Source organism: Shinella sp. JR1-6 (assembly GCF_004284735.1).
Classification (GTDB): Bacteria; Pseudomonadota; Alphaproteobacteria; order Rhizobiales; family Rhizobiaceae; genus Shinella.
On sequence record NZ_SHMI01000004.1, the window covers coordinates 341,246 to 396,997 of the forward strand.

A 55,752-nucleotide genomic window follows, 5' to 3' on the forward strand; every position below is an offset into this window, starting at 1 on the left:
GCGGCACTATTCGCTTTCCGACCGCATTCGCTACTACTGGGCGACCCCGGAAGCGGAGGCCGCCGTCGGGCGGTTGTTTGCGGCCTTGAAGGACCGCACCGTGCCGCTCCCGCTGTTCTGGCAGCACATGTCTGCGGCGGGCCGGTTCGCCGACAGGCCGCTGGACCCGGAGGCCGTCGTCATCTGGCGGATTGCGCAAGTGCTCGCCGCCTACGCCGCCGCCGGCAACCGATAGATCGGTTTTCCGGCGCAAGGAAACCCGTCGTGCTCTTCAGCATGGAAAACACCACCCCGGCTTCTGGGCCGGGGTGGTGTTCGCGTTGCTACTCGATGACGGTGATCTTCGAGCCGTTGAGGAATTTTGCAGGCTCGAAGCCGCGCGCGACGGCCATCGGGACCATCAGGAGCTGGATGGGGAGGATTTCCAGCACAGGCAGAAGCCCTTCCGCAACATCGGGCAGGGACAGGACCGGTTCGTTCCCCGCAACGGCCGCTGCCGTGGCTTCCGGCGCGACGACGAGGCACCGGCCGCCGAAGCGGGTGATGTCGGCGACGGTCTTCAGGTTGAGGTCGAGTGTCGCACCGGAGCCGCCGAGGAACAGCAGGCTGCGGAACCCGTCGCGCACCAGTTCCAGCGGACCGTGTCGGAACTGGCCGCCGGACAGCGCCTGTGTCGGGGCCTTTGCGGCCTCAGCCGTCACCAGCGCGGCCATCTGGGCGCTGGCATAGCTTGCGCCGCGGCCGATGAAGGTCAGCGGCCTGTCGTGACCGAGCGTGGCCAGCGTTTCGCCCATCCGCGCGGGCAGGGTGGAGAGCAGGGTTTCGGCGGCATCGGCGAGCGTGGCGATGTCTGCTGCCAGGGTGTCGCCGTCGCCGGTCAGCAGGCGCTCCAGGATATAGAGGGTGGCAAGGCCGGCGGTATAGGTCTTGGTCGATACGGTCTGCTCGGGGCCGACCTCCGTCGCCAGCGCCAGCGTGGCCCAGCGGGCGAGGGTGTTGTCGCTGGGATTGGTGATCGCAACCTTGACGGTGACGCCGGCGTCCAGTTCCGTCATGCGGCGCAGTTCGACGCTTTCGCCCGACTGCGAGATCGCGATGACCAGGGTGCCGGCCCGCAGCAGCGCCGGCGCCTGCTGGATCAGTTCGGACGTATCCCAGAGCGAGACCGGGACCGGCAGTGCCTGGCTCAGCCGCAGCCAGGTGCCGTAGGCGCTGAACAGGGAGCCGCCCATGCCGGTGAGAAGGACATGCCGCACATCGCCGTTGTCGATCGCGGTGCGGATCGCCTTGGCCTTGGCAATCAGGTCGGGCGTGACGAGCCGGCCGAGCTTGCGGATTGCCGCCGGCTGTTCGGCGATTTCGTCGAGATAGGACTGGGACACGGAAACTCCATCATGGCTTGGGGGTGGGAAAGATCTGCGCTGCCGCACCGATGATGCCGGCGTCGTTGCCGAGCGAGGCAAGCGCGAAACGGACCGGTGCGAGATAGAGGTCGAGGCCCGAGAGCCGCGCTTCCCGCTCCAGCGGGGCGAGCAGCAGGTTGCCGGCCGCGCTCAACCCGCCGCCGAGCAGAATGACGTCGGGCGCGAAGATCTGCGCCCAGGTCGCCGCGCCGCGGCCGAGCCATCGCCCGACATCCGAGAGCATCGCCCTTGCGGCCGCATCGCCGGCAAGCGCTGTTGCGATGACATCGGACGCATCGGCCTCCCGTCCGTGGTCACTTGCTCTTCTGGCGAGTGGACTGTCCGGCACCTCGACGCAATAGCGCCGCGCGATGCCGTTCAGGGCGTCGCCGGACGCCAGCGATTCCAGGCAACCGACGCATCCCTGGCGGCAGGGGCGGCCGTCGCTGCCGTGGATGATGAGCTGCCCGGCATTGCCGAGGCCTCCGCCCGACGTGATGAACGGCTTTCCGTCGATGGTGAGCGCAACGCCGATGCCGGTCCCTGCCGCGATCAGGAGAAGGCGGCGGGCAGCGCGATCCTTGCCGAACATCGCCTCCGCAAGACCGGCTGCGGTTCCGTCGTTCTCCATCCGCGCCGGAAGGGAAAACAGCCCGCCGATCCGCTCGGCCAGCGGGAAGTCGTCGAGAGCAGGGATGTTGCCGAGATCGCCGGACAGGTTGTCCGGATGGATGCGGCCCGGGAAGCCGATGCCGATCCCCAGCACCCTCGCCGCCGGATGTGCGCCGAGGATGTCGCGAACCGTTTCGGCATACTGCGCGACGATCGTGTCCGCATCGTCGGTATCGCCGACGACCACGCGCCGTCGCTCGATGATCTCGCCCCCAGTCGAGACGAGGCCGATCTTCGTGCTGCCGCCGCCGATGTCGATGCCGATTGCGAAATCCTGTTGCGACACGGGTGCTCCTAGAGGCGATATCGATTGACGTTCAGCATGAAGCCGTCGCCCTTGTAGACGGACTTCACATATTCGACGGCCTGATCCGTATCGGTGACCGTGACACGCCAGACGGTGAGAACCGGTGCGCCGGGCGCAATCTTCAGGTGGGCGGCCTCTTCGTCCGTGGCCGCTGCCGGCTCGAACAGCGCGTCCGTCCAGGTGGGCACGATGCCCCAGGTCGATGCCATCTCGGCATAAAGCGAAGCACCCTCGAACATTGCCCGCGTTGCCGAAGGATAGAGCGCGGCAGGCAGGTATGCGTCCTCCAGCGCCACCGGATCGCCGTCGATGCTGCGCACCCGGCGCAGAAAGAGGAAATCCGGGCCGCTTTCGCTCTCGGTCTGGAGATGCTTGCGGAAGGCGGGCGACAGCGGCTGTCCTTCCTCGAAGGCGACGACCACAGAGCCAGGCTCGGCGCCAAGCTTGCGCACTTCCGTCGTGAAACTGTGGAAGCCCGAGACGCCCTTCATGCGCGAGGCGGTGCTGAAGTAGCCGCGGCCGTGCTCGCTATAGATGACGCCGCGGGTTTCGAGCTGCTTGAGCGCCTGGCGGATGGTGACGCGGGAGACGCCGAATTCCCGCGACAGCTCACCTTCCGAGGGCAGGGCGAAATGCGCGCCGTTGCGCGCCTTCACCGCGCCGTCGAGGATTTCGGCCACCTGCGCATACATCGGGACAGCGCCGCTCTTGCGGATCGGTTTCTTCTTCAGCCATGTCTCGGTCATCGGTTTTCCTTTCTCGTGAGGCGGTCAAACCAACAGTCTCTAACATGTCGAGACAAGTCGGCAAGCGCACCTTGAGAATGTTCCCTTCGCCATCAGCGCCGCGTCATGGTTGCGGCGATCTTTTCCGCGGCCATGATGATCGGGGCGTTGATGTTGGCGGAGGGCACGCGTGGCAGGATGGAGCCGTCGACGATGCGCAATTTTTCCAGCCCGTGCACCCGGCCGGCGGCGTCGGTGACGGCATGGTCGTCCGCGCCCATGCGGCAGGTGCTGGTCGGGTGGTGTTCGGTGTTGGCGACGGTGCGCAGCCACCCTTCGATCTCGGCGTCCGAAGCCTTGAGGCCGGGCGTATCGACCGGCTGGCCGCGATAACGATCCCAGGACGGCTGGTGCGCCATGTCCAGCGTCTTGCGGATGCCGTCGATCATTTCGAGCGTGTCGCGCCGGTCGGTGAGATAGTTGAAGCGGATGGAGGGTTTTGCGGCGGGGTCGGCGGATTTCAGCGCGATCCGGCCGCGGCTGTAGGGCCGCATCTGGCTGACGAAATACTGGAAACCATCGGAGATCGTCACCTTGCCGGATTGGAAATCGGCGAGGAACGGCAGGAATTCGTGCTGCATGTTGAAATAGGGCACGTTCTCGCTGCTCTTGAAGAAAGCGCCGACTTCGAAGAAATTGGTCGCGCCGAGGCCGCGCTTGAACAAAAGCCATTCGATGCCGAGCTTCAGCCGGCCGAGCATGTTGAGCTGCCGGCGGATCGAGACGCCGCCCGGCGAGGTGAAGCGCAACGGGGCAACGACATGGTCCTGTAGATCGGCCCCGACGCCGGGCAGGTGGGCGGCGCTGGCGATGCCGTGCTCCTTCAGGGCCTCACGGTCGCCGATGCCGGAGAGCATCAGCAGATGCGGCGAGCCGACCGTGCCGGCCGACAGGATGGTTTCGCGGGCGGCGCGCAGCGTCTTGCGCTCGCCGCGCTGCAAGAGCGTGACGCCCGTCGCTGTGCGGCCGTCGAGAAGGATCTTTTCGACGAGGCAGCCTGTCATCACGGTGAGGTTGGGGCGATTTTTTGCCGGGGTGAGGTAGGCGAGGCTGGTGCTGCAGCGCACGCCGTCGCGGATGGTCGCCTGGGTGATGTGGACGCCGTCTTGCGCGCCGCTGTTATAGTCGCCGGCTTCACGCAGGCCGAACTCCTGCCCAGCCTTCAGGAAGGTGCGGTAGAGCGGGTGGTCGGTCTTGCTGCGCACGACATCGATGGGCCCTGCACCACCGCGCATCGGGTCGCGGCCGCCCTCGAAGTTTTCCAGCCTCTTGAAGAAGGGCAGGCAATCCTCGAAATCCCAGCCATCGACGCCGAGTTCGCGCCAGCCGTCGTAGTCCTCTTTCGCGCCGCGCACGAAAACCATGCCGTTGATCGAGGAGCTGCCGCCGAGGCCGCGTCCGCGCGCCTGACCGATGCTGCGGCCATGCAGTTCCGGCTCCGGCTCGCTTTCGAATTTCCAGTTGTAGCGGTCGCTTTCGATGGGGAAGGTCAGCGCCGCGGGCATCCGGATGAAGAGGCTGCGGTCGCTCGGCCCAGCCTCGACGAGGCAGACGGAAACGGCCGGGTCGGCGCTCAGCCGGTTGGCCAGCACGCAGCCCGCCGAACCGGCGCCGACGATGACATAGTCGAATTCCTGGGGGCTCTTGCGCATCGCATCCTCTTCGTCTCGGCCTGTCGCCGGATAGTCTGACCGTTCTCGTCCGCTGGCAAATCCATCGATGGTGGGGTTTCCGCCGTTCGATGCGTCTGCTCGGGCACTAGACAGGGCTTCAAGCCTGTGTTAGCTGGTCTTTAACATGTAGTAACAAGTTGTCAAGTGAACAACTTACTGCGTGGGGATCAAAACCAACCGGGAGCATGATCATGAAACGAAGGGCATTTCTCGCGCTGACGGCCGCCTCCGTCGCCTTCACGCTGTCCACCAGCGCGCACGCCATCGACTGGAAGCAGCAGTCCGGCAAGGAAATCACGGTGCTGCTCAGCGAGCACCCGTGGACGGCCGAGCTGCGCAAGCATGTCGGGGAATTCGAGGCGGAGACCGGCATCAAGGTGAAGATCGATGCCTTTGCGGAGGACCTTTATTCGGACCGCATGAACCTTGCCGTCCGCTCGGCCAATTCCGTTGCCGACGTCTACATGATCCAGATGGACTCGGCGCTCTATACGCAATGGGAAGCCGGTGTCGTCGAGCCGCTGACGCCCTATCTGAACGATGCCGCCAAGACGGATGCCGACTACAATCTCGCCGACTACCCAGAAGGTTTTCGCGCCGGTGCGTCTTTCCCGGTCGGCAAGCCCGATCCGCAGCTCTATGCGATCCCGATCTCGTTCGAGGCCTACACGCTCTTCTACAACAAGGCGCTGGTCGACACATATCTCGGCGGCAAGGTGCCGGCGACGATGGACGAATTGATCGCCGCTGCGAACGAGATCAGCGCCAAGGGCGAGGGCAAGATTTTCGGCGCCTCGATGCGCGGCAAGCGCTCGGCCGAACTGGTCGATACGATGACGGGTATCGTGCTCGACGCATGGGGCAACGAGCCGGCCGACCTTCCCTACAACATCTGGTTCGACGGAGACTGGTCGAAGCCGCGCTTCGACGATCCGCGCATCGCCAAGGGCCTTTCCTACTATGCCGGCCTCCTGAAGGCTGGTCCGCCGAGTGCTTTGTCCTATGGCTGGGAGGATGCCAGCCGCTTCTTCTCGCAGGGCAATGCCGCCTTCTTCGTCGATGCCTCGGTCTTCGGTCCGAGCTTCGAGGATGCGAAAACCTCGGCCATCGCGGGCAAGGTCGGCTATGCGCCGCTGCCGGCCTCGACGGGCGATATCGGCTATAGCGGCCATTGGTCCTGGGGCATTTCCATCGCCAAGAACTCGCCGAAGAAGGATGCCGCCTGGCTCTTCGTGCAATGGGCGACGAACAAGAAGATGACGGCGGCGCTGGGTGTGGCGACAGGCGGTGCGCCGCGCGATTCCGCATGGGCCGATGCCGACTACGTCAAGGCACTTGATGCCGGCTATGTCGCGGCCGTGAAGACTCAGATGCAGCACACCCGCCCCACCTCGGTGTTCCGCCAGGGCTGGAACGACGTCGTGCTCATGATCGTCGACGCCATCCACCAAATCTACCAGGGCACGTCGCCGGAGGATGCGGTGGCCGAACTCCAGACCAACGTTCAGGACACGCTCGAATAGACCGTTTCTCCCGCGGGGCCGGCCTGTCCGGCCCCATTTTTCCCGAAAGCAGGATCGTATCGACCATGCGCCGAGACAAACATATCCGCTGGCTGATCGCGCCGGCCCTCGTGCTTCTGGCCGCCGGAACGCTCTACCCGGTCGTCTATGCCGGCTATCTCTCTTTGCTCCAATGGAACTGGGGTTCGGAGGCGAAATTCGTCGGGCTGCGGAATTTCGTGCGTATCCTGTCGGGCAGCGGTTTTCCGAAGGCGCTGTTCAACACCTTCTATTTCGCTGTCTTCGCCGTGGTCATCGAGACCCTGCTCGGCCTCGGCCTGGCGCTCGCCATCAACCGTATCCGCATCGGCGCGGGCCTGATCCGCACGCTGATGATCCTGCCGCTGATGGTTTCGGGCATCGCCGTGTCGCTGATCTGGAAGGTCATGCTCGATCCGACGCTCGGCATCGTCAACTACCTTCTGTCGCTCGTCGGCATTCCCGGTCCCGCCTGGCTCGGCACGGTGCCGACCGCCATGCCCTCGATCATCATGATCGACACTTGGTGGCAGACGGCCTTCACCTTCATCATTCTGTCCTCCGCGCTGAAAAGCCTGCCGGCCGAGCCCTTCGAGGCAGCGCGGCTGGAGGGGGCGACACCCTTCCAGACCTTCCGCCACGTCACGCTGCCGATGCTCAAACCGGTGCTGATCACCATCGTCATCTTCCGCACCATCGACACGCTGAAAGTCTTCGACATCATTTTCGGCACGACCGGCGGCGGGCCGCTCAGGGCCACCGAAAGCGTGCAGACACTCGCCTACCAGACGGCCTTCAAGTCCTACAAGTTCGGCGAGTCCGCGGCCATCGCGGTCGTCTTCTCGCTGATCATCCTGACGCTTTGCATCATCTACCTGATGATCGACACCGATGAAGGAGAAAAGGCATGAGCGCTTCCACCCGCCGCGCCCTCTGGCCCTATGCGGTCGCCGTCCTTGCCGTCGCCGTCTCGCTGTTTCCGATCTTCTGGATCCTGAGCATCGCGCTGAAGACGCAGGTCGACGCCTTCGCCATGCCGCCGGTCTGGTTCTTCACGCCGGTCTGGGAGAACTTCGCCAAGGCGTGGTTCTCGACGGGGTTTTCCGGCGCGTTCCTCAACAGCCTGATCGTCTGCGTCATCGGCAACGTGCTGGCGCTCGCCGCCGGCATTCCGGCCGCCTATTATCTCAACAAGAAGCATGTGCCGGGACGCCGTACGATCCTGATCTGGCTGCTCATTTCCTACATGCTGCCGGAATTCCTGTTCATCGTGCCGGTGTATGTGCTCTTCCAGTCCATCGGGCTCTACGACACGGTGATCGGCCTGGCGCTGATCTACCAGGTCTTCACGCTGCCCTTCACGATCTGGCTGCTGCGCGCCTTCTTCGCCGATATTCCCGAAGCGCTTGCCGAAGCGGCGCGGCTGGAGGGCGCGAGCACGTTGCGCATCGTCTGGACGATCTACGTCCCGATCGCGGCACCGGGCATCGCCGCCACCGTCATCCTCAATTCCATCAAGATGTGGAACGAGCTGACCATCGCGCTCGCGCTCACTTTCGAGAAGGCGCAGACCGTGACGCTCGCCGTCGCCGGTTTCCGTGGCTACGCCTCCATCGACTGGGGCGCGATGTCGGCTGCCTCCATCATCATCATCCTGCCCATGGCGCTGTTCGCCATTCTGGCGCAACGGCGCATCGTCCAGGGCCTCAGCCTCGGCGCGGTCAAGTAAGCCCCCGATCAATCAAGGAAAAAAGCCATGTCCGCCGTTTCCCTGGAAGGCATCGATATCTCCTACGGCTCCGTCGATGTCGTGCGCAATCTCGATCTCGACATCAAATCGGGCGAGTTCGTCGTCTTCGTCGGCCCCTCCGGCTGCGGCAAGTCGACGACGCTGCGCCTGATCGCCGGGCTGGAGGAGGGCCGCTCCGGCAACATCTCCATCGGCGGCCGCGTCGTCAACGAGGTCGATCCGGCCCGGCGCGACGTCGCCATGGTGTTCCAGAACTATGCGCTCTTCCCGCATATGTCGGTTGCCGACAACATCTCCTTCGGCATGCGGCTGCGCGGCGAGGCGAAGGATAAGATCGCGGCGAGCGTGGCGGAGGTGGCGCGCATGGTCGGTCTTCAGGATCACCTGCACAAGCGGCCGGGCGCGCTTTCCGGCGGCCAGCGCCAACGCGTGGCGCTCGCCCGCGCCATCGTGCGCAAGCCCGCGGTCTTCCTGTTCGACGAGCCGCTCTCCAATCTCGATGCCGAATTCCGTGCTGCCATGCGCCACGAGCTGAGCAAGCTGCACCGCGAGCTCGGCTCAACCATGATCTACGTGACCCACGATCAGGTCGAGGCGATGACGATGGGCGACCGCATCGCCGTTCTCGCCCCGCTGAAGCAGGCGGGTCGCTCGAACCTCATGCAGTTCGGCACGCCGGAAGAGGTCTATCATCGCCCCGCCAACCTTTTCGTCGCCAAATTCATCGGCTCGCCGCCGATGAATTTCTTCGAGGGGCGGGCGGAAGGCGGCGACATCCGTATCGGCGATCTGACCCTTCCCGGCGCGCGCCATCTTCCCGCCGTGCTGACCGTCGGTATCCGCCCGGAACACGTTCGCCTCGGCGCGGGCGAGGGGGCGTCCATCACCGGCACGGTCGAGGGCGTCGAAAACCTCGGGCACGAAAAACTCTGGTTCCTGTCCACCCCGGAAGGCCGCATCATCGCCCGTACGCCCGATGGGGTCGACCATGCGGTCGGCGAGCGTGTCGATGTGCATTTTGCAACGGACAAGCTGCACCTCTTCGACCGCGCGACGGGCGGGCGGGTCGAGATAGAGGGGTAGCGACGCCCCATCAGCCGTCCCGTCGCCGCGAACGGTTGTCATTAGAGCGCCTGTGGGGTTACGAATTCACCACTGTGCGAAACGCCTGGGCGAGTTTCCGGACTGCGACGTCCATCTCCGCCGGCGTATAGGCGGCAAAGCCCATCAGGAAGCCCGCCTTGCCATGGCCGCCTGCGTGAAGCGACGACAGGCCCAGCAACTCGATACCGGCCCGGCGGGCTGCCTCGACAGCGGCATGTTCGGAGAGGTTGCCGGTCAGCACGCACGGCATCTGCAGGCCGCCGATGGGAACGCGCGGTTCCACGAACCCGGACAGATGTGCCCGAACGAGACCGACCAGCACCTCCAGGCGTGCGGCATAGACGCTGCGCATCGTGCGGACATGCGCACCAAAATGCCCACCCTCCATGAAGCGGGCGAGCGTCAGCTGCGCAAGCGGCGCCGAATGCCCGTCGAGCAAGGTGCGCGCGACGGTCATCGGCTGCACGAGCGCGGGCGGCAGCAGTGCATAGCCGATCCTCAGGCCCGGAAAGAGCGATTTGGTGAAGGTGCCGATATAGATGGTCCGCTCGTGCGGATCGAGGCCCTGCACGCAGGCGGTCGGTTTGCCGGCATAGTGAAACTCGCTGTCATAGTCGTCCTCGATGATCCAGCCCTCGTGGCGGGCCGCCCATTCGATGAGGGCGAGGCGGCGGTCGAGCGCCAGCGTGGCGCCCGTCGGGAACTGGTGGGAGGGCGTCAGGAAGACAGCCCTGGCACCCCGGGGCTCGGCCATGATCTGTTCGGCCATCAGCCCCTGGCGATCGAGGCGGACGGGCACGCAGTCGAGTGCCGCTGCTTCGAAGGCCCTGCGCGCGCCATAATAAGCCGGGTCTTCGATGAAAATGCGGTCCCCGGGATCGAAGAGCATCGTCGCGCACAGCGTCAGGGCCTGTTGCGAACTGGTGAGAACCAGCACCCGGTCGGCGGTGGCGCGGGCACCGCGCTCGAGGTTGATGTAGTCGGCAATGGCGCGTCGCAACGGTTCGGTTCCCTGCGGATCGCCGTGAAGCAGCGCGCCGGTGCCGACCTCCTTCAACACCTGCCGCTCGAGGCGTTCCCACAGATGCAGCGGGAATGTGCGCGTCTCCGGCACGCCGGGTGCGAAAGGTCTCGGTGCGAGCGGTTCGCGAACGCCGCCGCTGCGGAACATGGCTTCGCCGCGCTTGCTGAGGGCGGGCGCCTGTTTGCGCACCCGCCGGTCGCGCGGTGCGGGCCGGCGCGGTGGCGAGAACTCGGTCATCTCGGATACGAAGCTGCCGCTGCCGACCCGGCGCTCGATGAAGCCCTCGGCGTGAAGCTGGGCGTAGGCCGCCTCGACAGTGTCGCGCGAGACACCGAGCGACCCGGCAAGCGCCCGCGAGGCGGGCAGGGGCTTTCCCGCGCCAAGTGCGCCGTCGAGAATCAACTGCCGGATCGCCCGCTGGATCCGCGCGTGAAGCGGCAGGGCCGCATGGGCGGGCTGGGCAAGCCAGGCCTTTACGGTTTCCAGTTGGGAATGCTTGAACAATTGGTCTGAGCCTTCTTGACGAAATGGATGGGATAATCCGGCCATTTGCCGGCTAGATGTCAAGCCCTTCGTCGGCCATGCGCCGTCGCGTCCAGGAGCTTCGTCACAACATGTCCCCCGTACCATCGCCCATCCGCCTCCATGATCTGACGCATCCCGTCGTTGCCGGGCTGATCTCCGTCATCGTCAATTATGGCGGCACCTTCATTCTCGTCTTTCAGGCTGCCAAGGTCGCGGGCCTCGGCCCGGACCTGACGGCATCCTGGGTCTGGTCCGTGTCCATCGGCGTCGGCGTGACCGGGCTTGTTTTGAGCTGGCACTATCGCGAACCGATCATCACCGCCTGGTCGACACCGGCGGCGGCGTTCCTCGTCACCGCGCTCGCCACCACGTCCCATGCGGAAGCGGTCGGTGCCTACATGGTTTCGGCGGCTGCCTTCGTCGCGCTCGGCCTTTCGGGTTGCTTCGAGAAGGTCATCCGGCTGATCCCGCCGGGCATCGCATCCGGCCTGCTCGCCGGTATCCTGCTGCAGTTCGGCATCGGCGCGTTCAGCGGCGCGAGCGTCGATCCGTTGCTGGTCGGTCTGCTCATTCTCGCCTATGTCGTGTTGAAGCGGTTCTGCGCCCGTTATGCCGTGGTCGGCATCCTCGTGCTCGGGCTGGTCTTCCTGCTTGCGCAGGGCAGGGTCGAGCTGTCAGGCCTTGCGCTGAAATTTGCCGCACCGGTCTTTACCATGCCAGAATTCTCGCTGAATGCGCTGCTGTCGGTCGCGTTGCCGATGTTCCTCATCACATTGACCGGCCAGTACATGCCCGGAATGCTGGTGCTCCGCAACGATGGCTTCAGGACGAGCGCCAATCCGATCCTTACCGTGACGGGGCTCGGTTCCCTCGTCATGGCGCCCTTCGGATCCCACGCCTTCAACATCGCGGCGATCACGGCTGCCATCGCCACCGGCCGGGAAGCCCATGAGGATGGTCGCAAACGCTGGATCGCCGGGATTGCCGCAGGCTGCTTCTACGTGCTCGTCGGGGTGTTCGGCGTGACGCTTGCGGCCGTCTTCATGGCCTTTCCCGCAACCTTCATCACCACGCTCGCCGGTCTCGCCCTGCTCGGCACGATCGGCGGCAGCCTTGCGGGGGCGATGGCCGATCCGTCCTCCCGCGAGGCTTCGCTCATCACCTTTCTCGCCTCCGCCGCGAACATCAACCTGCTTGGCATCGGCGGGGCCTTCTGGGGGCTGGTCATCGGACTTCTTGCCTATGGCGTGCTGAACGGCCGGGTGCGTCTGCCCCGGCCTACGGGGCCTGTCAGCCCCGGAAAGGTGGCGGACAGGCAATGGCGGCCATAAGTTTGTGCTCCTAGAACGTGGTTTCAAGCTCGGCCACGAGACGCGCCAGTGCCGTATCGCAACGCTCGAGCTGGGCGTGGCTGACAAATTCGTCCGGCTTGTGGCCCTGCTCCATCGAGCCGGGGCCGCAGATCGCGGTGGAAAGGCCAAGCCCCTCCTCGAAGAGGCCGCCCTCGGTGCCGAAGGCGACCTTGTGCGTGCTCTCGTCGCCGAGGATCCTCGTCAGGAGACGTACGGCGGGTGCGTCGGTTCGGGTGTTGAGGCCGGGATAGTCCGAGACGGGCTCGATCTCGATACAGGCCATGGGAAACAGATTGCGATAGGGGCTCGCGATGGCCTCGGCATCGGCCGCGATGGCGGCGAGGATGGCGTGCGGGTCGTCCTCGGCGATGGTGCGGATCTCGAAGTCGATCTCGCAGCGGTTCGGCACGATGTTGAGCGCGGCGCCGCCATGCATCATGCCCGCGTGGATGGTCGAATAGGGGATATCATAGTCGGGGTCGCGCGCACCGTTTTCCGCAAGCGCCTCTTGCCGCGTCTGCAGCGCCTTTATGAAGGCAGCGCCGAGATGCAGCGCGTTGAGGGCGTTCGGGGCGAGGGCGGAATGGCCTTCCTGTCCGTGGCAGCAGGCGCGGAGCGCCTGCTTGCCCTTGTGGCCGGTGGCGATGCGCATCTCCGTCGGCTCCCCGACGATGCAGAGCGCCGGCCGCTCGGCGCGCCCCGCCAACGCCTCGATCATGCCGCGCACGCCCATGCAACCGATCTCCTCGTCATAGGAAAGCGCGAGATGCAGGGGGCGTTTCAGCGGCCGGCCGGCAGCAAGGAGCGCGGCGCGAAGGCTCGCCGCGACGAAACCCTTCATGTCCGCCGTACCGCGGCCGTAGAGAAGCCCATTGCGCTCGGTCAGCGTAAAGGGATCGCGGCTCCAGGCCTGTCCCTCCACCGGCACGACGTCCGTATGACCAGACAGGACAACGCCGCCCGGCCCCTCGGGACCGATGCTGGCCCAGAGGTTGGCGCGGCTGCCGTCCGGATGGGAGAAACGCTCGATGCGCGCGCCTGCCGGGCGCAGAAGCCCTTCCACATGGTCGAGCAGCGCAAGGTTCGAGTGGCGCGAGATCGTCGGCTCTGCGACGAGGCGGGCGAGAATGTCGGGCGTCGAGGGGATCATGGTTCAAAGATCGCCCGGCACGCCGTAGCTCGGCGCCCCCGAAGGATTGAGGGCACGCGTCACATAGGCGTCCATCTCGCCGCGCCAGCGCTCCCACAGCGCCGCGCAATCTTCGATCGGGTCGCCGTCGGTCCAGTCGACGCGCAGGTCCGCAACGTTCCAGGAAACCTTGTCGACCATGACGAGGCCCATGGAATGGACCGGCCCTTCCTCGCCGCCGGCGGCGACGGCCGCACGCATCGCTGCAATCAGCCGGTCGCCGAGATGCTTCCCGGTGGTGGCCTCGAAGGCCTTGACCATCGTCTGCGGGATAGCTGTCGTCGTCAGCATGTTGCCGGCGGCGACCACGTTGTTGCCGCGCGCGGCCGCATGGGTGCCGAGGGTTCTCGCGCCCGAATAGGCGGCCGTGCGGCCCGCCGCATCGACGAGGGCGAGCTGGCGGTATTCGATATGCGGGGCTTCCGCAACGAGGCGTTCGAGTGCGGCCTCAGCCGACAGTCCACCTGCCATCAGCTCAAGCCCCTTCGGGCCGAGCCGGGGATCGGTGACGTTCTGCGTCGAGACGGCGCCGACGCCGGCGCGCACATGGGCGCAGCGCGCCGCAACGCTCGGCGAGGACGAGGAGACGGCGATGCCGAACATGCCGGTATCGGCGCAGCGGCCCGAGACGGAAAAGGTCATGCGCTCCTCCCTCACGCTTCGTCGGGAATGACGGCGGTCGCCTCGATCTCGACCAGCCATTCCGGACGGGCGAGCGCCGAGACCACGAGGCCGGTGGAGACGGGGAACACGCCCTGGAGATACTTGCCCATCTCCGTATAGACGGCCTCGCGATAGCGGATGTCGATGAGATAGACGACGACGCGGCAGATATGGCTGAGTTCGGAGCCCGCCTCCTCGAGCAGCATCTTGATGTTTTCCATGGCCTTGCGGGCCTGCGCGCCGGCATCGCCGATATGCAGGCTCTCGCGCGTGTCGAGATCCTGCGCGATCTGCCCGCGCACGAACACCGTCGCCCCGCGCGCCACCACCGCCTGGCAGAGGTCGTTGTTCAGCTTTTGCTCGGGGTAGGTTTCCTTGGTGTTGAAGGGGCGGATGCGGGTGTGCACGGGCATGGATGTCTCCTTGACGATGGCGGGGAGCGCCGCGGTTACCCGCGGCGCCATGGCGAACTATTGCAGAAGCTGTGTCCAGACGCGGGTCACGAGGTCCTGCGCGGCGGCCGAGCAGGTGCGCGAGAAGGTGATCGGCACGTCGGGATAGAGCTCGGGTGCCTTGTCCTTGGTGTAGGTGACCTTCGCCTGCACGACCTTCATCGGCGAGGAATGGGCGTAGAAGTTCATCTGCTCGGTGGCGTTTTCCTGTGTGGAGAGGAACTCGATGAACTTTACCGCATTGTCGCGGTTCGGCGCGCCCTTGGGGATGACGAGGCTGTCCATCCAACCGACAAGACCTTCCTTGGTCATGGCGAGGCTGACGGGCGAACCGGCCTTGCGCGCCTTCAGCGAATCCCCGTCCCACCAGAAATGGGCCGAGACCTCGCCGGAGGCGAGACGGCTTGCGATATTGTCGGAGGAGTAGGCGGCGACAGCCGGCTTCTGGGCCATCAGCAGATCCAGAACCTTCTTCATCTCCGCCTGGTCCTCCGAGCAGAAGGGCACGCCGAGATAGAGCTGGGCCGCGCCGATCACCTCGTCGGGATAGGAGAGCAGGGCGATCTTGCCCTTCAGCTCGCCGTCCGGCTCGAAGAAGTATTTGAAGCTGTCGGTCGGTCCCTTGTACTGATCGGTGTTCACCACGAAGCCGGCGGTGCCGTAGGCGAGGGGGATCGAATAGGCCTGCTGCTCGTCCCACCACTGGTTGCGCCACTTCTCCTCGATGTTCTCGTAGGCCTTCAGCTTGCTGGCCTCGAAATTCTCGATAAGGCCCTCGTCGATCATGACGCGCAGGAAATGCTGCGACGGCGTGGCGATGTCGTAGCCGGAAGAGCCGGCCTGCAACTTGGTGAGAAGGTCCTCGTTGGAGGTGAAGCTGTCGACATTCACCTTGACGTCGTTCTCCTTGGAGAACTTTTCGATGAGGGCCGGCGAGATGGATTCGGCCCAGGCATAGATGTTCAGTTCTCCCGCTGCCTGTGCGCCGGTGGCGAAGCAGAGGGCGAGGGCCGTGGCTGCAAGATAGGTCTTCATTGTCTGTTCCTCTCTTTGATTATGGTTCGGCGTTCTCACGGGCGCCGCGCGCCGCGACCAGGAGCGCGACGGTGGCAAGGATGAGCGAGGCAAGGATCAGCAGGGTCGCGATGGCGTTCAGCTCCGGTGATGTGCCGGCGCGGATCAGCGAGAAGATATAGACGGGCAACGTCGTCGAGCCGCCCGTGGCAAGCAGGTTCGAGGTGATGAAGTCGTCCATCGAGATGAGGAAGGCGAGCATCGCGCCGGAGAAGACGCCAGGGAAGATCAGTGGCAGCGTCACCCGGCGGAAGGTCGTCCAGCGATCCGCATAGAGATCGGCGCTTGCTTCCTCGAGATCGAGCGACATGCCCTGCAGGCGGGCGCGGATCGGCAGGAAGGCGAAGGGCGTGCAGAAGGCGGAATGAGCGACGACGAGCCGCAGCATGCCGTTCTGGATGTCGAGCAGCGAGAACAGGATGAGCGTGGCGACGGCGAGCACGATTTCCGGCAGGAGCAGCGGCAGGTTGACGATCGTCTCGGAAAGCTTGCGGAAGCGCAGGTCCTTGCCGCGGATGATCGCGAGCGCGGCGGAAAGCGCGATGAGGGTGGAGACGGCGGTCGCGATGGCGGCCACCGTCAGCGAGGTCGTCAGCGCGTTCATCAGGGCGGCATTGTTGAGTGCCGAGCCGTACCAGTCGAGGGAAAAGCCCGTCCAGACACCCGCAACGCGGTTGGCGTTGAAGGAGTAGACGACGATGATGGCGAGCGGGGCGTAGAGATAGAGGAAGAAGACAGCGGTGAGGGGCCCGAGGCCCGGGTAGTGCTTGACGTCGTGGCGAATGTTCATGGCGTCACCTCCCGGCGGGCGGCGCGCAGCGCGGTGACGATCAGGAAGACCATGACGAGCGCCATCAGCGCCATGGCGATCGCCGCGCCGAAGGGCCAGTTGCGGCCGCCGCCGAACTGCAGCTGGATCAGCGAGCCCATCATCATCTGCTTGCCGCCGCCCATCAGCGTCGGCTCCAGCACCGCGCCGAGCGAGGGCACGAAGACGAGGATCGCGCCGGCCGTAAGGCCCGGGGCGGTCAGCGGCAGGATCACCCGGCGCAGCGTCACCCAACGGTCGCCGTAGAGATCGTGCGACGCCTCGATCAGTGTGCCGTCGAGCTTTTCGATGGAGGCGAAGACCGGCAGGACCATCAGCGGCATGGCGGTATAGACCATCGCCGTCAGCGTCGCGCCGTCGTTGAACATGAAGCTCATGCCGGAAGAGAACCCGAAGGCTTCGAAGAGGCGCGGCAGGGTGCCGTCCTTGCCGAGAATGATCATCCAGGCATAGACGCGCAGGATCATCGAGACCCAGAACGGCAGCGTCACGAGATAGACGAGGATTGCCTTGCGGCCGGGCGGCTGGCGCGAGATGAAATAGGCGACCGGCACGGCGAAGAGAAGGCAGATCAGCGTCGTCGCGCCGGCCAGCAGGAAGGTGCGGCCGATGATCAGAAGGTATTGCGGGGTGAACTCCAGCTCGCCCGTCCAGCCCTCGTTGAAGAGGATCTGGCGATAGCCCGCGAGGTTGAGGTCCCAGGCAAAGCCGCCATGGGCGCCGCGCGTGGAGAGCGAGACGGCGGCGATGATGAAGATCGGCAGGATCAGCGCAAAGCCCATCAGCAGCCGTGACGGCAGCAGGCCCCAGAAGGAGAGGTCGTGCCAGAAGCGGGTGCGCGGGGCGCGCTCCGTTCCGGCGGGGGCGTGGAGGGCGGTGTCGCTCATGCCGTCAGCACTCGCGCCGAAGCCACGACGAAGCCGACCGGAACCTTTGCGCCGAGCGGGATCGTATCCCCCTCGCGCGAGGCGTTGCGGCGCGAGGCGCGCAGTTCGGTGCCCGCGACGTCGAGCGTGTAGTGGGTGTAGCCGCCCATATAGTTCTTGTTGGTGATGCGCCCCTCGAAGGTGACGCCGTCCGCCGCCCCCTGGGCCTGATTGCCGAGGTTGATCTTTTCCGGACGCACGGAAAGCGTCGCACGCCCCCGGGCGGTGGGGCCGGTGGCCGGTACGGTGATCGACAGGCCGAAGGGCGTGCGGACGGTCGCTTCCCCGGCCGCGGTTTCCAGCACTTCGACCTCCAGAAAGTTCGTTTCGCCGACGAAATCGGCAACGAAGCGGTTGACGGGCTCCTCGTAGATTTCCGTTGGCGTGCCGATCTGCTGCACCTCGCCGCCACCGAGAACGGCGATACGATCGGACATGTCGAGCGCTTCTTCCTGGTCGTGGGTGACGAAGACGAAGGTGATGCCGGTGTCGCGTTGCAGGGTGCGCAGTTCGTCGCGCATCGCCTGGCGCAGTTTAAGGTCGAGGGCGGAGAGCGGTTCGTCGAGCAGCAGCACTTCCGGCTCCGGCGCAAGCGCGCGGGCGAGTGCGATGCGCTGGCGCTGGCCGCCGGAAAGCTGGGCGGGCTTGCGTTTCGCCATCGCGCCCATGTGCACGCGTTCCAGCATCTCGCCGACCCGGCTCTTGATACGCGCCTTGTCCCAGCCGAGGTTTTCCAGGCCGTAGGCGACGTTCTGCTCCAGCGTCATGTGCGGGAAGAGGGCGTAGCTCTGGAAGACGGTGTTGACGCGGCGCTTGTGCGGCGGGATGGCGACGACCTCCTTGCCGTTGAGCAGTATCGAGCCGGTGTCCGGGCTTTCGAAGCCGGCCAGCATGCGCAGCAACGTGGTCTTGCCGCAGCCGGAGGGGCCGAGCATGGTAAAGAACTCGTTGCTGCCGATGTCGAAGCTGACGGAATTCAGCGCCTGATAGGCCCCGAAGGACTTCGAGACCGATTTCACTTCGATGGCCTTGGGCTGCTGGGTCATGCCGTGCTCCTCACGCCGGTTCGAGCTGGGTGACTTCGCGGCGGAAGGGCAGGTCGTCGCCGATATCGGGCGTGTCCAGTTCCCGCGCATAGCGATGGCCGGCATAGGTCGCCCAGGCGATGGGGGCCGGCGCCGCGGCGTCGCCGATGATCTTGATGCTCTTGATGCCGGCGTCGGCCCAGTCGGCTTGGCGGGCGATCAGGTCGTTGTAGAGCGCATCTTCCGAAAGGCGCGAGGCGACCATGACCACGGCGTCGCAGCCGATGGTCTTCCGGCGGCCGGTATAGGTGCAGTTGGTCTCGACCTCGCCGGCGCGGATGGCGGTGACGCCGCGGTTGAGGCGGATATCGACGCCGAGATCGTCGAGGCGCACATGGATCGCGCCCTGTTCCAGCGTGTTGCGCGTCCAGTCGGAGACGTAGGCCGAGGGCGTAACGAGGATGACGCTCGCGCCGGCCTTCGCCACCACCTCGGCCATCACGCCGCCCATGTAATAGTGGTCGTCGTCGTAGACGACGACGGTTTTCCCGGCGAGGTTTTCCGGGTGGAGCTTGCCCATGATGTCGTCGGGCGTCCAGACGGTCATGGCGGGATCGATCGGCATCGGCACGACATGCTGGCGGGCGACGCCGTCGCGCCGCCAGCGCGAGCCGGTCGCGATGGCGACATGCTCGAAGCCGAAGCCGAGCACGTCCTCGGCGGTGAGGCGGCTGTCGAAATAGGTCTCGACATTGGTGCGCTGCGAAATCTGGTACTGGCGGTAATCGACCACGCGGCCCCAGGCGGAAAGGCCGGGCAGCAGCCGCTCGCGCGAGACGCGCCCACCGAGCGTGGTGGTGGCTTCGGCGAGCGTCACGTCATAGCCGCGCAGCGAGAGGGCGCGGGTGGCCTCCAGCCCGGCCGGGCCTGCGCCGACGACGAGCACGGTCTGGCTCTCGCCCTTTTCGTTCATGCGTTCGGGGTGCCAGCCCTTGCGCCATTCCTCCATGAAGGTCGGGTTCTGGGTGCAGCGGCTGATCGACATGGTCATGTCGCCGGTGATGCACATGTTGCAGCCGATGCACTCGCGGATGTCGTCGATGCGGCCTTCCTCGATCTTTTTGGGCAGGAAGGGATCGGCGATGGAGGGGCGGGCGCAGCCGATGAAATCCAGCACGCCCTGACGGATCATGCGCGCCATCACATCCGGCGAGGTGAAGCGGCCGACGCCGACGACGGGTTTCGACGACAGTTCGCGGATGCCTTTCACCAGAATTTCCTGCGCGCCCTCCTCCTTGAAGCGGGAGGGCCCGGAACAGTCTTCCCATGCGCCGTGCGCGAGGTCCCAGAGGTCCGGCAGGTCGGCGTTCATCTCGACGAATTCGCGCACCTCCGCATTGGAGAAGCCGAGTTCGCCGATGGTCTCGTCCAGGCTGACACGCATGGTGATCGCCGTCGTGTCGCCGACGGCATCGCGGATATCGGCCACCACCTCGCGGGCGAAGCGCGAGCGGTTTTCCAGGCTCCCGCCATAGTCGTCGGTGCGCTGGTTGGTGGCGCGCGACAGGAAGTGCTGGAAGATGCCGAAGCCGTGCGCGCCGTAAAGACAGATCAGGTCGAAGCCGGCGACCTTCGAGCGCTTGGCGGCGTTGACGAACCAGCGGCGGAGATTCTTGATGTCGGTGAGGTCGAGCGCGCGGGCCTGCACCGGGTCGTTGGTGAAGGTGCGGATCGGCAGCGCGGAGGGGGCGAGCGGCACTTCCTTGGTATAAAAGTTCGGGCCGTTGATGCCGGAATAGGCGAGCTGGATGCCGGCGAGCGCGCCGTGCACCTTCATCGCGTCGGACATGCGGCGAAGGCCGGGAATATCCTTGTCCTCCCACAGGCGCAGCTCGATGAAGGGGGTGATTTCCGAGGTGTGGTGCATCTCGGTCTGCTCGGTGAAGATGACGCCCCAGCCGCCCTCGGACTTGATGCCGCGCATCGCCGCCGCCGCCGAGGGGTCCCGGTAGCCGCCGCCGTTGCAATGCGGTACCTGGTAGAACCGGTTTTTGGCGACGTGCGGGCCGATCGCGCGGGGTTCGAACAGGATGTCGTATTTGGCGTCACGCATGGCAATCCTCGGGGTTTGTGAGGCTATAGGATTGGGGGAAGAGCTTCGGGTAAATGATGCGTTCCGGAAGCATGGATTAGGTTCAGGCTAATCGAGACTGTTTGCCGGACGGCCCGATACCCTCGATCGATGCGAGGATATTCAGTCTCTTGGAAAATATCTTTTGATTTCAGTCAATTATGAAAAATTTGGCGCCGCCCCCCCCCCCCGCAATGCATGTGATCGCGGCGGGAGCCGGCGCCCTGATGGTCGATGGCCGGGCGGCCGATGCCTAGTATTTCACCCACACGGTTTTGAGCGCGCAGTACTTGTCGAAGCTGTGAAGGGAGAGATCGCGACCGAAACCGGACTGCTTCATGCCGCCGAAGGGTGTCATCGCCGAGAGCGCGTCGACCGTGTTGACCGAAACCGTCCCAGCCTGGAGACGGTCGGAGACGGAGAGCGCACGCGAAAGGTCCTTCGTCCAGACGGATGCGGCAAGTCCGTATTCGCTGTCGTTCGCCATCCGCAGCGCCTCTTCGTCGCTGTCGAAGGGCGTGATGGCGAGGACGGGACCAAAAATCTCCTCGCGGGCGATGCGGGCATCCGGCGCGACGTCGTTGAAGATCGTCGGCTGGATGTAGCAATCCGAGCCATTGCGTGTCTCGCGTTCGCCGCCATGGGCGAGGCGGGCTTCCTTGCGGCCGATGTCGATATAGGAGGCGACGCGGTCGGCATGGGCCCTTTCAACGAGCGGGCCCATGCGGGTTGCGGGATCGAGCGGATCGCCGAGTGGCCAGGCGGCGGTGGCGGCGATGACCTTCTGCGTGAACTCCTCCTGCACGGAGCGGTGCACCAGCAGGCGCGAGTTGGCCGAGCACACCTCGCCGGAGTTGAACAGGATGCCGAAGGCCGCCATCTCGGCCGCCTTGTCGAGATCGGCATCGGCGAAGACCAGACTGGGCGACTTGCCACCGGTCTCCAGCCAGACCTGCTTCATGTTGCTTTGCCCGGCATAGGTCATGAAGAGCTTGCCGACCTTGGTCGAGCCGGTAAAGACGAGCGCGTCGACATCGCCATGCAGGCCGAGCGCCCGGCCGGCATCCTCGCCATAACCGGGCACGACATTCAGCACCCCGTCCGGCAGGCCCGCCTCGGAGGCGAGTTCGGCCAGCATCAGGGCGGAGAGCGGCGATTGTTCGGCCGGTTTCAGCACCACGGAATTGCCCGTGGCGAGTGCCGGCGCGAGCTTCCACGTCGCCATGTCGAGCGGGAAGTTCCACGGCACGACGGCGCCGATGACGCCGAGCGGCACGCGGCGGATCAGGGCGAGATCGCCGCGGCCGGTGGGCGCGATCTCGTCGTAGAGCTTGTCGATGGCCTCCGCGTGCCACTGGAAGAAGTGGGCGGAGCCGGGCGCATCGATGGTCGAACTGTCGGTGATCGGCTTGCCGACGTCGAGTGTTTCGAGAAGGGCGAGTTCCGGGATGTTGTCGCGGATGAGCGCGGCGAGGCGCAGCAACACCTCCTTGCGCTCGGCCGGCGACTTGCCCGACCAGCGGCCGTCGTCGAAGGCGCGGCGGGCAGAGGCCACTGCAACATCGATATCGTCAGCGGTGCCGCGGGAAACCGCCGTCAGCACTTCGGCATTGGCCGGGTTCACGGTCTCGAACCGGCCGCCCTTCGCCGCCTCGCGAAAGCTCCCCTCGATGTAGAGGCCGTTGCGGAACTTCAGGCGCGCGGCGCGCTCGCGCCATTCGGTCGTCGTCGTCATGAATTGCCTTTCTCTTGCTGGGCGGCATCGGCGCAAACCGGCAGGTCCATGCCCATGCCGCGGATCGTCTCGCCGCAGAAATCGATGAAGCGCCGGACGGTGAGTGCTGGGGTCGAACCGGCCATCGACAGGATGCCCATGCGCATCGGACGCAGGTTTCCCGTCAGCGGCACAAAAGTCAGCCGGCCGCCATCCAGCGCATAGGTGGAGACTGGCCGGATATTGGCGATGGAATAGCCGAAGCGGTTGGCGACCATGGCGCGCATCACGGACATGTCGCGTGTGCGCTCGGCGATATGCGGTGTGAGGCCGGCCTCGCGGAAGAGCGACAGGAAGTAGGCCGAGCTGTGCGGCAGGTCGAGCAGGATCATCGGATGGGGTGCAAGATCCTCCACCGTGACACCGCTGCGGCCGGCCAGCGGATGATCCTCGTGCAGCACCGCATAGGGCGGCAGGACCGCCAGCTCGTGGAAGGTCACGTCGGCGGGAATGTCGAGGTCGTAGCTGAGCGCGATGTCGAAGCGCGCCATGCGCAAGCCTTCGAGAATGCGCGCCTGGTCGCGCTCGTACTGGAAGAAATCGACGTCGGGATAGGCGTCGGAAAAGGCGCGGCGCAGCGAGGGGATGACGGCCTGCGCAAAGGTGACGAGGCAGGCGACATGCAGCGGCCCGCGCACCTGGCCCGTCAGTTCGTTGGAAAGGGCGTTGAGCTTTGCGGCCTCTGAGAGGATCTGCCGTGCCTGCGCGACGAAGCTGTGGCCGGCCTGGGTCAACGACAAGCCATGGGCGTGACGGCGCACGAAGAGGTTGATGCCGAATTCCTTCTCGAGCTGCGAGATCGCGGCCGAGACGGATGGGGCCGAGACGTTGACCCGTTCGGCCGCCTCGGTGACCGAGCCGAATTCCCCGACCGCGACGAGATATTCCAGTTGCCGGAGCGTGAAGCGCAACACCATGTCTGTTCCCCTGTTGAGGCGCCAATTAAGGAACAGATTCGCACGCGCGGAAAGGGCGCGCTCCTCGGGATTGTGAATGACGGGCTCATCTTCGGGGGCTGGATGTCGGTTCATGGCATGCTCGCTTCCTCCTTGCGGGCTTTTGGCGCCGTCGGATTTCAGGAGGCTGCGGCGATCCGCTCCGTACCGCGGTGCTCGGCGATGTAGCCGGCAAGGTAATCCGCATCGTGCCAGCAGCCCCAGATGAAGGAGGAGGCGCGGCGAGAGAGCCACGGCAGGCCGACGAAGAAGAGGCCCGGTACCCTGGAGACGCCGCGGTCGTGGACGGGGCGGCCCTTTTCGTCGAGGGCGTCGAGCTTCAGCCAGCCGTAATCGACCGCATAACCCGTCGCCCAGATGATGGTGCTGATCCCGGCTTCCTTGAGGTCGAGCGCGAGGATCGGATCGGTCAGGCAGGCCGGATCCGCCTCACGACGGCGTGCTTCGGGATCCTCCGGCAGGTCGAGATGGTTTTCGGCGGCATAGGCGTCGGCGCGATCGAGCAGGGAGAGGTGGTTGGCATCACCCCGTGCAATGTTGTCGGCAAGGTCGGGGGCGACATGCAGCACGCCGCCGGAAAAGCTTTCGGCCCGGCCGAGCAGGGTCATGCCTCGATTGCCGAGGCGACGGAAATCGACGGTGTTGCCGCCATAGGCACCGCTGACGGCGATGGTGACGTGCTCGGTGTTCGGCGCGGGCACCTTGAGGTCCCAGATGCCGAGCACGCCGAGCCACCAGCAGAAATCCTTGCCGCGGTAGCGCCGCGGCGGCCGGTCGTGCGGGCCGATGGAAAGATAGACGCGTCGGCCGGCCCGCAGCAGCTCATCGGCGATCTGCGTGCCGGAGGAGCCGGCTCCGATCACCAGCACTGCGCCCTCGGGCAGCTGGCCCGGATTGCGGTAGGTGTTGGAATGGATCTGCGTGAGGCCCTGTTGCGCCGGCACCAGGGCGGGCATGACCGGGCGCTGGAAGGCACCCGTTGCGGAGACGACGTTTTTCGCCTCGATCACGCCGTCGGAGGTCTCGACGCGGAAGATGTCTCCCTCCTTGCGCACGGACCTGACCTCGACGCCGCAGCGGATCGGCGCCTTGATCTTCTCCGCATAGGTGACGAAGTAGTCGGCCACCTGTTCCTTGGGGGCGAAGGCGTCGTCGTGGAGGCCGGGAAAAGTCAGGCCGGGGAAGCGGTCGTGCCAGGCCGGGCCGTTGGCAACGAGGCTGTCCCAGCGGGCGGTGCGCCAGCTTTCGGCGATACGGGCTTTTTCGAGAACGAGATGGGCAAGGCCGCGTCTGCCGAGGTGCTCGCTCATCGCAACGCCCGCCTGACCGGCACCGATGACGAGCGTATCCACTTTTTCCACTGCCATGCCGCTTTCCTTCCCGTTTCCGGAGCACCGGCCCCTGCTGCTGTATCGGGGTCGATGTGTAGTGGAAGGCGGAAAGCGCCGACATGAGCGTTTGATTCAGCGCTGATTAGGCGGCCGCTAAGCTGGCCGAATTCTGCGGGCGCGCGCAGGGCATGCCGGTGGATCGGGAAGGGATGAGCGGCCCCGGCGGGTTCGCCGGGGCTTGCCGTCAGATGCCGCCCATGCAGAGATATTTCATCTCCAGATAGTCCTCCAGGCCATGGCGGGAGCCCTCCCGTCCCATGCCGGACTGCTTGACGCCGCCGAAGGGGGCGGCTTCCGAGGACATGCGGCCTGTGTTGATGCCGACCATGCCGTATTCCAGGGCCTCCGCCACCCGCCAGACGCGGCTGAGATTGGAGGCGTAGAAATAGGCGGCGAGGCCGTAGATCGTGTCGTTCGCCTCGCGCACCACCGCATCGGCATCCGTGAAGCGGATGATCGGGGCGAGCGGGCCGAAGGTCTCCTCCTGCGCGATGCGCATGTCGCGCGAGATGCCGGTGAGCACGGTCGGTGCAAAAAAGGTGCCGGCGCCCTCGATGCGTTTCCCGCCGCAATGGATGCTGCCGCCACGGTCGACCGCATCGGCGACATGGGCCTCGATCTTGGAGAGCGCCCGGGTGTCGATCAGCGGGCCGATCGCGACATCGGGGTCGAAACCGTCGCCGACGGAGAGCGTGCGCACCCGCTCGGTGAATTTCCGTGCGAATTCGTCGTGCACGCCGGCCTGCACATAGAGCCGGTTCGCGGAAACGCAGGTCTGGCCGGCATTGCGGAACTTCGCCTGGATGGCTCCGTCGACGGCAGCATCGACATCCGCGTCGTCGAAGACGATGAAGGGGGCGTTGCCGCCGAGCTCCAGGCTGAGCTTTTTCACCTGGTCGGCGCATTGCCGCATCAGCAGCCGTCCCACTTCCGTGGAGCCGGTGAAGCTGATCTTGCGCACCGTCGCATTGGAACAGAGTTCGCGGCCGATGGCGTCGCCCTCGGCGGCATAGATCAGGTTGACGACGCCCGGCGGAAAGCCGGCCTTTTCCGCCAGCGCGAACATCGCGCCAGCCACGAGGGGTGTCTGTTCTGCCGGCTTGAGAACGACCGTGCAGCCGGCGGCAAGCGCCGGCGAGATCTTTCGCGCGACCATCGAGGCAGGAAAGTTCCAGGGCGTGATGGCGCCGACGACGCCGATCGGCTGCTTGATGACGATCATGCGCCGGTCGCGGGAGGGGGCGGGGATCGTTTCGCCATAGACCCGGTTCGCTTCCTCCGCATACCATTGCAGATAGGCCGCGGCATGCGAGACCTCGGACCTCGCCTCGGCAAACGGCTTGCCCATCTCTGCGGTCAGGATCGTCGCAAGGTCGTCCGTGTGCTGCACGATCAGCTGGTGCCAGCGCCACAGTGTGTCGGACCGCTCGCGCGCGGTGCGCGCGGCCCATTCGGTCTGGGCTTCGCCGGCCCGCTCGATCGCCGTGCGTGCTTCGACGACGCCCATGTCGGGGATGTCGGCCAGATGTGCGCCGGTGGCGGGATTGAAGACCGTGAAGGTGGGGTTGTCGGCGGCAAGGCCGAGCCAGGCTGGATCGCCGATCGCTTCGAACAATGCCGGGTTCTTCAGGCGGCTGATGAGATTGCGAGACAGGGCCAAACGGTGTCCTCCCGATGAGACGTCCTCGAAGATGCAATAGGCGAGCAACCGCTCGCCTGCAATCGGGATGATGCCGCATGCTTCGGCCACCCTTTTCGGCCGGCTCCTTCCTGTGATCGTCGACCCTGCGTCTTGGCGATTGCGGCGGCCTGAGAACTGGCGGTTTGCGCATGAGGGAGCCGCAGGGCCGGCGCCCGACGGCGGCAAAAAGCGGCGGGGGATTGTTGGTGTGGCACTTTGACCTCACGCCGGCTTTCGGCGATGAATGGGCATGCGGGACGCGGCGGGCACCCGATCCGGTCGCGCAGGGCAACACATCAATCGCCGGTGCCTTCGAGACGTTCGTCAGCCGGCGCATACCAATAGGTGACGGAGCATGGAAATTCTGACAGCGGCCGGACTGACGGCGCTCTTGCAGGTCATTGCAATCGATCTCGTCCTCGCGGGCGACAATGCGGTGGTCATCGGTCTTGCGGCGGCGGGTCTTCCGGCCGAGCAGCGCAAGAAGGCGATCCTCGTCGGCATCCTGGCGGCGACCGTGCTGCGCATCGCCTTTGCGACGGTCGCGGTGCATCTGCTTGCGATCATCGGCCTCCTGCTCGCCGGTGGCCTGCTGCTGCTCTGGGTGTGCTGGAAGATGTGGCGCGAGCTGCATGCCGGCCATGGCGGGGAAGAGGAGGCGAGCCTGCAGGACACGCCGAAAAAGACCTTCCTTCAGGCCGCCACGCAGATCGTCGTTGCCGACGTTTCCATGTCGCTCGACAATGTGCTTGCCGTCGCCGGCGCCGCGCGCGAGCATCCGAGCGTGCTGGTCATCGGCCTTGCGCTCTCGATTGCGCTGATGGGCATCGCGGCCAATTTCATCGCCAATCTGCTCAACAGGCACCGCTGGATCGCCTATGTCGGCCTTGCGATCATCCTCTATGTCGCGCTCGACATGATCTATCGCGGCGCGCTGGAGGTGATGCCCTATCTGGCCGCTGGCTAGGCGTGACGTCTTCGCGGCAGCCGCCGTTGCTGCCTGCCTGAAAAGGGATTGCCCGGTTGCGATAGACGGCCGCGCCGGGCTAGCCTGCAGGCAAAGTGCAGGAGATTTTCATGACGCGACGGTTGATTCTCACGGCTTCCCTCATTGGCTGCCTTGCCGGCCTTGCCCCATCCGCCGGCGCGGTGGAGCTGGAAAAGATCGCGGGCCGCACGATCGAGATCAAGGAGCGGGATTTCGAGAAGGTGCTCACCGTCGACGGTCGGGAACTGCACACCAATGCGCTCATCTTTCTGGACGACGTCTACGCCTTCGGCGGCACGGTCGTGGTCGTGGGCACGAGTTCGGTCGGGGGCAATGCCTGTGAAGGTTCCCCCTTCGTGCTGTCCTTTCCCGAAAAGGGGGCGCCGCGCATAGACGGCCCCCTCGACAGCTGCACGCCCGTGTCGCATTCGGTGGATGGCCCGGCACTGCTGTTCTCGACGGCGAGCGTTCCCGGGCGGGATACCGAGCGCTGGCAATGGACCGCCGACCGGGGCATGACGCCGCTTGCGCCGGTGGCCTTCCACCCGGACGAAACGCGCGGCTGGGGCAATCTGCGGGAGCGCACCTTCGCACATCCCTCTGACGCCTTTGCCAATGCCGAGATCGCCGCCAGCCTGAAGATGGTGCTCGGCTGGGATTTCTCGCAGTTCCAGCAATTGATGAGCGGCGTGGGAAGCGGTGAGTTCAAGGGAGACGACTTCGTCGGCACCGCGTGCCGCCCGCATGCATGCCTTGACGAGGCGGGGCTGGTCTTCCTCTCCTCGAACGACCGTCGCGCCTATGTGGCCTGGAAGCCGGACGGCGAAAAGATCGCTGTCTTTCCCGCCCCGGTGACGGGCTGGCCGGAAAAGGCAAGGGCGGAGCTGAAGGAATGGGCAAAACAATGGCCGTAGGCACTGCGAAGCACGGCCTGCGAAACGCAACAGGGAGGCAGCGATGCCGCATGTGATACTCAAGATGGTCGAAGGGCGCACGGAAGAGCAGAAGAAGGCACTTTCCGACGCCCTTACCCTGGCCGTCACGACGACGCTTGGTTGCGGCGAGGACCTCGTGTCGGTCGCGATCGAGGACGTCAAGGACGAGGAATGGATGGCCAAGGTCTATGTGCCGGATATCCAGAGGCAACCCGGCAGGATCTACCGGATGCCTGGCTACGGTCCTGAAGACTGAGGCCGCAGGTGCCGGTTCCGCGGGCCCCTCCGTATGTTTACCTTCGGTCGGTGCCAGGCGGGGGAGGTAGGCCGGCCGGCACGGATTGCAGCCGAACCGCGAGGAGGCCGGGCATGACATCGATGGGCAAGGCGGGCTTCGTGTCGGGGATGGTTTTCATCTGGTCCGCCGCAACGGCGATGGCAACGCCGCCGGACGCGCTCTCGGTGCGCGACGAGGTGTTTGGGGTCGGTGCCCGCGAAATTCTCGTCCTGCGCACCGTCAGCGACAATCTCGGATCCTACAACGCGACCGTCAGCACGGTTTTCGTCGTGCTCATCGATGCGGCTACGGCGCAGGAAGCACTTTGGCCGGTCTACAGGACACGGCTGGTGCCGGACTATGAGAGCGATCCATCCGGCCTGACGCCGAGCATCCGGAACGAGGCGCTGGCCCAGCGCCGGGATGCCTTCGACCTTCTGTCCGAGCGAAAGGCCCTGCCGGCGGGCAGTGCATCGGCCCGGGGCGAAACGCCGGATGTCATGACCTATTCCATGCAGGCCGGCATCGATGTCCGCTACCTGGACGGAACCCGCTACGGGCTGACGGCTGGGGAACTGCGCCGGCAGTGGGAGGTTGCAGCCGACCAGCTGGCCGCGGCGCTGGAGCCCTATGACCGGCTTGGCCCGCTTGCAGCGGTGGACCTGATCGATGACGGAGCGCTCGATCTTTCCGCATGCACGCTCGCGAATCCCGCAACATGGAGCCTTCTCGCCGGGGCCGGCTCCATGCAGGTCCTGCGCATCACCTGTGAAGGGGAAGGTCTTTCCTGGTCGCGACTGCTCGTCGTGCCGTCTCGGCAGAAATGAACAGGCTCGGGGATTTTTGGCTCGAAGCCTTCGGCGATGAGCGGGGCCGGCTCTGGCGGTATCGGCGGTGACATCCCGAAGTGTTCCCGCCGCGGCGCACGCTGCTCCTACATGAAGATCAGAGCCATGCCGGCGACCACCAGGAGGGCGCCGGCCCAGGCGCCGCCGGCGGGCCTTTCGCCGGTCTTCAGCCAAAGCATGGGCAGGATCATCACCGGCGAGGTGGCCGACAGGGTAGAGACGATGCCGACCTTTCCGCCGGAAAGGGCAAACAGCAGCAGCGTCATGCCGATGGCGAGCGCGAGGATGCCGGTCAGGGCGGTGAGCGCAGCGACCTTCAGCGTCAGCGGTCCCTTCGGCTTGATGGAGGGAATCGGTAGCTGGATCAGGATGCTGAGGCAGAAGGCGGCGACGCCGACGCGCAGCAGCGAGGCCAGGAAGGGATCGATCCCGGTCGCCATGACCGGTCGGGCGAGGATGGAGCCGATAGCCTGACCTGTCGCAGCGCCGATACCGAGCAGCACGCCGATGGAAAGCGGTCCCTTGATCGTTTCCCATTGATGCATCTGCGCCCGGCGCTTGCCGAAGACGATGGCGAGCAGCACGCCCGACGCGGTCAGCAGGATGCCGGCCACTGCGAAGGGCGACAGGGTCTCGCCGAGAGCCAGCCACCCGAGCAGCGCGGCAATCGGCGCATTCAGCGCGAAGAGGATGCCGGATCGGCGCGGGCCGAGGCGGTTGAGCGTTTCGAAGAGCAGCGTATCGCCGATGAAAATGCCGATCAGGCCGGACAGGAGCAGCGGGCCGGCGCTTGCCATGTCCAGGTCGCGCCAGACTCCGGTGGCGAGGACGTAACATGCCAGGAGCGCGGTGACGAAGATCTGGCGCGCCCGGTTGAAGGCTGGCGCGCCGAGATGCCCAGCGGGGCCTGCCGAGATCAATCCCGTCAGGGCCCAGCAGGTTGCCGCGCCGAGTGCTGCAAGTTCGTGGATTGGCATCGTCTTCCGATCGCTACATGTCGTGCCGGGACGTTAAAGCGGGATCGGACGGCCTTCGTCCAGCGCTGCTTGCATCCGTCAACAGGGACTTTCGGTTCCGGTGCGATCGGCACGACCTCCAGCGGCAAGCCCGGCGCGCTGTGCCATCGATGGAAGGTCTCCCGGTGGTCGAAGGGCGTAGGTTCAAGGTGTTTTACAATGATGGAAAATCCTTGGCTGGCTATTTTTCTCCTGGATGTGCTGCTGAACATAGGCAGGTCGTCCGTCAGTCAGGGCAGGGCAACGCTCCATCATCATGCGGCGTGTTCGCAGGATGCCGGTCGTCGCCACGGTGCAGGCGGCGGTGTCACATAGGTGTCAAGCGACCGGGGTAGGGAGCGATGACGTTCCCGGAAGGATGCTCCCATGAAAACCCTTGTTTCCGCCGCCGCCCTCCTCGCCGCCAGTTTCGCCGCCCTGCCGGCCTCCGCCGCAAATCTCGTGCTCTACACCAGCCAGCCGAACGAGGACGCGCAGGCGACCGTCGATGGCTTCATGGCTGCCAATCCCGATATCAAGGTCGACTGGGTGCGCGATGGCACGCCGAAGATCATGGCCAAGCTCCAGGCCGAGATCGCAGCCGGCAATCCGGTTGCCGACGTGCTGCTGATCGCCGATACCGTCACGCTCGAACGGCTGAAGCAGGACGGCAAACTGCTCGCCTATGCCTCGCCGGAAGCCGGCAACTACGATGCCAGCCTCTATGACAAGGACGGCTATTACTATTCGACCAAGCTGATCACCACCGGCATCGTCTACAACACCGCGGCCGCCATGAAGCCGGCACGCTGGCAGGATCTCACGAAGCCGGAGGCCAAGGGGCTTGCCACCATGCCGAGCCCGCTGACGTCGGGCGCCGCCCTCATCCACACCCAGACGCTGGCGGCCGTCGATGGCCTCGGCTGGGATTACTACAAGGCGCTCGCCGAAAACGGCGTCACGGCGGCGGGTGGCAACGGTGCGGTGCTGAAGGCGGTCGCTTCGGGCGAAAAGGCCTATGGCATGGTCGTCGACTACATGCCGATCCGCGAGAAGGCGAAAGGGGCACCCGTCGCGTTCGTCTTCCCGGCCGAGGGCGTCTCCGCCGTGACCGAGCCTGTCGGCATCCTCGCATCCTCGAAGAATGCCGAGGCGGCCAGGAAGTTCGTCGACTACGTTCTTTCGGTCGAGGGGCAGGAAGGCTTCGTCAAGCTCGGCTACATCCCGGCACGCAATGGCATCGCCATGCCCGAAGGGTTTCCCGCACGCGAGACCATCCGCGTTCTGCCGCTCGATGCGGCGACCGCGCTGAAGAACGCGGATGCGGACCTGAAGACGTTCTCCGGTTCCTTCGGCTCGAACTGAGGCGCGCCGCGACGTTCATGTACGGTTATGTTCGTCCGGGAAGCAGCCAGCCGATCTGGCTGCTTCCGCTTATCGCAGGCGTGGTTGTCGTCCTCAGCGTGCTGCCCCTGGCGCGGCTGGCGGTGACCGGCATCATCGCCTTCGCCGATGGCGGCGCCTTTGACGTGCTCACCGATCGCGCGCTCTGGTCGGCGACGTACTTCACGCTCGTCACCGCCGTTCTGGGCACGGTCATCTCGCTGGCGATCGGCTCGCTCTTCGCTTTCCTGCTGACCTTGACCGACATGCCGGCCCGGGGAACGCTCAGCTTTCTCTTCGTGCTGCCGATGATGATCCCGCCGCAGGTGACGGCGCTGGCCTGGGTGCAGATGTCCGGCCCCGCAAGCCCGCTCCTGAAGGCCTTGCACATCGCGCCGCCGCTCGGCTCGCCGCAGCCGCTTTATTCGGTCGGCGGGATTGCGCTGCTCTACGGGGTGCAGCATGCGCCGCTCGTCTATCTGGCCCTGCGGGCCGGACTGATGAACATGCCCCGCGACGGGATGGAGGCGGCGCGCCTTTCCGGCGCCTCGGCCCTGCGCACGTTCCGGGATATCGTCCTGCCGCTTGCGTTGCCTGGCATGATCGCCGGCGCCGCCATCGCCTTCGTCTCCTGTATCGGCAATTTCGGCATTCCGGCGATCCTCGGCATCCCGGCATCGATCTACACTCTCTCGACCCTTGTCTTCACCAAGTTCGCCGCCTTCACGGATCGCACCTTCGGCGAGGTCGCACTGCTTTCGGGCGTCATCGCGCTGATTTCGGTGGCCGGGCTTGCCGTGCAGGAGTGTGCACTTGGTGGCCGGGACTATCGCATTCTCGGCCAGGCCGGTACGGCGGCATGCCTTCCCGTTGGCCGATGGCGCTTCGTCTTCCTGCCCCTGCTGGTGGTCCTCCTCTTCGTCATGCTGGTCGCGCCCTTTCTCGCACTCGTGGCCGGCGCGCTCGTGCCGGCCTATGGCGTGCCGCTGACAGCCGACACCCTGTCCTTCCATGCTTTCGGGGAGGTCCTGCTGCGGCAGGCGATCACCCGGACCGCCTTTGCCAACTCCCTGTTCCTTGCCGCCGCCACCGCCATCGGCCTGCTCGCCCTGTCGGTGCTTGCAGGCTACCTGCTGACGCGCCGGCGGGATGCGACGGTGCGCGTCCTGGCGAACCTGATCGAGATTCCCTACGCGCTGCCCGGCATTGTCATCGCCGTCGCCTTCATCCTCGTTTTCGCAGCGCCCCTGCCGGTCTTCAACGTGACGCTCTACGGCACGATCTGGATCATCCTCGTTGCCTATTTCGCGAGCTTCTTCGCGGTCAGTCTGAAACCCGTCGTCAGCGCCTACCGCCAGCTCGATCCGGCGCTCGAGGAGGCGGCGCGCCTGGCCGGCGCCAGCTTTTTCGTGCGTCTGAGAGATATTCTGATCCCGCTGGTGGCGCCCGCCGCTGGCGCCTCCGTTATCCTCGTCTTCCTCATCGCCTGCAACGAGCTGACGGTTTCGGCGTTGCTCTGGTCCGCGGGTACGCAGACGCTCGGCGTCGTGATCTACAATCTCGACGACAGCGGTGGCTCGGATCTCGCTTCCGCCCTCTCGGTGCTCGTGGTGTTCATGGTCGTCGCCATGATGCTGCTGCTCGAAACGATGGCGAAGCACCTGCCGAAAGGAGTGGTGCCGTGGCGAAGCTGATCCTCAACAATGTCAGCAAGGATTTCGGCAGCGGCCGGCCGGCGGTGAAGGGCGTCTCGCTCGATGTGCGCGACGGGGGCTTCCTTGCGCTGCTCGGCCCGTCCGGCTGCGGCAAGACGACGGTGCTGCGGATGATCGCCGGTTTCGAAGCGCCGAGCGACGGCGCGATCTTCCTCGGCGAGCGGCTTCTGGCCGATCCCGCGCAGTCCCTGCCGCCCGAGCGGCGCAACATGGCGATGGTGTTCCAGTCCTATGCGCTGTGGCCGCATATGAGCGTCGCCGACAATGTCGGCTATCCGCTGAAGGTGCGCGGCGTTTCGAAGGATGCCTATCGCCGCGGGATCGTCGAGGCGCTCGAGACCGTGCGCCTTGCCGACTTCGCCGAGCGCCGTCCGGCGGACCTCTCCGGCGGCCAGCGCCAGCGTGTCGCGCTTGCACGCTGCCTCGTTACCCAGCCGGATGTCGTGCTGCTCGACGAGCCGCTGGCCAATCTCGACAGGCACCTACGACAGGAGATGGAGGAGACCTTTCGCGAGTTCCACCAGCGCTCCGGCGCGACGATGGTCTATGTCACGCACGACCAGAGCGAGGCCATGGCGCTCGCCACCGACATTGCGGTCATGTCCCGGGGCGAGCTGCTGCAGGTTGCGCCGCCCCAGGAGATCTATGCCCGCCCCGAGGGGCGGCTTGTCGGTAGCCTGATCGGCCGCGGCGCCGTTCTTTCACTTGCCGTGACTGCGGAGATGCCGCGAAAACTCGACTGGGAGGTGCTGCGGACCCTGCTGGCGCCGGCTGTGTCCGACGGCGGCATGGTGTCCGATGTTCTCGTCCGGCCGGAGGATGTGGTGCTGGGCGGCGAGGGGATCGCGGCACAGGTCCGCTCATCGCTCTACGAGGGAGAGCGCTACAGCCTGACGCTGGCGCTGGCGGACGGCCAGATCCTGCGCGCCTTCAGCCGTGAGAAACCGGCACCGGGCGACACCGTATCCGTGACAATTGTTTCCGCATGGCGGCTCTAGCCCTGAAACGGGAGAGGCGACATTTGGGTTTTCCGGGGAACCAGGGACCGGCGGCTTCGTTAGGCCTCTGATCGTTCAACGGAGAACAGCAAGCCATGGACAAGATCTCTGACGTTGCCAGGTCGACGGAAGACAAGCGCCGGGAAGAAAAGAAGCCGGGCATGATCGTTGCCGGACCGGAGGCCCATGCCCGCGAGCGCGCCGGAAAAGCGCCGTCTGGCCGTAAGCCCAAATCCGCGGATGGGGTTTCCAAGGGAACGGCAGACCCCTCGTAGTTCGACGGTGCCAGGGCCGATTGGGCCTTTCGGCAGGCCTTCCCCCGCCGAAGCGGGGGAAGGGATATGCGTCGCTCCCGGATACCGGGCTGGTCTTTTGGTCAGGCGGCCAGATCGAAGCGGTCGGCGTTCATGACCTTGACCCAGGCGGCAACGAAGTCCTTCACGAACTTCTCCTTGTTGTCGTCCTGTGCATAGACCTCCGCATAGGCGCGCAGGATCGAGTTCGAGCCGAAGACGAGGTCGACGCGCGTCGCGGTATACTTGGCGGCACCCGTCTTGCGGTCGCGGATCTCGTACAGGTTGTTGCCCGTCGGAATCCACGAATAACCCATGTCGGTAAGCGTGACGAAGAAGTCCGTCGTCAGTGCGCCGACCTTGTCGGTGAACACGCCATGAGCGGTGCCGGCATGGTTGGTGCCGATGACGCGGAGGCCGCCGACGAGCGCCGTCATTTCCGGCGCCGTCAGGCCCATGAGCTGGGCGCGGTCGAGCAGCAGCTCTTCCGGGCTCACCACATAGTCCTTCTTCTGCCAGTTGCGGAAACCGTCGGCGAGCGGTTCGAGCGGGGCAAAGCCGTCCGCATCGGTCTGCTCGGCCGTCGCATCGCCGCGACCCGGTGCGAAGGGCACCGTGACGTCGACGCCTGCGGCCTTCGCCGCCTGCTCGACACCCCAGTTGCCGGCGAGAACGATGACGTCCGCAAGGCTTGCGCCCGACGCGGCCGCAATCGGCTCCAGGACGGCGAGGACCCGGGCGAGACGCGCCGGCTCGTTGCCTTCCCAGTCCTTCTGCGGAGCAAGGCGGATGCGGGCGCCGTTCGCGCCGCCACGGAAGTCGGAACCGCGGAAGGTGCGGGCGCTGTCCCAGGCGGTGGCGACGAGATCTGCGGCCGGAAGGCCGGAGGCGGCGATCTTCGCCTTGACGGCAGCGACGTCATAGTCCGTGCGGCCGGCCGGGATCGGATCCTGCCAGACGAGCTCTTCCGCCGGCACGTCCGGGCCGAAGTAACGCGACTTCGGGCCCATGTCGCGGTGGGTCAGCTTGAACCAGGCGCGGGCGAAGGCATCGGAGAAGGCGGCGAAGTCGTTCTTGAAGCGCAGCGAGATCTCGCGGTAGATCGGGTCCACCTTGAGCGCCATGTCCGCGTCCGTCATCATCGGGATGGTGCGGATGGAGGAATCCTCCACGTCGACCGGCTTGTCTTCCTCGGCGATGGTGATCGGCGCCCACTGGGACGCACCGGCGGGGCTGTGGGTCAGCGTCCACTCGTGCTTGAACAGCATTTCGAAGAAGCCGTTGTCCCACTTCGTCGGTTCGGAGGTCCAGGCACCTTCGATGCCGGAGACGACCGTGTTGCGGCCGATGCCGCGGCCCTTCGTGTTCATCCAGCCAAGGCCCTGGAATTCCGGGCCGGCGGCTTCCGGATCCGCGCTGAGATCACCCGCGTTGCCATTGCCGTGCGACTTGCCGATCGTGTGGCCGCCGGCGGTCAGCGCGACGGTTTCCTCGTCGTCCATGCCCATGCGGGCGAAGGTCTCGCGCATCTGCGCGGCCGTCGCCAGCGGATCGGACTTGCCGTTCACGCCTTCCGGATTGACGTAGATGAGACCCATCTGCACGGCGGCGAGCGGGTTTTCCAGCGTCTCTGGCTTGGAGACGTCGCCATAGCGGCCGTCGCTCGGGGCGAGCCACTGCTTTTCGTCACCCCAGTAGACGTCCTTTTCCGGCGCCCAGATGTCTTCGCGGCCGAAGGCGAAGCCGAAGGTCTTCAGGCCCGCGACGTCATAGGCGATGGTGCCGGCGAGCGCGATCAGGTCGGCCCAGGAGATCTTGTTGCCGTACTTCTTCTTGACCGGCCAGAGCAGGCGGCGGCCCTTGTCGGTGTTGACGTTGTCCGGCCAGGAGTTAAGCGGGGCGAAACGCTGGTTGCCGGTGTTGGCGCCGCCGCGGCCGTCCGCGGCGCGATAGGAGCCGGCGGCATGCCAGGTGACGCGCGCCATCATGCCGACATAGCTGCCCCAGTCGGCCGGCCACCATTCCTGGCTGTCGGTCATCAGGGCGCGCAGGTCCGCCTTCAGCGCTTCCACGTCCAGCTTCTTGAGTTCTTCGCGGTAGTTGAAGCCCTTGCCCAGCGGATTGGTCTTCGCGTCGTGCTGGTGCAGGATGTCGAGGTTGAGCGCGTTGGGCCACCATTCCATGACGGAATTGTTGAGGGCGGTGGCGCCGCCGTGCATGACCGGACACTTGCCGGTCGTCGTCGTCTTCGTATCCATTTGGTCCTCCAACGGATTTTCTTGATTCGACAGGACACCGGAAGGGTACTTGCAGGCGCGCCTCTTGGGTCGGCGCCGCAGCGAAGCGTCTTCCGGGTTGCCAAGGCGTAGCAAAGGCCAGTCATAAACTCCAATTGTAAAAACTAAATGCTCCGATATGCTCAGGTTATGAATGGCCTGACCATGAAACATTTGCGTTATTTCGAGGCGCTTGCCCGCATCGGTCATTTCGGCCGGGCGGCGGAGAGCTGCGCGATATCGCAGCCGGCACTCTCCGTGCAGATCCGCGAGCTGGAGGACCTGGTGGGCGTGCCGCTCGTCGAGCGCGGCGGGCGGCGCATCCGGCTGACGGGGCTGGGCGAGGAATTTGCCGAGCGGACGCGGGCGATCCTGCGTTCGGTTGACGAATTGGAGGATCTCGGCCGGGCGGCGCATGGGCCGATTGCCGGCCGCCTCCGTCTCGGCGTCATCCCGACGGTCGCGCCCTATCTTCTGCCCGACATCATCAAGGCGCTGGCGACGCTCTATCCCGGCATCGATCCCCGGCCGCGCGAGGCGATCACGCAGCGGCTGATCGAGGACCTGACGGAAGCCAAGCTCGACGCGGCCATCGTCGCCCTGCCGATTTCGGAGCCGGCCCTCAAGGAGATCGCGCTCTTCGACGAGGAGTTCGTGCTGGTGCGTCCTCTGGAGGACGCCGGAAAGCCGGTGCCGAGTTCCGACCGGCTCCATGAAATGCGGCTGCTGCTGCTGGAGGAGGGGCATTGCTTCCGCGACCAGGCCCTTTCGGTCTGCAATATCGGGGCGTCGTCGGTGCGTGACCTGATGGAGGGAAGCTCGCTGTCGACGCTGGTGCAGATGGTCGGGGCGGGCATCGGCGTGACGCTTATTCCACAGATGGCCGTCGACACGGAAACCCGGTCCGCCTCGGTTTGCATATCGTCGCTGGCCGAGCCCCGGCCGACACGAACGATCGGCATGGTCTGGCGCAAGAGCAATCCGCTTTCGGCCCAGTTCACCACGATCGCGGAAATCGTGCGCGATGCCGGCCTGAAGAAGCAGGGGTGAATGGGCGCGGAACGGGATCCCGTCCCTTCACGGCATGATCAGCACCACGCTTATGATCAGCCAGATGAGCTTGCACAGCAGGTGCAGGGCCTGGTCCTGCGTAAAGCTGATCTTCCCGCGGATCTTCGCCTCGTCGATCACGACATGCACGACCCATTCGGCAAGGCCGAGCAGGGCGCTTCCCGTCACCAGCAGCACCACGGCGCCGTGGATGCCGGCATGGGCGATGAGATGATAGGCCCGCAGGGGGCCCTCCACCTTGGCCCTCACCAGGAAGTCTGATTGCAGAGGATAGTCGGCGAGCCAATGCCCGGCGCACAACAGCAGACCCATGGTCAAAATTTCGTTCGTCATCGAATGAACTGTGCAGGTTGGGCGTTATGGTCGTGCCGCCGGCGGCCGGGGTTCCATGCGATCGGCGGGGTGAACCGTTGTTTTATTGCACCATCTGCGCCGCGCTGTTCCCTGGGGAACAGGTTGCCCGCCTCGGCTCGTGTTTGCGTCCCGTAGATTCGCTGCAGCACGCCTTCCGGTGCACCGGCGTTTGAGCGCCGGCGCATTGCAGTGTTTCAATGAAGAAAAGGTGCCGGCGTGACGCTGTGGCAAAGCTGCAAGGCGGTTTTGCGTCCGCTGCGGTGGCGGCGATTGTCAGAGCAGGAAGTCGCCCTTGTTCAGTGCCAGCTTGCCGTCGAGGTCGAGGCGGAAATCGGCGGTCTTGTCGCCGTCGATATCCCCTTCGACGATGGTGATGGCCTTGCCCTTTGCTGTCGTCGTATACCAGCGCAACTCGCCGGAATCGCCCGTGAAGGCCTTGCCCCGCGCAAGAAGGGTGAAGCTGTGGCCCGCCTCAGAGCCGTTGGCGTCGATGGCCGAAAGGTCGATGCGGTCGCGGCCGGGCTCGAAATCCGCGATGCGGTCGCGCGTCGCAAGGCCGATATCGCCGGCGCTGCGGAAGATGAAGGTGTCGGCGCCAGCGCCGCCCGTCAGCCTGTCCGCGCCGGTGCCGCCGCTCAGCCAGTCGTTTCCCGCACCGCCATCGAGCCTGTCATTTCCGGCAAGGCCGACCAGCGCGTCGTTGCCGCGGCCGCCGGAAAGCGTGTTGGCGTGCGGGGATCCAACAAGGAGATCGGCATCGTTGGCGGCCGTATCGTGCGCCGTCCCGTCGCCCGAGAGATTGCGGAGAGTGGCGGAGGCGACCTGCAGTTCCTCCAGCGCCATGCCCTTGGCTATGCCATAGGCGGCCTTCAACCTGACGATGGCGGGGGCATATTCCTCGAAGATCGCGTCGATGCCCGAAAACCCTTTGATACGGCCGGCGGTATCGGCATCGAAGCGGCCTTCATAGGAGAGAATCTTTTCCCGGTGCGCGGCATACATGCGGCCCGCATCGAGCGCTTCCTCGGTCGTCGCCGTGCCCTCCCTGGCGAAGAGCTTGAATTGTTCGGCCTCGACATAACGCCGGTTGGCGATGCCGGCATGGCCGCTGCCATTGGAATTGTAGCGGATCTCGTACCAGGCCTCCGCCCGGTCGCCGGCCAGGATGGCAGCCTTCAGCTTCGGCCCGAGCAGGGACGGTGCGTTGTAGGCCATGCTGAAGAGTACGGCGCGCTCGGTGGAGTTGGGAATGCCGGCGAGCCACGTGTCGATCGCCCTCTCGTAGCGAGGCGAAAGCGCGGTCAGCGCCGCCTGGATTTCGGCATCGGACGAGAAGGCGAAGGTTTTCGGCACGGCTGGATCGCGCGTCGCATTCCAGTCGGCCATGACCTTATCGAGCCGGCCGTTGAGCAGCGCGGTCTCTCCCCTGGAATAGCTCTGGTCGATGACGGCCTTCAGCCTGGCCTGCAGCGCCGTGCTCCAGCTGCTGCCGGCGATTGCCTTCAGCACGGGTTCGAGATTGTAGCGCAGGTTGAAGCCGATGCCGATCGTCGGCGCCGGATCGGCTGCCGTGTCGAGATAGGCGCGCCGCGTCGAGCCCTCCAGGGCGAGCAGCAGGTCGAAACCCGTCTTCCGGTAGGCGGAGGTGGAAAGACCGGTGAATTTCAGCATTGTTGGCCCTGCTTTCGTCGCGTGTGTGCAGGCTAGCGCGGGCGAGGTAAAGGCGGCGCTCACGAAAAGGGCAAACGCTTTGCTAACGCCGCCCCCTTGCAACCCGGGCGCACCCCGCCATATTGCGGCGAAGACGAACGGAGACAGACGGCATGAGCGAGAACAGGATCAGGACACCGCAGGAGGTCGTCGACTTCTGGTGCGAGACGCTGACGGCAAAGGACTGGTGGCAATCGACGCCGGGGCTCGACGCGCATGTGCGCGAAACCTTCGTCGAGACGCATTTCGCCCTCTCGCAGGCGGTGACGGCGCCATGGCGGGCGAGCCCGGAGGCGCGGCTTGCCGCCATCATCGTTCTCGATCAGTTTCCCCGCAATATGTACCGCGCCTCGCCGTTGGCCTTCGCCACCGACTGGATCGCCCGGCGCGAAGCGCGCCTTGCGCTGGAGGTGGGCGCCGACAAGGCGGTTCCCTATGACCGGCGCCATTTCTTCTATATGCCGCTCGAGCATTCCGAAGCGCTGGCCGACCAGGACCTCTCCGTCGAACTGTTCGAGGCGCATGGCGACGAGATGTATCTCGACTATGCCGTCCGCCACCGGGACGTCATTGCCGAATATGGCCGCTTTCCGCATCGCAACGCCTTCCTCGGCCGCGTCTCGACGCGGGAGGAGGAGGCCTATCTCGCCGAGCCGGGTGCCGGATTCTAGCATCGCGGGCGGGCCGGTTTAAAATGGCCGCATTCGTGGGTAGAAGGGGCGCAATCGCATGCCTGCGCTGCGTCGTCTGTTTCCGTTCAATTGAGGATGGCCTGTTGCCGACCTTCCGCCTTCTTTCCGTCCTTCTCACCGTTCTCCTGCTCGCGGCGGTGCCCGCCCGCGCACAGACGCCCGCCGCGCCCGCCATTGTCGATGCGACCCAGCTCGAGCAGGCGAGCAACGACCTCGATCGTGCAGCCGGTCAGCTCAATGCGATTCGCGAGCGGGTGGACCGTTTCAAGGACGACGATGCGCGGCTCGTCGAACTGAAGGTCGAGGCCGAGGCGCTGAACCGGACGATCCTTGCCATCTCCGTCGCGACGCGGCCGCGGCTGGAGGCGATCAAGGCGCGCCAGACCGAGCTGGGCGATCCGCCGGCCGAGGGGGCACCGGCCGAAGCTGCCGTCGTGGTGGAGGAGCGCAAGAAGCTTGCCGGGGAGCGCAACGAGATCAATGCGTTGACCGGGGAGGCGGAGAACCTTTCCATCGAGGCGACGAAGCTTTCCAACCGTATCACGGAAATCCGCCGGCAGCTTTTCACCGACGCGATCCTGAAGCGTACGGACGTCAACACCGCGCTCTTCACAGAGGCCACCGGTGCGCTCAGCAACGAGACGGCGACGCTCGGGCGTACGGTAACGGCCTGGCTGCAGTTCGTCTGGAAGTTCAAGCGCATGCAGCTTCTGGGCGCCGTCGGGCTCTCCCTGATGGCAGCGCTGGTGTTGCTGTCCGGTGGCTACCGGCTGTTCTCACCCTTCATCACGCGCGCCGTGCAGCAGCAGAAGCCGCACTATATCACCCGGCTTTCCGTCGCCTTCTGGTCGACGATCCTGCCGAGCATCGCCGTCGGCGCCTTTGCCGGTACCAGCTACTTCTTCCTCGACACGTTCAACGTGCTGCGCTCCGACATTGCGCCGATCGCGTCGGTGGCGCTTGGGGTCATGGTGGCGATCTTCTTCGTGGCGCAGCTTGCCAATGCGGTCCTGTCGCCCGGCGACGGCCACTGGCGACTGGTGCGGGTCTCCGATCGTGGCGCGCAGCTTCTGTGGCTGCTGATCTTCAGCATGGCCCTCGTCAACGGCGCCGACTATTTCCTCGGCACGATCAGTGAAACACTGGGCTCTCCGGTCGTGCTAACGGTGGTGAAGAGCTTCTTCGCCTCGATCGTCATCGGTGCGTTGCTCGTCGTCACTGCCTTCATCAAGCCGGTGCTGCACCAGGGGGAAACGCCCGATTCGCAGGGGCGCCCCTGGCCGCGATCGATCTTCATCCTCCTGATGCTAACCGGTCTCGGGCTCATCTTCGCCTCGCTGTTCGGCTATGTCGGCATGGCGCGCTTCATCGCCACGCAGATCGTCGTCACCGGCGCGATCATCGTAACCATGTATATCGGCTTCCTTTCCGGCCGCGCCGTTTCCGCGCCCAACGCCTTTGCCGAAACGGCGGTGGGCAAGCGGCTGGAAGCGCGCTTCGGCCTCGGGCAGGTGTCGCTCGACCAGGTGGGGCTTGCCGCGGGCCTGAGCATCTATCTGCTGATCTTCGTCTTCTTCGTGCCGCTGGTTCTCCTGCAATGGGGCTTCCAGATCGCCGACATCGAATCCTGGGCCTACCGCATCTTCACGGAGATTCGCATCGGCAGCATCACGATCTCGCTGATCGGCATCCTTGCGGGCATCCTGCTCTTCGTCGCCGGCCTCGTCATCACGCGCTGGTTCCAGAAATGGGTGGACGGCAACGTCCTGGCGCGCAGTCAGGTCGATGCGGGCGTGCGCAACTCCGTACGCACCGCCGTCGGCTATGCCGGCGTGGCGCTGGCCGGCCTTGTCGGCATATCGGCGGCGGGTATCAACCTGTCCAGCCTCGCGCTCGTCGCTGGTGCCCTCTCGCTCGGTATCGGTTTCGGCCTGCAGAATATCGTCTCGAACTTCGTTTCGGGCCTCATTTTGCTGGCGGAACGCCCGTTCAAGGTGGGCGACTGGGTGGTGGCAGGCACGACCGAGGGCTTCGTGCGCCGCATTTCCGTACGTGCCACCGAGATCGAGACCTTCCAGCGCCAGACGGTGATCGTGCCAAATTCGGTGCTGATCAACGGGCAGGTCGGCAACTGGACGCATCGCAACAAGCTCGGCCGTGTCGATCTGATGATCAGCGTGCATGGCAGCAACGACCCGCGCAGGGTGCAGGAAATCCTCGTCGAGGTCGTGCGTGCGCAGCAGGGGCTTTTGCGCAATCCGGAGCCGATGGTGGTCTTCCAGGCCTTTTCGTCTTCGACGCTGGATTTCGAGGTCCGTGCCTTCCTTGCGGATATCCTCAACGGCACGGGCGTGAAATCCGATCTGCGCGCCGCCGTGCTCGAACGGTTCCGGACCGAGGGCGTCGCCATCGGCGCGCCGGCGTCGGCGGAGGTGCCGATCAAGATCTCGCCGGAAGGGGCCGATCTCATCACCACGCTGCTCGATCAGGCCACGCAGAAGATGCGCCCGCAGGTGGCGGGTCGGCGCGGCAAGGCCGCGGACGAGGTGCCCGAAACCTGACCGGAGCGCCTGATTTGCGGCACATGAACGCCGCATTCACGCTGCATTCAGCCGTTTCCCCATAAAACACATGCAAATCCCGACGAGGAGCGATAGTGTTCCTCCAGGGCTTGTGAAACAGGGGCGGCGCTGCGGCGCCGGGCAATGATGAAGCGAATGATCATGATGCTGCTGGTATCGGCTGCGATGTCCGCTCCGGCCATGGCTGCCTCGGTGACCAACAAGGACGGTGACACCCAGGTGCTCGTCATCGTCGAGGGCGGCAGCCGTATGGAGGTCGCGCTCGAGCCTGGAGCGACGGAAACGATCTGCCCGACCGGCTGTTTCGTCACCCTGCCGAACGGCGACCGTATCGCGCTGAACGGCGGCGAGAATGTCGAGATCCAGGGCGGCTCGGCCTCGGTCAAGTAAGCTTCCGGATGGGTCTTTGCTGCGGCGCGGAAGATGAACCGCGCCGCTTTGCTTTTGGGCGACGGGTTTTGCGCGGTAAGGCGGAGAATCGCTTCCCGCTTTTTGATGCCCTCTAAATTTAACGCTTTCGCAAAGGGTTGCCGCTAGGTCTTAACCTGGGGAACATTCATACCACGAAGGCATATCATGGCATTTATCGGCATTTCCGGGATGCAGTATTCCGGCGCGTCTCTCTCGCATCACCGTATTCTTGTTGCCGAGGACTCGAATGTCTTCACATCCATGATCTCAAAGCGCCTGAAGGAACTTTTCGACATCGATGTCGAGATATGCCGCAGCTTCGAGGAGCTGGAGCTTGCCTATGACAAGTCCAGTGACAAGATCACGCTCGCGATCTCGAACATCAACCTGCCGGGCGCCGAGAACGGCGAGGCGTTGAACTATCTCGTCGATCTCAGCATTCCGACGATCGTCTTCACCGGCACGTTTCAGCAGAAGACGCGCGACCAGCTGCTCTCCAAGGAAATCGTCGATTATATCCTGAAGGACAACATCTTCGCCGTCGATATGCTGGCCGAATCGGTCTGCCGCTTCCTGACCAATCACAATCACCACGTCCTGATCGTCGATGACAGCGCGACGGCCCGGGCGCTGCTGACGACGCGCCTCAAGCGCTACAATTTCCGCGTCAGCACGGCGGAGAACGGCTCGGCTGCGCTTGCGCTGCTGAAAGCCAATCCCGATATCGGCCTGATGATCACCGACTACAACATGCCCGACATCGACGGTTTCGAGCTGACGCGGCGCATTCGCGGTACGATCGGATCGCACAAGCTGCGCATCATCGGCGTGTCGTCCTCGACCGATCGCCTGCTTTCCGCGCGCTTCCTGAAGGCCGGCGGGAACGACTTCATCATGCGTCCGTTCATCGATGAGGAATTCTACTGCCGCGTTAATCAGAATCTGGACACACTGACCCAGATCAAGACGGCTCAGCAGCGCCTTACGGCCTGATTTTCCTGACATTTCCGTGATCCACCCGGATATGTCCCTTACGTAGCGTAAGATATTTCTTTCCGGATTAACCAGTTGGTAAAACCGGTGGTTTGTAATGCGTTTCAGACCGGAACATCATCAGGGTACTGGACGACGTGGGAGTGGATCCAAATCCGCAGCGAGGGCCTGCATTTCTGCGCCATTCTGGCCAGCAGGTGCTGCTTGTGGAAGACTCGCGCATGTTCTCCACCGCGCTCAGGTACAGGCTTGAGCGGGAACTTGGGCTTGCCGTTACCCATTGCTCCAGCATGGCTGCCGTCCGGGCGATCTTCCAGGGCGATGCGCCGGAATTCGTGCTGGCCGTGCTCGACCTCAATCTTCCCGATGCGCCGAACTGCGAAGCGCTCGACTATGTGATCTCGAAGGGGATCGCGCCGCTGGTCTTCACGGGTTCCTTCAGCGATGCGACCCGCGATCATATCCTCGCCAAGAACGTGCTCGACTATGTCGTCAAGGACAATCCGGCGGCGATCCAGCAGCTGGTGCTGGCCGTCGACCGCATCCTGACGAGCGGCAAGACGCAGGTGCTCGTCGTCGATTCCGATCCGGAAAGCCTGCAGCGGCAGGTGAGCCTGATCGCCAAGCAGCGCTTCCAGATCATTGCGGTCGAAAGTGGTGCGGCGGCGCTCGATGCGCTCGATTCGCACGGCGGCATCGACATGGTGGTCTGTGATCTCGCGCTCTCCGACATGAACGGTTTCGATCTCCTGGGCGAGATCCGCCAACGCCACGGCGACGATGCCGTGCGGGTCGTCGGCCTTTCGACCTCCGAGGACCGCATGGTCGCCGCCCGCTTTCTGCGTGCCGGCGGCGATGAATACATCCAGAAACCCTTTCTTGTCGAAGAGTTCAACAGCCGGATCTTCCACGTCGCCGCGATCCAGAAGCGCGTGCAGTCGCTGCACCGTATCGCGGCGCGGGACTATCTCACCGACATCTACAACCGGCGCTACTTTTTCGAGGCGGGGCCACGGCTCGTCGACCAGGCATTGCGCCGGGGCGAGCCCATGTCGATCGCCATCCTCGACATCGACCATTTCAAGCGCCTCAACGACACCTATGGCCACGAGGTCGGCGATATCGTGCTGAAGGCCATCTCGCGCCGGCTCAAGCACAGGGTCGGCGATCGCCATCTTCTGGCGCGACTCGGGGGCGAGGAGTTCGGCATCATTTTCAACGGCTTGCCGCTGGAGGAAGCGCTGGATTACTGCGAGCGGCTTCGCCAGGAACTGGCGGCCCAGCCGATCAACGCGGACGGCGAACCCCTGACGATCACCGTTTCCGCCGGCCTTGCGGCGATTTCCGGCCGGGAGACCTTCGACAACTACCTGAACGCTGCCGACCAGTTCCTCTACATGGCCAAGCATGCCGGCCGGAACCGGGTCTTCTCCGAGCTGTCGCTGATGAGCGCCTTGGCAAGCTGAGCCCCGCCGAGGCGGGGCCGGAGCCAGTATTTTTCGGTTCAGCGGGCGATGGCCGAAAGCGTCAGCTTGCGCTCGGCACGTTCCTGCTGGGGCGAGCGGTTGTAGAGTTCGCGATAACACTTGGAGAAGTGTGAGGCGGAAACGAAGCCGCAGGCGACCGCGACCTCCACCACCGGCATCGAGGACTGCACCAGCAGATGGCGCGCGCGGTCGAGCCGGATTTCGAGATAGTAACGGGCGGGCGAACGGCCCATCTCCTGGCGGAACAGGCGCTCGATCTGGCGGCGCGAGAGATCGGCGCTGTCGGCGATCTCCAGCAGGGACAGCGGCTCGGAGAGATTGCTTTCCATCAGTTCGATGATCGACAGAACCTTGGCGTTCTGCACGCCGAGGCGGGCGCGCAGCGGCAGGCGCTGGCGGTCGTGCGGCCCGCGCACGCGGTCGGTCAGCGCCTGTTCGCAGACGCGGTTGACGAGGTTCTCGCCAAAATCCTGGTCGATGAGGTTCAGCATCATGTCGAGCGAAGCAGTGCCGCCCGCGCAGGTATAGATGTTGCCGTCGATCTCGTAGAGGTCGGCGTAGACATCGACCTGCGGAAAGGCCTCGGCAAAGCCCGGCAGGTTTTCCCAGTGGATGGCGCAGCGCTTGCCCGAGAGGAGGCCGGCCTGGGCGAGAACATGGGCGCCGGTGCACAGCGAACCGACGGCGATGCCGCGGTTGTAGACCTCACGCAGCCACGCATTGACCGATTTGTTGGAGAAATCCTCCACATAGATGCCGGAACAGACCAGCACCATGGAGGGGCGGCTCTCGCCGCCGAGGTGCTTGCGCTCGTCGGTGAGCGAGGAATTCACCTCGATGCCGATGCCGCTGGAGGACAGAACCTGTTGGCCGTCCGTCGAGGCGAGGCGCCAAGTATAGGCCTCGTAGCCGAGCATGCGGTTGGCGATGCGCAGGGTCTCGATCGCCGCTGAGAAGGGCAGCATGGAGAAGTTGGGCACAAGGAAGAAAACGAGAGAGCGCTTCTTGACGTTTTGCTTGTTCATCGGAGTGTCCATGCTGGGGGCGCGATGTCGCAATCGTCGCAGGCAGGCCGGCAGGTGCGCTAGTATTTTTGCGACACCGAAAGGGATGGTTACGACTGAGGCACGCTGCGTATCGCTGAAATGCCAGTGTCTTCCGGCGGAATTGTGTCTTTGCCTCCGCACTTGCACATTTGCGACCCTGCCGCCGGCATCGTCCGATTGCGACAGCATGGGCCGATGCAAGGAGGCCGCGCCGTTCCGTTTGACAAGTGTCCCCGCCACGCGACATAGGGGAGTGAACTCTTGCAAGGTGAAATCGATGCTGCCAGATGGATATTCGGACGTGCCGGCTGGAAAGCTTGCTGCCGTGGTGACCTGTCTTGAAATGCGGGCACCGCCAGCCGGACGCGCCGATCCCGAACAGGCTGGAATCGTGCTCCAGCACATCGCCCGGCCGGAGATCGCCTGGTATCGCGACCTCTATGGCCGCATCGGTGCCGAATGGCTCTGGGCCTCGCGCCTCGCCATGGCGGAGGCCGATCTCAAGGCGATTCTCCATCATCCCGACGTCGAGGTCTATGCCGTGATGAAGGACGGGCAGGGCGAGGGGCTGCTGGAACTGGATTTTCGCGAGGAGGGTGTCTGCGAACTTGCCTTCTTCGGCCTGACGCCGGCGACGATCGGCAACGGAACGGGGCGCTGGCTGATGAACCGGGCGATCGCACGTGCCTGGTCGCGGGACGGGTATCCGCCGATCCGCCGCTTCTGGGTGCATACCTGCACGCTCGACGCGCCGCAGGCTCTGTCCTTCTACATTCGCTCGGGATTCACGCCGGTCAAGCGCCAGGTGGAGGTCTTCGACGATCCGCGGGTGACGGGCGTCCTGCCGGAAACGGTGGCGCCGGCGGTGCCGATCCTGCGGCCCTGAGGCGCGGCATGCTATAAAAGAAAACCGCCGGAGGGACGTTTGACGGTCAGCTCCGGCGGTGTTCGGCGTCGTCTTTCTTCGGCGGATTGCCGCTACAGTCATCCGTCATCGTGTCGTCTTGTCCCACGAACGGAAGCCGATATCCTTGCGCTGGTCGAAGGACAGGCCTTCCAGCTCCCGCTCGGTGCGATACCGCCGCCAGGCGGATACGATCCGTTCGAAGGCATCCCGGAGGGGATGAGACAGGTTGCCGGTGTGACGGGTGCCAGACGCACGCCGTACCGGACGATGTTCCAATGCTATTGCCATTTCAGGGTCCTTTCGAGCTTGGGAGGTTTCGAAAGGTCGCGACCTTGATCGTGACTATGTCGCAACCTTATGCATCAATCAAACGAATATATTTGATTGGATTTATCAGTGTTCTTCATGATTGATGGCGGCCGGCCAGTTGATGTCGTCCTTGAGGTAGGACGGCAGCTGTGCCAGTTCTTCGGCTGTGTGGCGGGCGGCATTGCGCCGGCGGCGGGCTTCTATCGCGTCGCCCACGAAGCGCCGTATTGCGTAGTAAAATCCGTTTCCACGAACCGCAACGGCGAGATCGGCGCCGCTTGCGTACGATTTCTGCGTATCCATGGCGTTTTTCCTTCCACTCGGTGGCTTGTGAGGTTGACTATCCGCCCATCTCGGTTTTCAATCAAACGAAATGAAGTAACAGTTTGCTTCAGATTTTCTGATCCATGGAGGTAGGCATGAACCTGCTGATGCGCCAGACGCTCCCCTTGCTGGAACTCGACATCCTCAGAACCTTCGTGGCGATCGCCGAGACCGGCAATTTCACCACGGCCGCCGAAACGGTGCACCGCACGCCGTCTGCCGTTTCCATGCAGATCAAGAAGCTGGAGGAACTGCTCGGCTGCACGCTGTTCCGCCGCGATGCGCGTTCCGTGGTGCTGACGCATCATGGTGAAGTGCTGCTGTCCTATGCGCGCCGGCTGATCGCGCTCAGCAACGAGGCGGTGTCACGCTTCATGATGCCGGAAATGAACGGCGTGGTGCGGCTCGGTGCGCCTGACGATGTCGGCGAGCTCATCCTGCCGGAAGTGCTGCGCCGCTTTGCCGAGACCTATCCGTCGATCGCCGTCAATGTATCGATCGAGACGAGCGGCAATCTGCGCCGCGCCGTCGCCGAACGTCGGCTCGACCTTGCCATCTTCAATGCCACGGACGGCACCATTCCCGTTCCCGGAGAAATCCTGCTCAAGGAGCAGCTCGTCTGGGCCGGCAAGAATTGCGGCAATGCGCATCTGAAGAACCCTCTGCCGGTATCGGTCTGGGAAGAAGGCTGCATCTGGCGGGCGCGGGCGCTCGAGGAGCTGAGCCGGTCGGGTCGTGATTTCCGCGTCGCCTATTTCTGCGCCCATCACATGGGCCAGCGTGCCGCCATCCGGGCGGACCTTGCGGTTGCGCCACTCGCGCGCTTCCTGGTGGGGGACGACATGGTGGCGCTCGGCGAGAAGGACGGCCTGCCGGATCTCGGTCATTACCTGATCGGCCTCGTCGTCAACGAGGAGGCGGAAACGCCGGCGCTCGCCGTCGCGGAATATATCCGCGCCGCCTTCGCCCGCATGGAGCGCCGGCCGATGGATATGCTGCAGGTCGCCTGCTGAACCACGGCGGGCCGGCGGTGCCCGGCCTACCGGCCGCCTACTCGTAGGTATAGGACGCGCACATCTGCGCGTCGCTTTCCGGCATGTCCTGCGTTGCGAAGACGGCGACGGTCGTCGTATCGGCATCGCCCCAGGACGCGACATAGGTGACGGGCTCGCCGCACAGCCGGTTGCCGTTGTTGAGGACCGGATCCGATGCCTCCTTGAGGCTGTAGACCGACGCTGCCACCGTCTCGCCGCCCACCACGAACGTATCGCCGACAAGTTCGTCGAAGGTGATCTGCTTGCCGTTCTCGAAGGTGATTCCGAAATCGTCGAACTCGATATCCCCGGTAATGGCCATCGCCGTGTTGCTGATCGCCGCATAGGTATCGGCAAGGGCAGGCGAGGCGAGGCCGAGGCAAAGGGCAAGGGCGAGAAGGCGGGCGCGGTTCATCGGAACACTTTCTGTCAGTAGCGGCGGCAGCTCAGCGTATGGCTGCTTTCGGAAGAGGAGAAATCGAGCGTGTCCGCGGTGATCGCGGACAGGTAGATGTAGACCTCGTCGGAGAGGAACAGCGTGTAGGAGCCGTCCGACCCCTCCTGCACCTCCTGGACGTCGTAGGTGTCGTCGCCGATGCTGTAGGCCGTGGCGGTGAAGACGAAGGGCGCGCCGTCGCATTCCCATTCGCCGGTGAAAGGGTAGTCCTCCTGGGCGCGCGCCGGCAGGCTGCTGGCGACAAGAAGAAGGCTTGCGGCGACGAGGCGGGCAAGCGTCATGGACGAGGCTTTCACACGCTGGGAATTGCGGGAGGTTACGCGGTCGATATGGCAATCAACGGGCGAGACCGTCGCCCTATTCTCGGATCATGCCGATAAACCGCCGAAAACAAAACGGATTCTTTGCGGGGTGGTTTATGGGGGGCTGCAGGCGGACTATTTTGCCCCGAGGGCGCGCCGTGCCTGCTACTCCCGGCTGCGCCGCCGCCGTCGTCCACCACCTTCGCCGCCGCCATCGTCGGCCAGCACCTTGCGCTCCGGCAGGGTGACGACCTTGGCGAGTTCCGGGAAGGGATCCACCTTGTTCGGCAGCGCCATGGCGTTGACGAAAAGCTGCTGGAAGTTGGGCTCCAGCGCCGTCTCGATCTTCTCGATATGGGCGACCGTCCTTTCGATCTCGCGGCGGTGGTCGCGGTTGAGAAGCGCCATGAGCGCGCCCGTGCCGGCGGCGTTGCCGACGGCCTTCACCTCGGCAAGGTCGCAATCCGGGATGAGGCCGAGCACCATGGCGTATTTCGGATCGATGAAGGAACCGAAGGCGCCGGCAAAGCGGATCGTGTCGACATGCTCGATGCCAAGCTTTTCCATCAGGAGCTTGATGCCGGCATAGAGCGCCGACTTGGCGAGCTGGATGGCGCGGATGTCGTTCTGCGTCACCGTGATGCGCGGCTCGCCGTCATGCAGCAGGTAGGAGAAGGTGCGCCCGTTCTGCAGGATGCGCGGGCTTTTTTCCACCATGGAGCCATCGACCACGCCGTCCTCGGAGATGACGCCGGCGAGGTACATCTCCGCGACGACCTCGATGATCGCCGAGCCGCAGATGCCGGTGACGCCGACGCTCTTGGCGGCTTCGGCAAACCCCTCTTCGTCCGACCACTTGTCGACGCCGATGACGCGGAAGCGCGGCTCCAGGGTCGCGGGATCGATGCGCACGCGCTCGATCGCGCCTGGTGCAGCGCGCTGGCCGGAGGAGATTTCCGCGCCTTCGAAGGCAGGCCCGGTGGGCGAGGATGCGGCGACGACACGGTCCTTGTTGCCGAGCACGATTTCCGCATTGGTGCCGACATCGACGAGCAGCATCATGCGATCCTGCCGGTAGGGGCCTTCGGAAAGTGTCGCGCCCGCCGCATCCGCGCCGACATGGCCGGCGATACAGGGCAGCGTGTAGAGCCGCGCACCGCGGTTCACGTCGATGTCGAGTTCGTGCGCCCAGTATTGCAATGCGCCCGACACGGCGAGCGCGAAGGGCGCCTGGCCGAGCTCCGTCGGATCGATGCCGAGGAAGAGGTGGTGCATGATCGGGTTTGCCACGAACACCATGTCGAGGATGTCGTGCCGGTCGACCTCACCTTCGCCGCAGACCTTGCCGATCAGGCTGTTGACGGCTTCGCGCACGGCCTTGGTCATGGCTTCCCGGCCGTCCGGGTTCATCATGACGTAGGAGACGCGGCTCATCAGGTCTTCGCCGAAGCGGATCTGCGGGTTGGACGTGCCGGAAGAGGCGACGATGCGGCCCGACAGCAGCGACACGAGATGCATGGCGATGGTCGTCGAGCCGATGTCGCAGGCGATGCCATAGGCCTCGTTCTTCAGGCCGGGATAAAGGGCGACGATGAAGGGGCGCGAAGAATCCATGTCGCGGTGGATGGCGGCGGTGACGCCCCAGTTGCCCTTGCGCAGGATCGACTGCACCTGCGGGATGAGATGGGGCGCGATCAGGAGATCCTTCCAGCCCCAGTCCTTTTCCAGCATTACCTTCAGGCGGTCGAGATCGCCGAGCGGCTTGTGCATGTCTGGCTCGTCCACCTCGACATAGCAGAGCTGGACCGCGGCGTTGCGCTCGATCACACGGTCGGTCGCGGCCTTGCGCACGACCTGTGCGTTGATCACGGTGTCCTGCGGCACATCGACGACGAGATCGCCGAGGATGAGGGCGGAACAGGAGAGGCGACGGCCATCCGGCAGGCCACGGATCTTTTCGTAGCGCTCTTCCTTCGGGCCCTTTTCCGAGATGTGGTCGAGGGAGGAGACGATCTTGTGTTTTGCGAAATTGCCTTCCTGCACCTCGATCTGACAGCGCCCACAGGTGGCACGGCCGCCACAGACGCTTTCGACATAGACGCCGAGTTTGCGCGCGGCTTCAAGAACGGGCGTGCCCACCGGGAAGCGGCCACGCTTGCCCGAGGGCATGAAGAGGACGAGCGGCTCCTTCACCGAGGCTTCGGTCATGTTGATCTCGTTCTCACCTTCGATGCGCATCGGTCGTACTCTCTTTTCGGCGTGAAACGACGCATCTCAGCCCTTTTTGGCCGAGAGACGCCGCACATTGCGGCGCACGCGCTTGCCATAGGGCTTCAGCGCGGCTTCCGAGACGGCGCGGGCCGCAGCTTCGGGCGATGCCGCCGTCATCATGGCCTTTGCAACAGCAAAATTGGCCGCCACGACGCTTTCCGCCGTGGCAGCCATCTTTTCGGTGACCATCCGGGTCATCTCGGCCGTGTTCTGGGTCGAGCCCGTCATCGCCGCCATGCCCATCTCGTGGCAGCGCATGGCGATCACGAGAGGCGCCTCCAGCCAGAGGCTGAAGGCGTCGCGACGGAGCTGTCGCCCGCCGGCCACGTTATTCCCGGGCCGCGCCGGCGCCGGCGCGGGCTGCACGGCCGCCACGGCGGCCGCCACCGGCTGCCGGAGCTGCGGACGCGGCGGCAACGGCGCCGCCTTCGGCAGGCTTGTGGTCGCGGTAGGTCATGATCCAGTTGGTGCAGTTGGCGTCGGTGCCGTTCAGCACGTTGGCGGCGCGCACGGCTTCCATTTCCTGCGGGCGGCAGGGGTTCATGATGGCGGACGTCATGCCGGCGCCGATGACCATGGGGATGAAGCCGGCATTGATGCCGTGGCGGTGTGGCAGGCCGAAGGAGATGTTGGAAAGGCCGCAGGTCGTGTTGACCTTCAGTTCGTTGCGCAGGCGATAGAGCAGCTGGAAGACCTGGCGGCCGGCATCGCCGAGCGCGCCGATCGGCATGACGAGCGGGTCGACGACGATGTCATGCGGCTTGATGCCATGGTCCATGGCGCGCTCGACGATCTTCTTGGCAACGGCGAAGCGCACGTCCGGGTCCATCGAGATGCCGGTCTCGTCGTTCGAGATGGCGACGACCGGAACGTCGTACTTCTTGACGAGCGGCAGGATGGCTTCGAGCTTCTCTTCCTCGCCGGTGACGGAATTGACCAGCGGGCGGCCCTTGGCGACCTTCAGGCCGGCCTCGATGGCGGCGGTCACAGAGCTGTCGATGGCGAGCGGAATGTCGACGAGGCCCTGGACGATTTCCAGCGTCTGCACCAAAAGGCCCGGCTCCGTCTCGTTCGGGTTGACCGAGGTTACACCTGCATTGATGTCGAGCATGGTGGCGCCGGCGGCGACCTGTTCCAGCGCGTCCTTGATCACGGTCTCGAAGTTGCCGGCCTGCATTTCCGCGGCCAGCTTCTTGCGGCCGGTCGGATTGATGCGTTCGCCGATGACGCAGAAGGGCTGGTCGAAACCGATGATGATTTCGCGGGTGGCCGAGGCGACGATGGTGCGTGTCATATAGGGTCCTCTGGGGCGGGGCGCCGGGTTTGATCTAGCGTGCGATTTCCGGTGTTACAAGCGGCATGCCGGCGGTGGCCGGCATGGGGATCAATGGGGGTGATGGGCAGCGATCTCCGCCATCTGCTGCTGGTTCTGCTCGACGCCCTCGCGGGTTCTTTCGATGCGTTCGGCAACGAGCTGGTCGACCGGGTTCGGTTCCCGCTTCCAGGGGCGCCGGCCTTTCAGCACGCCGGAATCATGCACGATCTCTGCGACATATTCTTCCTGTCGGTACGCCATGACGTGAATGCCGGAAACGCCCTCGATCTCCTTCACCTCGTTGATGATGTCGATGCAGAGCTGCTTGCCTTCCTTCTTCTGGTCCTGGGCGCCCTCGAGCCGCGCGATGACGGAATCGGGAATGTGAATACCGGGCACGTTGGAGCGGATCCACTTCGCCGTCTTGGCCGAGGCCATCGGGCCGACGCCGACGAGGATGTAGCACTTCTCGTGCAGGCCGAGGTCGCGCACCTTCTTCATGTATTCGCGGAACATCGGTACGTCGAAGCAGTACTGGCTCTGTACGAACTGTGCGCCAGCCTCGATTTTCTTCCCGAGGCGATAGGGGCGGAAGTCGTAGGGCGGGGCGAAAGGGTTGATCGCCGCGCCCAGAAAAACCTTCGGCGGCGAGGTCAGCTTGCGGCCGGAGAGGAACTTCGAATTGTCGCGCATGATGCGCACGGTTTCGAGCAGCGACATGCAGTCGAGGTCGAAGACCGGCTTTGCGCCCGGCTGGTCGCCGGCCTGTACGCCGTCGCCGGTGAGGCACATGATGTTGGTGACGCCCATGGCCGCGCCGCCGAGCACGTCGCCCTGGATGGCGATGCGGTTCTTGTCGCGGCAGGCGATCTGCATGATCGGCGCATAACCCATGCGGGTCAGGAGCGCGCAGATGCCCACGGAGGACATGTGGCAGTTGGCGCCGGACGCATCGACCGCGTTGATGCCGTCCACCCAGCCGTCGAAGATCGCGGCGCGCTCGTAGACGTCTTCCGGGTTGGCGCTGTCGGGCGGGTTGAGTTCCGTCGTGACGGCGAATTCGCCGCGGCGCAGCACGCGCTCCAGCCGGCCGAGCGAGGAATGACCGGGCAGGGGATCGAGCGGCAGGTGGGGGCCGAGCGGGTTTTCGTCGATATGCGCCATGGATCAGGCGTCCTTTCCTGCAGCGGCGGCAGCTTCCTTGGCCGCGGCGGCTTCGGCCGTCACGCGCAGCCAGGAGGAGGTTTCGCGCAGCGACTGGTTCACCGGCTTCTGCACGTTCATGATGGCATCTCCCTTGGCCATGTTCTGGGAGCCCTTCCAGGCCTGGACCCAGACGCAGGGCATGTCCGGTTCCACTTCGCAATTGCCGTTGGCGCGCACGCCGCCGCAGGGGCCGTTGCGAAGCTGCTTGGGACAGTTCATCGGGCAGGACATGCCCGTGGACGACAGCGCGCACTGACCGCACATGCGACAGTCGAAGAGAAAGCCCTTCACATGCTTTTCGACAAAGGTGATCGGCCGTTCGACGCGCTGGTAGCCGAACAGCTTC

The 55,752-nt window shown here is 65.0% G+C and carries 53 protein-coding genes (2 of these 53 only partly in view); 22 read left to right on the plus strand and 31 right to left on the minus strand.

Translation table 11 applies throughout. The annotated features are described in order from the left end of the window. Window positions 1-235: the 3' end of a D-tagatose-bisphosphate aldolase, class II, non-catalytic subunit gene (locus EXZ48_RS09285; protein ID WP_130515690.1), read on the plus strand. It extends 1,034 nt beyond the left edge of the window; only the last 235 of its 1,269 coding nucleotides appear in the window; the start codon falls outside the window, past its left edge; the stop codon is at window positions 233-235. Window positions 236-323: 88 nt separating this feature from the next. Here EXZ48_RS09285 and EXZ48_RS09290 read toward each other — a convergent pair whose 3' ends face one another. From EXZ48_RS09290 to EXZ48_RS09305, 4 genes are all read right to left on the minus strand, one after another. Further along, window positions 324-1,382: an SIS domain-containing protein gene (locus EXZ48_RS09290; protein WP_130515500.1), complete on the minus strand. Its 1,059-nt coding sequence runs from the start codon at window positions 1,380-1,382 to the stop codon at window positions 324-326. A 10-nt stretch (window positions 1,383-1,392) separates the two neighbouring features. Continuing rightward, the gene (locus EXZ48_RS09295; RefSeq protein ID WP_165909317.1) at window positions 1,393-2,361 is read right to left on the minus strand and encodes an ROK family protein; all 969 of its coding nucleotides are present in this window, start codon (window positions 2,359-2,361) and stop codon (window positions 1,393-1,395) included. Window positions 2,362-2,369: 8 nt separating this feature from the next. Beyond that, window positions 2,370-3,128 carry a GntR family transcriptional regulator gene (locus EXZ48_RS09300; RefSeq protein ID WP_023513781.1) on the minus strand — a complete coding sequence of 253 codons (759 nt, stop codon included), beginning with the start codon at window positions 3,126-3,128 and terminating at the stop codon, window positions 2,370-2,372. Window positions 3,129-3,220: 92 nt separating this feature from the next. Continuing rightward, window positions 3,221-4,819 (minus strand): GMC family oxidoreductase, encoded by a 1,599-nt coding sequence (locus EXZ48_RS09305; protein ID WP_130515504.1) that lies wholly within the window; start codon window positions 4,817-4,819, stop codon window positions 3,221-3,223. A 212-nt stretch (window positions 4,820-5,031) separates the two neighbouring features. On the opposite strand from EXZ48_RS09305, the gene EXZ48_RS09310 reads away from it, so the two are divergent. The 4 genes from EXZ48_RS09310 to EXZ48_RS09325 all read left to right on the plus strand — a co-directional run bounded on the left by EXZ48_RS09310 (window position 5,032) and on the right by EXZ48_RS09325 (window position 9,214). Continuing rightward, the gene (locus tag EXZ48_RS09310; protein WP_165909318.1) at window positions 5,032-6,363 is read left to right on the plus strand and encodes a sugar ABC transporter substrate-binding protein; all 1,332 of its coding nucleotides are present in this window, start codon (window positions 5,032-5,034) and stop codon (window positions 6,361-6,363) included. A 65-nt stretch (window positions 6,364-6,428) separates the two neighbouring features. Continuing rightward, window positions 6,429-7,292: a carbohydrate ABC transporter permease gene (locus tag EXZ48_RS09315; RefSeq protein WP_050743330.1), complete on the plus strand. Its 864-nt coding sequence runs from the start codon at window positions 6,429-6,431 to the stop codon at window positions 7,290-7,292. After that, window positions 7,289-8,110 (plus strand): carbohydrate ABC transporter permease, encoded by an 822-nt coding sequence (locus tag EXZ48_RS09320; RefSeq protein WP_130515508.1) that lies wholly within the window; start codon window positions 7,289-7,291, stop codon window positions 8,108-8,110. The genes EXZ48_RS09315 and EXZ48_RS09320 overlap by 4 nt, the downstream gene beginning before the upstream one ends. Before the next feature lie 27 nt (window positions 8,111-8,137). Continuing rightward, on the plus strand, window positions 8,138-9,214 hold the full coding sequence (locus EXZ48_RS09325; RefSeq protein WP_130515510.1) for an ABC transporter ATP-binding protein: 1,077 nt from the start codon (window positions 8,138-8,140) through the stop codon (window positions 9,212-9,214). A 58-nt stretch (window positions 9,215-9,272) separates the two neighbouring features. Here the strand turns inward: EXZ48_RS09325 and EXZ48_RS09330 are convergent, their stop codons facing one another. Beyond that, the gene (locus EXZ48_RS09330; protein WP_130515512.1) at window positions 9,273-10,763 is read right to left on the minus strand and encodes a PLP-dependent aminotransferase family protein; all 1,491 of its coding nucleotides are present in this window, start codon (window positions 10,761-10,763) and stop codon (window positions 9,273-9,275) included. Between the two features lie 110 nt (window positions 10,764-10,873). On the opposite strand from EXZ48_RS09330, the gene EXZ48_RS09335 reads away from it, so the two are divergent. Next, a complete protein-coding gene (locus EXZ48_RS09335) occupies window positions 10,874-12,115 on the plus strand; it encodes a benzoate/H(+) symporter BenE family transporter (protein ID WP_130515514.1) in 1,242 nt (413 codons plus the stop codon). Between the two features lie 10 nt (window positions 12,116-12,125). Here EXZ48_RS09335 and argE read toward each other — a convergent pair whose 3' ends face one another. The 12 genes from argE to EXZ48_RS09395 form a co-directional block, all read right to left on the minus strand. Beyond that, complete coding sequence (argE, locus tag EXZ48_RS09340) at window positions 12,126-13,286, minus strand: acetylornithine deacetylase (RefSeq protein ID WP_130515516.1); 1,161 nt, start codon at window positions 13,284-13,286, stop codon at window positions 12,126-12,128. Between the two features lie 3 nt (window positions 13,287-13,289). After that, window positions 13,290-13,967: a DUF1028 domain-containing protein gene (locus EXZ48_RS09345; protein ID WP_130515518.1), complete on the minus strand. Its 678-nt coding sequence runs from the start codon at window positions 13,965-13,967 to the stop codon at window positions 13,290-13,292. Window positions 13,968-13,978: 11 nt separating this feature from the next. Continuing rightward, window positions 13,979-14,401, minus strand: a complete 423-nt coding sequence (locus EXZ48_RS09350; RefSeq protein ID WP_130515520.1) for a RidA family protein — start codon at window positions 14,399-14,401, stop codon at window positions 13,979-13,981. Window positions 14,402-14,458: 57 nt separating this feature from the next. Further along, entirely contained in the window at window positions 14,459-15,475 is a 1,017-nt protein-coding gene (locus EXZ48_RS09355) for an extracellular solute-binding protein (protein ID WP_130515522.1), read from the minus strand. Window positions 15,476-15,494: 19 nt separating this feature from the next. After that, window positions 15,495-16,304: an ABC transporter permease gene (locus EXZ48_RS09360; RefSeq protein ID WP_130515524.1), complete on the minus strand. Its 810-nt coding sequence runs from the start codon at window positions 16,302-16,304 to the stop codon at window positions 15,495-15,497. Next, entirely contained in the window at window positions 16,301-17,230 is a 930-nt protein-coding gene (locus EXZ48_RS09365) for an ABC transporter permease (RefSeq protein ID WP_130515526.1), read from the minus strand. Before EXZ48_RS09365 ends, EXZ48_RS09360 begins: the two co-directional genes overlap by 4 nt. Next, window positions 17,227-18,315 (minus strand): ABC transporter ATP-binding protein, encoded by a 1,089-nt coding sequence (locus EXZ48_RS09370; protein ID WP_130515528.1) that lies wholly within the window; start codon window positions 18,313-18,315, stop codon window positions 17,227-17,229. The genes EXZ48_RS09365 and EXZ48_RS09370 overlap by 4 nt, the downstream gene beginning before the upstream one ends. Window positions 18,316-18,325: 10 nt before the next feature. Then, entirely contained in the window at window positions 18,326-20,407 is a 2,082-nt protein-coding gene (locus tag EXZ48_RS09375; RefSeq protein WP_130515530.1) for an FAD-dependent oxidoreductase, read from the minus strand. Window positions 20,408-20,678: 271 nt separating this feature from the next. Next, window positions 20,679-22,160, minus strand: a complete 1,482-nt coding sequence (locus EXZ48_RS09380) for an aldehyde dehydrogenase (RefSeq protein WP_130515532.1) — start codon at window positions 22,158-22,160, stop codon at window positions 20,679-20,681. Next, window positions 22,157-23,116: a LysR family transcriptional regulator gene (locus EXZ48_RS09385; RefSeq protein WP_130515534.1), complete on the minus strand. Its 960-nt coding sequence runs from the start codon at window positions 23,114-23,116 to the stop codon at window positions 22,157-22,159. Before EXZ48_RS09385 ends, EXZ48_RS09380 begins: the two co-directional genes overlap by 4 nt. Window positions 23,117-23,274: 158 nt before the next feature. Further along, the gene (locus EXZ48_RS09390) at window positions 23,275-24,522 is read right to left on the minus strand and encodes an NAD(P)/FAD-dependent oxidoreductase (RefSeq protein WP_130515536.1); all 1,248 of its coding nucleotides are present in this window, start codon (window positions 24,520-24,522) and stop codon (window positions 23,275-23,277) included. Window positions 24,523-24,730: 208 nt separating this feature from the next. Beyond that, the gene (locus tag EXZ48_RS09395; RefSeq protein ID WP_130515692.1) at window positions 24,731-26,206 is read right to left on the minus strand and encodes an NAD-dependent succinate-semialdehyde dehydrogenase; all 1,476 of its coding nucleotides are present in this window, start codon (window positions 26,204-26,206) and stop codon (window positions 24,731-24,733) included. A gap of 376 nt (window positions 26,207-26,582) precedes the next feature. On the opposite strand from EXZ48_RS09395, the gene EXZ48_RS09400 reads away from it, so the two are divergent. The 4 genes from EXZ48_RS09400 (at window position 26,583) to EXZ48_RS09415 (ending at window position 29,254) form a co-directional block, all read left to right on the plus strand. Continuing rightward, a complete protein-coding gene (locus EXZ48_RS09400) occupies window positions 26,583-27,194 on the plus strand; it encodes a TerC family protein (protein ID WP_023512524.1) in 612 nt (203 codons plus the stop codon). A 110-nt stretch (window positions 27,195-27,304) separates the two neighbouring features. Continuing rightward, complete coding sequence (locus EXZ48_RS09405) at window positions 27,305-28,129, plus strand: hypothetical protein (RefSeq protein ID WP_130515538.1); 825 nt, start codon at window positions 27,305-27,307, stop codon at window positions 28,127-28,129. Window positions 28,130-28,172: 43 nt separating this feature from the next. Then, a complete protein-coding gene (locus EXZ48_RS35780; protein ID WP_023512526.1) occupies window positions 28,173-28,406 on the plus strand; it encodes a tautomerase family protein in 234 nt (77 codons plus the stop codon). Window positions 28,407-28,519: 113 nt separating this feature from the next. Next, window positions 28,520-29,254 carry a hypothetical protein gene (locus tag EXZ48_RS09415; RefSeq protein ID WP_130515540.1) on the plus strand — a complete coding sequence of 245 codons (735 nt, stop codon included), beginning with the start codon at window positions 28,520-28,522 and terminating at the stop codon, window positions 29,252-29,254. Between the two features lie 107 nt (window positions 29,255-29,361). Here EXZ48_RS09415 and EXZ48_RS09420 read toward each other — a convergent pair whose 3' ends face one another. Beyond that, window positions 29,362-30,252: a DMT family transporter gene (locus tag EXZ48_RS09420; protein WP_130515542.1), complete on the minus strand. Its 891-nt coding sequence runs from the start codon at window positions 30,250-30,252 to the stop codon at window positions 29,362-29,364. Window positions 30,253-30,657: 405 nt separating this feature from the next. Here EXZ48_RS09420 and EXZ48_RS09425 point away from each other — a divergent pair, with 405 nt between their 5' ends. From EXZ48_RS09425 to EXZ48_RS09440, 4 genes are all read left to right on the plus strand, one after another. Beyond that, window positions 30,658-31,635, plus strand: coding sequence for an ABC transporter substrate-binding protein (locus tag EXZ48_RS09425; RefSeq protein WP_130515544.1), 978 nt, complete (start codon window positions 30,658-30,660; stop codon window positions 31,633-31,635). A 17-nt stretch (window positions 31,636-31,652) separates the two neighbouring features. Next, complete coding sequence (locus EXZ48_RS09430) at window positions 31,653-33,347, plus strand: iron ABC transporter permease (RefSeq protein ID WP_130515546.1); 1,695 nt, start codon at window positions 31,653-31,655, stop codon at window positions 33,345-33,347. Then, window positions 33,335-34,366, plus strand: a complete 1,032-nt coding sequence (locus EXZ48_RS09435; protein WP_130515548.1) for an ABC transporter ATP-binding protein — start codon at window positions 33,335-33,337, stop codon at window positions 34,364-34,366. The genes EXZ48_RS09430 and EXZ48_RS09435 overlap by 13 nt, the downstream gene beginning before the upstream one ends. 95 nt (window positions 34,367-34,461) lie before the next feature. Beyond that, window positions 34,462-34,641: a hypothetical protein gene (locus EXZ48_RS09440; RefSeq protein WP_130515550.1), complete on the plus strand. Its 180-nt coding sequence runs from the start codon at window positions 34,462-34,464 to the stop codon at window positions 34,639-34,641. Window positions 34,642-34,742: 101 nt separating this feature from the next. Here EXZ48_RS09440 and katG read toward each other — a convergent pair whose 3' ends face one another. Further along, window positions 34,743-36,917: a catalase/peroxidase HPI gene (katG, locus tag EXZ48_RS09445; RefSeq protein ID WP_130515552.1), complete on the minus strand. Its 2,175-nt coding sequence runs from the start codon at window positions 36,915-36,917 to the stop codon at window positions 34,743-34,745. A gap of 168 nt (window positions 36,918-37,085) precedes the next feature. On the opposite strand from katG, the gene EXZ48_RS09450 reads away from it, so the two are divergent. Beyond that, on the plus strand, window positions 37,086-37,985 hold the full coding sequence (locus EXZ48_RS09450; protein ID WP_130515554.1) for a hydrogen peroxide-inducible genes activator: 900 nt from the start codon (window positions 37,086-37,088) through the stop codon (window positions 37,983-37,985). Window positions 37,986-38,012: 27 nt separating this feature from the next. Here EXZ48_RS09450 and EXZ48_RS09455 read toward each other — a convergent pair whose 3' ends face one another. Together EXZ48_RS09455 and EXZ48_RS35885 are read right to left on the minus strand one after the other, a co-directional pair. Continuing rightward, window positions 38,013-38,318: a DUF3307 domain-containing protein gene (locus EXZ48_RS09455; RefSeq protein WP_130515556.1), complete on the minus strand. Its 306-nt coding sequence runs from the start codon at window positions 38,316-38,318 to the stop codon at window positions 38,013-38,015. A 315-nt stretch (window positions 38,319-38,633) separates the two neighbouring features. Beyond that, on the minus strand, window positions 38,634-40,031 hold the full coding sequence (locus EXZ48_RS35885; RefSeq protein ID WP_130515558.1) for a M10 family metallopeptidase C-terminal domain-containing protein: 1,398 nt from the start codon (window positions 40,029-40,031) through the stop codon (window positions 38,634-38,636). A 152-nt stretch (window positions 40,032-40,183) separates the two neighbouring features. On the opposite strand from EXZ48_RS35885, the gene EXZ48_RS09465 reads away from it, so the two are divergent. The 5 genes from EXZ48_RS09465 (at window position 40,184) to EXZ48_RS09485 (ending at window position 46,214) form a co-directional block, all read left to right on the plus strand. Beyond that, entirely contained in the window at window positions 40,184-40,741 is a 558-nt protein-coding gene (locus EXZ48_RS09465; protein WP_130515560.1) for a DUF924 family protein, read from the plus strand. 104 nt (window positions 40,742-40,845) lie between these two features. Beyond that, a complete protein-coding gene (locus EXZ48_RS09470; protein ID WP_371687647.1) occupies window positions 40,846-43,323 on the plus strand; it encodes a mechanosensitive ion channel domain-containing protein in 2,478 nt (825 codons plus the stop codon). 147 nt (window positions 43,324-43,470) lie between these two features. Further along, window positions 43,471-43,734: a hypothetical protein gene (locus tag EXZ48_RS09475; protein ID WP_037409439.1), complete on the plus strand. Its 264-nt coding sequence runs from the start codon at window positions 43,471-43,473 to the stop codon at window positions 43,732-43,734. A 186-nt stretch (window positions 43,735-43,920) separates the two neighbouring features. Then, a complete protein-coding gene (locus tag EXZ48_RS09480) occupies window positions 43,921-44,748 on the plus strand; it encodes a response regulator (RefSeq protein WP_024271529.1) in 828 nt (275 codons plus the stop codon). Window positions 44,749-44,969: 221 nt separating this feature from the next. Beyond that, a complete protein-coding gene (locus EXZ48_RS09485) occupies window positions 44,970-46,214 on the plus strand; it encodes a diguanylate cyclase (protein WP_024271528.1) in 1,245 nt (414 codons plus the stop codon). A 38-nt stretch (window positions 46,215-46,252) separates the two neighbouring features. Here the strand turns inward: EXZ48_RS09485 and EXZ48_RS09490 are convergent, their stop codons facing one another. After that, a complete protein-coding gene (locus EXZ48_RS09490; RefSeq protein WP_023516966.1) occupies window positions 46,253-47,260 on the minus strand; it encodes a GlxA family transcriptional regulator in 1,008 nt (335 codons plus the stop codon). A gap of 298 nt (window positions 47,261-47,558) precedes the next feature. On the opposite strand from EXZ48_RS09490, the gene EXZ48_RS09495 reads away from it, so the two are divergent. Then, entirely contained in the window at window positions 47,559-48,167 is a 609-nt protein-coding gene (locus EXZ48_RS09495) for a GNAT family N-acetyltransferase (protein ID WP_130515564.1), read from the plus strand. Between the two features lie 105 nt (window positions 48,168-48,272). On the opposite strand, the gene EXZ48_RS09500 is transcribed toward EXZ48_RS09495, so the two are convergent. Continuing rightward, on the minus strand, window positions 48,273-48,476 hold the full coding sequence (locus EXZ48_RS09500; RefSeq protein WP_023516964.1) for a hypothetical protein: 204 nt from the start codon (window positions 48,474-48,476) through the stop codon (window positions 48,273-48,275). Window positions 48,477-48,581: 105 nt separating this feature from the next. Beyond that, window positions 48,582-48,800 carry a hypothetical protein gene (locus EXZ48_RS09505; protein ID WP_024271527.1) on the minus strand — a complete coding sequence of 73 codons (219 nt, stop codon included), beginning with the start codon at window positions 48,798-48,800 and terminating at the stop codon, window positions 48,582-48,584. A gap of 116 nt (window positions 48,801-48,916) precedes the next feature. On the opposite strand from EXZ48_RS09505, the gene EXZ48_RS09510 reads away from it, so the two are divergent. Further along, on the plus strand, window positions 48,917-49,834 hold the full coding sequence (locus EXZ48_RS09510; RefSeq protein ID WP_023517077.1) for a LysR family transcriptional regulator: 918 nt from the start codon (window positions 48,917-48,919) through the stop codon (window positions 49,832-49,834). Window positions 49,835-49,871: 37 nt separating this feature from the next. On the opposite strand, the gene EXZ48_RS09515 is transcribed toward EXZ48_RS09510, so the two are convergent. The 7 genes from EXZ48_RS09515 to EXZ48_RS09545 form a co-directional block, all read right to left on the minus strand. Continuing rightward, window positions 49,872-50,270: a hypothetical protein gene (locus EXZ48_RS09515; RefSeq protein WP_245461983.1), complete on the minus strand. Its 399-nt coding sequence runs from the start codon at window positions 50,268-50,270 to the stop codon at window positions 49,872-49,874. Between the two features lie 14 nt (window positions 50,271-50,284). Beyond that, window positions 50,285-50,593, minus strand: coding sequence for a hypothetical protein (locus EXZ48_RS09520; RefSeq protein ID WP_130515565.1), 309 nt, complete (start codon window positions 50,591-50,593; stop codon window positions 50,285-50,287). 186 nt (window positions 50,594-50,779) lie between these two features. Continuing rightward, complete coding sequence (locus EXZ48_RS09525; RefSeq protein ID WP_050743300.1) at window positions 50,780-52,852, minus strand: ASKHA domain-containing protein; 2,073 nt, start codon at window positions 52,850-52,852, stop codon at window positions 50,780-50,782. 36 nt (window positions 52,853-52,888) lie between these two features. Further along, entirely contained in the window at window positions 52,889-53,212 is a 324-nt protein-coding gene (locus tag EXZ48_RS09530) for a hypothetical protein (protein WP_130515567.1), read from the minus strand. 1 nt (window position 53,213) lies between these two features. Beyond that, window positions 53,214-54,179: a methyltetrahydrofolate cobalamin methyltransferase gene (locus EXZ48_RS09535; protein WP_050743298.1), complete on the minus strand. Its 966-nt coding sequence runs from the start codon at window positions 54,177-54,179 to the stop codon at window positions 53,214-53,216. 90 nt (window positions 54,180-54,269) lie between these two features. After that, window positions 54,270-55,364, minus strand: a complete 1,095-nt coding sequence (locus EXZ48_RS09540) for a methylenetetrahydrofolate reductase (protein WP_023514487.1) — start codon at window positions 55,362-55,364, stop codon at window positions 54,270-54,272. Between the two features lie 3 nt (window positions 55,365-55,367). Beyond that, window positions 55,368-55,752, minus strand: partial view of a methylenetetrahydrofolate reductase C-terminal domain-containing protein gene (locus EXZ48_RS09545; RefSeq protein WP_023514486.1) — the 3' portion only. 203 nt of this gene lie beyond the right edge of the window; the window shows 385 of its 588 coding nt (coding positions 204-588); the start codon falls outside the window, past its right edge — the gene reads right to left on this strand; it ends in the stop codon at window positions 55,368-55,370.

Coding starts and splice junctions, on each gene's coding strand:
- EXZ48_RS09455 (WP_130515556.1), bottom strand. CDS start 38,318: ATGGGTCTGCTGTTGTGCGCCGGGCATTGGCTCGCCGACTATCCTCTG.
- EXZ48_RS09505 (WP_024271527.1), bottom strand. CDS start 48,800: ATGGATACGCAGAAATCGTACGCAAGCGGCGCCGATCTCGCCGTTGCG.
- EXZ48_RS09430 (WP_130515546.1), top strand. CDS start 31,653: ATGTACGGTTATGTTCGTCCGGGAAGCAGCCAGCCGATCTGGCTGCTT.
- EXZ48_RS09390 (WP_130515536.1), bottom strand. CDS start 24,522: ATGGCAGTGGAAAAAGTGGATACGCTCGTCATCGGTGCCGGTCAGGCG.
- EXZ48_RS09345 (WP_130515518.1), bottom strand. CDS start 13,967: ATGACCTTTTCCGTCTCGGGCCGCTGCGCCGATACCGGCATGTTCGGC.
- EXZ48_RS09450 (WP_130515554.1), top strand. CDS start 37,086: ATGAATGGCCTGACCATGAAACATTTGCGTTATTTCGAGGCGCTTGCC.
- EXZ48_RS09305 (WP_130515504.1), bottom strand. CDS start 4,819: ATGCGCAAGAGCCCCCAGGAATTCGACTATGTCATCGTCGGCGCCGGT.
- EXZ48_RS09520 (WP_130515565.1), bottom strand. CDS start 50,593: ATGACGCTTGCCCGCCTCGTCGCCGCAAGCCTTCTTCTTGTCGCCAGC.
- argE (WP_130515516.1), bottom strand. CDS start 13,286: ATGATCCCCTCGACGCCCGACATTCTCGCCCGCCTCGTCGCAGAGCCG.
- EXZ48_RS09490 (WP_023516966.1), bottom strand. CDS start 47,260: ATGAACAAGCAAAACGTCAAGAAGCGCTCTCTCGTTTTCTTCCTTGTG.
- EXZ48_RS09465 (WP_130515560.1), top strand. CDS start 40,184: ATGAGCGAGAACAGGATCAGGACACCGCAGGAGGTCGTCGACTTCTGG.
- EXZ48_RS09365 (WP_130515526.1), bottom strand. CDS start 17,230: ATGAGCGACACCGCCCTCCACGCCCCCGCCGGAACGGAGCGCGCCCCG.
- EXZ48_RS09540 (WP_023514487.1), bottom strand. CDS start 55,364: ATGGCGCATATCGACGAAAACCCGCTCGGCCCCCACCTGCCGCTCGAT.
- EXZ48_RS09485 (WP_024271528.1), top strand. CDS start 44,970: ATGTTCTCCACCGCGCTCAGGTACAGGCTTGAGCGGGAACTTGGGCTT.
- katG (WP_130515552.1), bottom strand. CDS start 36,917: ATGGATACGAAGACGACGACGACCGGCAAGTGTCCGGTCATGCACGGC.
- EXZ48_RS09475 (WP_037409439.1), top strand. CDS start 43,471: ATGAAGCGAATGATCATGATGCTGCTGGTATCGGCTGCGATGTCCGCT.
- EXZ48_RS09510 (WP_023517077.1), top strand. CDS start 48,917: ATGAACCTGCTGATGCGCCAGACGCTCCCCTTGCTGGAACTCGACATC.
- EXZ48_RS09360 (WP_130515524.1), bottom strand. CDS start 16,304: ATGAACATTCGCCACGACGTCAAGCACTACCCGGGCCTCGGGCCCCTC.
- EXZ48_RS09375 (WP_130515530.1), bottom strand. CDS start 20,407: ATGCGTGACGCCAAATACGACATCCTGTTCGAACCCCGCGCGATCGGC.
- EXZ48_RS09420 (WP_130515542.1), bottom strand. CDS start 30,252: ATGCCAATCCACGAACTTGCAGCACTCGGCGCGGCAACCTGCTGGGCC.
- EXZ48_RS09495 (WP_130515564.1), top strand. CDS start 47,559: ATGCTGCCAGATGGATATTCGGACGTGCCGGCTGGAAAGCTTGCTGCC.
- EXZ48_RS09335 (WP_130515514.1), top strand. CDS start 10,874: ATGTCCCCCGTACCATCGCCCATCCGCCTCCATGATCTGACGCATCCC.
- EXZ48_RS09415 (WP_130515540.1), top strand. CDS start 28,520: ATGACATCGATGGGCAAGGCGGGCTTCGTGTCGGGGATGGTTTTCATC.
- EXZ48_RS09350 (WP_130515520.1), bottom strand. CDS start 14,401: ATGCCCGTGCACACCCGCATCCGCCCCTTCAACACCAAGGAAACCTAC.
- EXZ48_RS09440 (WP_130515550.1), top strand. CDS start 34,462: ATGGACAAGATCTCTGACGTTGCCAGGTCGACGGAAGACAAGCGCCGG.
- EXZ48_RS35780 (WP_023512526.1), top strand. CDS start 28,173: ATGCCGCATGTGATACTCAAGATGGTCGAAGGGCGCACGGAAGAGCAG.
- EXZ48_RS09385 (WP_130515534.1), bottom strand. CDS start 23,116: ATGGTGTTGCGCTTCACGCTCCGGCAACTGGAATATCTCGTCGCGGTC.
- EXZ48_RS09535 (WP_050743298.1), bottom strand. CDS start 54,179: ATGACACGCACCATCGTCGCCTCGGCCACCCGCGAAATCATCATCGGT.
- EXZ48_RS09325 (WP_130515510.1), top strand. CDS start 8,138: ATGTCCGCCGTTTCCCTGGAAGGCATCGATATCTCCTACGGCTCCGTC.
- EXZ48_RS09525 (WP_050743300.1), bottom strand. CDS start 52,852: ATGCGCATCGAAGGTGAGAACGAGATCAACATGACCGAAGCCTCGGTG.
- EXZ48_RS09310 (WP_165909318.1), top strand. CDS start 5,032: ATGAAACGAAGGGCATTTCTCGCGCTGACGGCCGCCTCCGTCGCCTTC.
- EXZ48_RS09405 (WP_130515538.1), top strand. CDS start 27,305: ATGACGCGACGGTTGATTCTCACGGCTTCCCTCATTGGCTGCCTTGCC.
- EXZ48_RS09300 (WP_023513781.1), bottom strand. CDS start 3,128: ATGACCGAGACATGGCTGAAGAAGAAACCGATCCGCAAGAGCGGCGCT.
- EXZ48_RS09320 (WP_130515508.1), top strand. CDS start 7,289: ATGAGCGCTTCCACCCGCCGCGCCCTCTGGCCCTATGCGGTCGCCGTC.
- EXZ48_RS09480 (WP_024271529.1), top strand. CDS start 43,921: ATGGCATTTATCGGCATTTCCGGGATGCAGTATTCCGGCGCGTCTCTC.
- EXZ48_RS09355 (WP_130515522.1), bottom strand. CDS start 15,475: ATGAAGACCTATCTTGCAGCCACGGCCCTCGCCCTCTGCTTCGCCACC.
- EXZ48_RS09380 (WP_130515532.1), bottom strand. CDS start 22,160: ATGACGACGACGACCGAATGGCGCGAGCGCGCCGCGCGCCTGAAGTTC.
- EXZ48_RS35885 (WP_130515558.1), bottom strand. CDS start 40,031: ATGCTGAAATTCACCGGTCTTTCCACCTCCGCCTACCGGAAGACGGGT.
- EXZ48_RS09425 (WP_130515544.1), top strand. CDS start 30,658: ATGAAAACCCTTGTTTCCGCCGCCGCCCTCCTCGCCGCCAGTTTCGCC.
- EXZ48_RS09515 (WP_245461983.1), bottom strand. CDS start 50,270: ATGAACCGCGCCCGCCTTCTCGCCCTTGCCCTTTGCCTCGGCCTCGCC.
- EXZ48_RS09500 (WP_023516964.1), bottom strand. CDS start 48,476: ATGGCAATAGCATTGGAACATCGTCCGGTACGGCGTGCGTCTGGCACC.
- EXZ48_RS09400 (WP_023512524.1), top strand. CDS start 26,583: ATGGAAATTCTGACAGCGGCCGGACTGACGGCGCTCTTGCAGGTCATT.
- EXZ48_RS09370 (WP_130515528.1), bottom strand. CDS start 18,315: ATGACCCAGCAGCCCAAGGCCATCGAAGTGAAATCGGTCTCGAAGTCC.
- EXZ48_RS09315 (WP_050743330.1), top strand. CDS start 6,429: ATGCGCCGAGACAAACATATCCGCTGGCTGATCGCGCCGGCCCTCGTG.